This is a genomic window from Pseudomonas sp. GW821-FHT11D10, from assembly GCF_058808435.1.
In genome coordinates, this window is record NZ_JBXARR010000001.1 from 767320 (window position 1) to 824990 (window position 57671).

A 57671-nucleotide genomic window follows, 5' to 3' on the forward strand; every position below is an offset into this window, starting at 1 on the left:
CGGCAGCATGATCGTCACTTCGGTGCCGCGTCGCGCTACGCTGCGGATGTGCGCATCGCCGCCGGACTGGCGGGCAAAACCATAGATCGTCGACAGCCCCAGCCCGGTGCCCTGGCCCAGTGGTTTGGTGGTGAAAAACGGTTCGAATACCTTGTCGATGACGCTGTGCTCGATGCCGGTGCCGTCGTCGCGCACCGACAGCGCCACGTAGGAACCATCGGTGAGGTTCGGGTCGCCGTGGGAGTACGCAGCGTAGGTGCTGACCCAGATATTGCCGCCCTGGGGCAACGCGTCCCGGGCATTGATCACCAGGTTGAGCACCGCGCTTTCCAGCTGGATCGGGTCGACCAGCGCAATCGCAGGTTTAGTGGTCAGCTCAAGCTTGAGGGCGATGCGTTCACCGATGGTGCGCACCAGCAATTCTTCGAGCGAGCGCACGTGATCGTTGATGTCCACCGGACGCGTGTCGAGCGGTTGCTGGCGGGCAAAAGCCAGCAGGCGGTGGGTGAGCGAGGCCGCACTCATCGCCGAGTTCAGGGCCGCTTCGGCGTAGAACTGGACCTTGTCCGGGCGCGCATCGGCGACGCGTTTCTGGATCAGTTCGAGGCTGGTGATGATCCCGGTCAGCAGGTTGTTGAAGTCATGGGCGATGCCGCCGGTGAGTTTGCCCAGCGCATCCATTTTCTGTACTTGCAGCAGCTGCGATTCGGCGCGGACCCGGTCGGCGACTTCCTTGGCCAGTTGCGTGGTGGTGTCGTCCAGCCGCGCCAGGTGCGAGCGTTCGCGGTGACGGTGCTCGGTGACGTCTTCGACGAACACCAGGCTCAGCCTCGGCGTGCGATAGGGTGAAATCTGCCACTCGGTCTCGCGGATCTCGCCCTGCACGCGCATGTTCAGCGTGCCTTTCCAGCGCTCGCCGTCCTCCAGCCGCAGGCGCAGTTCGTCGAGGATCGCGCTCTGATCCTCGGCGAAGCATTCGCTGAGGGTCTGCGGGTCGCGGTTGTCCTGGATCAGTTGGGAGAAGGCGTGGTTGCACTCGTGGACTTTCAGGTCGGCGTCGAGCACGGCGATGGGCGCGGAGATGTTGACGAAAATCTCGCGGAAACGCGCCTCGCTTTCGCGCAGGGCGTTCTCCGTGTCGCGCACTCGCAGCAGGGTGCGCAGCGTTGCCAGCAGCACATCGGGATCGACCGGGTGAATCAGGTAAGCGTCGGCACCGGCGTCGAGGCCGGTGATGATGTCGCCGGTCTGGATCGACGCCGCCGACACGTGGATCACCGGGAGCAGGGCGGTGCCCGGGTCGGTGCGCAGTTTACGCACGATGTCGAACCCGCTCATGTCCGGCAGGTTGACGTCGAGAATCAGCGCATCAAGCGACTGACTGGCAATCAGCGCCAGGCCGTCGCCGCCGGTGCCGGCCTCGAACACTTCGTAGCCGTGGCGCTCCAGGCGTCGGCGCAAGGCGTAGCGGGTGGCGACGTTGTCATCGACGATCAACAGACGGATGTCATGTTTCATCGACGTTCTCCTGGGCAATCGCCAACGGAATGATCACGAAAAAGCTTGAGCCCACGCCCGGCGTACTTTCGACACCGACCTCACCGCCGAGCAATTCGGCGAAGCGTTTGCACAGCGACAGGCCGAGCCCGGTGCCGCGCAGGCGTTTTTGCAGCGGTGAATCGACCTGTGAAAAGTCTTCGAACAGGGTGCCGTGCAGCTCCGGGGCGATACCGATGCCGGTGTCGCTCACTGCAAATCGCACTTTGTCCTGACCTTCGAGGCGTGCCGAGACCCGGACTTCGCCACGGGTGGTGAATTTCAGCGAGTTGGAAATGAAGTTGCGCAGGATCTGCGCCAGCTTCTTGTCATCGGTGAAGAGGCGCGGCAGGCCCACCGGTTCTTCGAAAATCAGGTCTACCGCCGTGGCGTCGACAATCGGCCGGAACATCCCGCGCAGTGCGGCGAACAGATCGAACATGTCGAACCACGCCGGGGAAATGGTGATGCGCCCGGCCTCGATCTTCGCCAGATCGAGCAGGTCGTCGACCATGTCGCTGAGTTCACGGGCGGCGCTGCTGACGAACGCGACCTGCTTGTGTTGCTCGGGGCTGAGCGGGCCGTCGAGCTCGTCGGCCAGCAGGCTGTTGATGCTCAGGATCGAGCCCAGCGGGGTGCGGAACTCGTGGCTCATGTACGACAGGAAGCGGCTTTTCAGGTCCGAGGCCTGGCGCAGTTGTTCGGCCTGGGTGTCGAGTTCGGCATACAGGGCGAGCACGCCCTGATTGGTTTCGTCGAGCTCTTCGCGCAGCGCGGCGGTTTCGCTCTGCAATTGGGCGATCAGCGCGGTCTGTTCGGCGCTGTTCAAGGTCGGGGACTCAGCCATGGGCGGCCTCCAGGGCAACGACCAGCACCGTTACATCGTCGCGCCCGCGACAGAAGTCGCGATGCAGGACGGTGGCTATCACGGCGGGATGGCGATGCACCAGACCGGGGTAGTCTTGAAGGTTCCAACGGGACTGCAAGCCGTCGCTGTACATGATCAATAGATGTCCGTTCACGTGAGCATAGTCAAAGGGCTGGGCTTTTCGGTATTGGGCGCCGACGATCCCCGGGTGCGAGGCCAGTCCGCGGGATTTGTCGGCCGTCACCAGACTGGCGCCGATGTTGCCGACACCGGCGTAGGTCAGGCTGTCGCGCTCGCCATGGAACTGCGCAAACGCCACCGCGCCGCCCCGGGTGCCGATCATTTCCCGGTGCAGGTCTTCCATCAGCAACACCGGGGCGGCGAACGGGGTCAGGGCAAACGCCTTCTCGCCGGCCTGAGCGGCACGCTCGGCGTCTTCGCCATGGCCCAGACCGTCGATGACCAGGGCGCTGATGTCCGGCCCGTTGAACGCCAGATGCCAGACATCACCGCACGCCGGGTCGTTATGCAGTGAGTGCTGACTGACACCGAAGCGCCGATCCGGCTGTCGATCGGTTCGCGGATACAGCCGCGCCAGCAGCACCGCGCCCCGGGCGTCGGCGTAGACATCAAAGACTTCCGCCTGACGCGACACCGCGCCGAGCCCGATCCCCTGCGTGCCACCCGTGGAAAAACCGTCGGCCATGCACGCGTCGAGATCGAAGCCGCCGGCACGGTCGACCGCGAGCATTTCGATGCCGAAACCATCGACTCGCGTCAACACCCGCAGGTGCAGTTCGCCGTGCGTCGCGTGTTTCAGTACGTTACTCGCCAGTTCCGTGGCCACCAGCGCGACACGTCCGGCATCGCGCTCATCGAAACCATGCTGCTCGGCAAGTTGCTGCGCCGTGCGCCGGGCATGGCCGATCTGGCTGCTGTCTTCGAGGGGCAGCACTCGGGTCAGACTCCCGCTGATATTCATGTCCATCGGGTGATCGTGATCCGGGTGCCTTCGCCGGGCGCAGTGTCCAGTTCGAACTCGTCCACCAGCCGCTTGGCCCCGGTCAGGCCCAGGCCCAAACCGCTGCCGGAGGTCCAGCCATCGGTCATCGCCAGTTTGATGTCGGCAATCCCCGGCCCCTCGTCGCGAAAGGTCAGACGCAGGCCGACCTTGTGGTTGTCGTCGAGGATCTGCCAGTCCATGTCGCCGCCACCGCCGTAGACCATGGTGTTGCGCGCCAGCTCGCTGACGGCGGTCACCAGTTTGGTCAGGTCGATCAGGCGCATGCCGCATTCGGTGGCCAGTTTGCGCGCCTGTTGCCGGGCCAGTACCACGTCCTGCTCGATTTTGATCGGTTGTGTACCGCTACTGCGCACGGTCATTGCTGGCGTACTCGTTCCTGCAACAGTTTCATTCCGCGCTCGACGTTCAGCGCGGTGCTGACGCCCGGCAGGTTCAGGCCGAGCTCGACCAGCGTGATCGCCACCGCCGGTTGCATGCCGACCAGCATGGTTTCGGCGTCCATGATTTTCGACAGGCCGGAAATGGTGCCGATCATCCGGCCGATGAACGAATCGACCATGTCCAGCGCCGAGATGTCGATCAACACGCCGCGCGCCGAGGTTTTGCTGATGCGTTCGGACAGGTCGTCCTGCAGGGTGAGGGCGAGCTGGTCATGCATGTCGACCTGTATGGTCACCAGCAGGAAGTCGCCCATCTGAAGAATCGGGATACGTTCCATTGGTTAAACCGTCTTGGCGAGGGTGATGCCCAGGCGAGTCAGCGCCAGTTTCAACGCATCGGCCAGGTTGGCCTTGGTCACCACGCCTTGCAGGTCGAGGCCCAGGTGGACGATGGTCTGGGCAATCTGCGGACGCACGCCGCTGATGATGCAATCGGCACCCATCAGGCGGATCGCGGTCACGGTTTTCAGCAGGTGCTGGGCCACGAGGGTGTCGACGGTCGGCACGCCGGTGATGTCGATGATGGCGATTTCCGAACCGGTGTCGACGATGCGTTGCAGCAGCGATTCCATCACCACCTGGGTGCGTTGCGAGTCGAGGGTGCCGATCATCGGCAGCGCGAGCACGCCGTCCCACAGCTTGACCACCGGGGTCGACAGTTCCAGCAGTTCTTCCTGTTGACGCTTGATCACCGCTTCACGGGATTTCTGGAAGGTGCGAATGGTGTGCAGGCCGAAGGCGTCGAGCAGTTCGGAGATTTCCCAAAGCTGTTCGGCCAGCAGTGCCGGCTGTTCCCGGTAATGACTTTGCAGCAAGGCGAACAGCGGGCCTTTGAGGGCGAAGATGAAACTGGCGGTCTGTTGCGAATCCTGACCGAGCAGGGCGCGGCTGTGGGAGAGCTTTTCGAGGAACTGGCGGGTGGTTTCCCAGCCCGGCGCGGCGATATTGGTGCCGTTGTCGTTCTCCAGACCGCTGACCACCAGTTGCAGGAACTCGGTGGTCTGTTGTTGCACGTCGTGGTCTTTGAGGTTGCGGGTAGCACCGCTGGTTTGCAGTCCGTTGATCCATTCGCCCAGCAGTTGTGCCTGTTTGTTTTTCATCGCATCGAGTGTGCTGTTCTGCAGTGCTGCCATGTGCCTGTTGCTCCATCGCGAATTAGGGGCCGGCGGATAAGAAAATGACCGGCGCGAAATCAATGACATTTGCCGTTTGAAATAGTTGTTCGTTCTCGCGTGGATATTTTTGATCTGCCGCACGGAACGCACCGATAACTCTAGTCGCCACGGCCGGGAGCGCCGGTTTTTCGCGCAAAACGGCGGGCCAAAAAAAGAGGCCGCGTCCAATGGAGGCGGCCTCTTGAGGTGCGTTGCGTCTATTTGCTCGGGTGTTTGGCTTGCAATTCCTTGGCGGCAGCCAGGTGTTTTTGCATCCCCGGCAGCATTTTCTGGGCAAAGCCCTTGAGCTCGGTGGCGCCCTTGACCTTGTCGTCGGTCACCGTGTTGGCCTGTTTCTCGAACAGTTTGATGGCTTCTTCGTGGGCCTTGACCTGATTGTTGGCGTACGCGGCATCGAAGGATTCATCGCGGACTTCGAGTATTTTTTCCTTGGCCTGTTTGACCAGCGTGGTGGTGTCCGGCACTTCGATGTCGTGAGCCTTGGCGATGGTGGCCAGTTCATCGTTGGCCTTGCCGTGGTCGGTGATCATCATGTTGGCGAAAGCCTTGATGTCGGCGGACTGGCTTTTTTCCAGCGCCAGGCGACTGGTTTCGATCTCGGCGATGCCGCCGGCAGCAGCGTTATCAACGAAATCGTTGTCGGTGGCGGCGAAGGCCGAGCCCATGCCGGTGCTCAAGGCGACAGCCAGAAAGAGATGACGCAGTTTGAATCCGTCCATTGGTGTTTCTCCACGCAGGTTTTTGTGAGCGTTATTCAATGGAGGGACGAGCGCGGACGAAGGTTTTATCGGGTTTGCGACAGGGCGACGAACGGGCACCGCTGGTCTGACAGGTGGTCGACAGAACCGGTCAACCGAGGCCATTCTGATACCTGGCCAGCGCAATCGGTCGCGTTGGCTGCCGATCAACTGACGGAGGTGTTCCATGCCGGTGACTCATGATTTGTTACAGGACTTGAAACTTACGAAGGAAGAGATCCAGCAACGACGCACCGCGGATCCACATCTGGACGCACTGATCAACAAGTATTCCCAGGCGGACGCCGAAGTCGTCAAGGCCGAGACGGCGACCTCGGATGCACCCAGCGACGACACCCTGAAGAAACTCAAAGAGAAACGCCTGCAGGTCAAAGACAAGATCGTCGAGCAGTTGCAGGCCCGAACCTGACCGTCAGTCGCGCCACCGGCCTTCGGTGGTGAAACGACTGGAACGACAGCCCCGACCGGCACCTCGAATGTTCAGAGTCTTCACATAGCGACTCTTACCGAGGTGCCTTATGAAAGATCCAAAATTCCCGAGTGAAGAGCAGGGGGCATTCGACCCTGTTCCGACCCATCCCGAGCCCAATAGCCCGGCACATACCGTTCGTAATCCTGAAGAGGAACGCAGGAGCGAGGAAGTGCCGGAAGATGAAGACCCGGAAACTTTCGATAGATCCAGTAACTGACAATCCGCTATCGCCAGCAGGCTGGCTCCCACATTTGGAATCCAATCCCCCTGTGGGAGCCAGCCTGCTGGCGATAGGGCCATTCGATTCACTACACAAGCCCGGTCCTCACTTCAAGGCTGCCTCCAGCGGCATCCGCGCCATGTGCGTGGCCTTCAGCGAGCCGAAGTACAGCCACTCGCCATACTCGCGCACCGTGGTGATCGGTGAGTAATTGCCGGCGCTGGCGTCCTGCAGATTGGCGATCACTTTGCCGTCCAGATCCAGCCCCAGCACGAACCCGCGTTTCTCCACCGGTTTGGGCAGCACGGTCATCGCCCGCACGATCATCTTGCGTAGGAACGGGTGTTCAGCGGTGCGATCCAGCAGCGGGTTGCGCGGCGTGTACAGCGCCACCCAGAAGCGATCCCGGCCATTGAAGGCGAGGTTGTCCGGCAGCCCCGGCAGGTTGTCGATGAACAGGTCGTGGGTGCCGGCCTTCGGCCCGGTCAGCCAATAGCGGCTGATGCGATAGGCGCCGGTTTCGTTGACCAACACATAGGCGTCTTCCGGGCCGAGGGTCACGCCGTTGGCGAACTCCAGTTTGTCGAGCAACACGACAGTCTTGCCGGTCTGGAAGTCGTAACGCAGGAGGCGTCCGTCGCCGCCATGTTCGATGATCGCTTCGCCATCGTGGCCGTAACCCCAGCGACTAGAGGCATCGCTGAAGTAGGCGTAATGCCCGGACTTGTCGATGGCCACGTCATCGGTAAACCCGAACGACAAGCCATTGGCTTCGGTGGTCAGCGCCACCAGCCGCCCCTGCGCATCGAGCGACAGCAAGCCCTTGACCCCGTCGGCGATCACCAGCAAACCGTTGGGATGCCGCGCCAGCCCCAGCGGCCGGCCGCCGGTATCCGCCAACACCTTGCGCTGCTGGCCGTCGAGGCTGGTGCGCAGCAGGCGTCCGTCATGCAGGCCGGTGATCAGGAAATCGTTTTCCAGCAACAGCGCTTCCGGGCCATCGATATCGCTTGGGCCGATTTGCGTCGCGCCCTTGAGTCGCTGATTGTCAGCGAATTGGCCTTCGGTCAGCGGAGGCGCCGGTTGCGGTGTCCAGGCGACGGGGTCGACCTTGGTCGGCATCAACAGCAAAAAGCCCAGAACCCCGACAATCAGCAGCAACAGCAGATAACGCCATCTCACACGTGGGCTCCCGCGAGAGCGAGGTGCCGGGTCGCCATGTCCCGCAAGGCCAGCATCGAAGCCGCCGATTCACGATCGATGCGATGCTTGAGCAGCAGGTGGTTGGCAATACGCATACCGATGCCCTCGAACTGGTAATCAAGGGTGCGCACGAACCGCGTTGCATCGTTGTGCGCCGAGCATTCATAGGTCAGCAGCAACGACAGACCCTGATCACCCTGGGCCCGGGCGCACCAGCGCCGGCCGGGCAGGTATTCGGTGACCTCCCAGCGCAAATGGCCCTCGCGGCCGCCGGCATGGATGTCCTCGTCGAATCGCGCGCCGGCATGCAGCGCACCGCTGGGGCCGTCGATCTTCAGTGAAGAGGGGTGCCACTCCGGCCAGCGACTGACGGTGGCGGCGTAGGCGAGGACGGCGATCGGATCACCGGCGATGTCGACTGTGTGCTGCATGCGGGTCATGGGCGTTCTCGAATCGGTCAGAGGGGCGGTTTCCGGCTCCCAGTAAAGGGTGCCGAACAGGTAGTCCATCAACGGAAAAACGATATTGAAATTACGCTCCTGCATGCGCTCGCGACGGTGATGCAGCTCGTGCAGACGGCGCATCTGGCGGATCCACGGCAGACGGGTCAGCGGGTTCTGCGGCGGCAGATGCTCGCAGGCGTGAAACACTTCATAGGTCAGGTAACCGAACACCATGCAGCCGCCGAACAGACCGGCGACGTTGCTGTTGACCTGCGCGAACAGCCACCACAGGGGCAGGGTGATCGCCAGCGTGTGCAGCACGATCAGCCAGGCGGGAAACAGGATCACCCGCCAGTCGCGGGCGCCGTCGTAGGTCATGTGGCCGGGGGTGAAGAAGCTGTGATGATCGCCCGCATGCCGGGCATAGAACATCCGGGCGAAGCTCTTTTTGTGGTGGCCGAGGTGGCGGTGCACCATGTACACGCCGAAATTGAAGAACAGCAGGGTCAGCGGCACGGTCAGCCATTCCATCGGCCGCACCTGGTGCACGCTGCTCCAGAACGCGCCGATGGCCAGCACGCCGAACAGCAGCACGAACGCGCCGTGCAGCCACGGGTTGTAGCGGGGATGAATCGCCGCGCGGTAGCGGCTGCGAAATGCCTCGGTGGTCTGCCTCACTGCGGTCACCTGCGGATATTGTCGTTATCCCGGCAGATTAGCCGATCCCGCCGTTTGTGCAGGGGCAACCTTCAGGTCACAAGTGCCATGCTCCGGTGTATAGCGGCCGTCAGCTCAACGGGTTCCAGCGCTGCGACCAGTCGTCATCGGCCCTGATCACTTCGCGCAGCAGATCGAACGCCTGTTGCAGGATCGCCGAGTCGCGGTCGCGGGAGTAGACGAGGTAGGTCGGATAGCCGAATTCCGGGGCTTTGGTCACCGGCTCCAGCGCGCCGCTTTCCAGATAAGTACGCACGACCCGGGTCCGGAAATAGCCGCTGCCGCCGTTCTCCAGGATGTATTGCAGGGCCAGCGGGCCGAGGTTGAAACTCAGGGCAGCCTTGGCCTTTTCCGGCAGGGCGGCGTCGTGCTGACGGCGGAAGTCCGGGCCCCAGTCGATGTACACGTAGGGGGCAGGGCGGCCGGGCGTGGTCACCAGAATCAGTTTCTCTTCCAGCACCTGCTCGACCTGCAGCCCCGGCCAGTATTCCGGTTGATAGACCAGCGCGGCATCGAGCACCCCCAGTTCGAGCTGGCGCAGCAGGTTTTCGCCGTCGCGGATCTCCATGCGCAAGGCGTGACCTGGGATTTTCTCTCGCAGCTCCGCAGCCCAACTGAGCATCAACGGGTTGCACAGGCTGACTTCGCCGCCGATGTGCAGCACGTTGTGATAGCCCTCGGGCAAGGGCAGGTCGCGGCGCGCGGCTTCCCAGGTCTGCACCAGCTGATTGGCGTAGACCACGAAGGCCTCGCCGTTGGCGGTCAGCCGCGCACCGGCGCGGTTGCGCACGAACAGCGTGCTGCCCAACTGGCTTTCGAGTTTCTGGACCCGGGCGGTGATCGCCGTTTGCGTGACGAACAGCTTTTCCGCCGCCGCGGCGAGGCTGCCGTGACGGACGATTTCCAGAAAGGTGCGGGCGAGGTCGATGTCCATGGGCGGGCCGGTGGTTGAGGTGCCGGCATTGTAAGGCAAAAGCGCCCTCACCCTAGCCATCTCCCGGGGGGAGAGGGGACCGATCCGGGGATATTGACGAGATACATCGACTTGAAAGTTCTGCTTCGAATCCATAATCGACTCGGTCTTTCAGGTCGGCGTATAGCAAAAGACATCTCGGTCAGTTCCCTCTCCCTCCGGGAGAGGGCTAGGGTGAGGGGAAAAGCAGACGCCGCGGACTAACTGGCCAACTCAGCCTCCCGCACCCGAGCCCAATCCTCCACCAACCGCGCCGGCGTGCAGCAGGTCTTGCGCTTGTAGACGAAGTTGCGGCACTTCTCGGCAAACTGATTGCGGTTGTACAGCATGTCTTCCTGCATCTCCTGCAGCTCCGCCTCGCGGCACTGACGAATCAACACATGATCGACCCGCAGCTTGCGCTCCCGCACCGCCGCATAAGTCGGATCACTCAGCACACTGTTGGCCCGTTGCAGCAGCCACAGCGAAAACTCGTCCGGGCAGCGCGGGCCGATTTCCTGAACCATGCCCAGTTGCAGCGCCTGCGCAGCGCTGACCGGCAGACAGGCCTGGGTCAGTTGTTCGGCCATCGCCGGGCCGACGGCGCGGGGCAGACTGTAAGTCCAGTATTCCGAACCGTACAGACCCATGCTCTTGTAATGCGGATTGAGCACGATGTCGGCGCGGGCAAACACGATGTCAGCCGCCAGTGCGAGCATCACACCACCGGCGCCAGCATTGCCGGTGACCCCGCTGACCACCAGTTGCCGTGCGCTGAGCAATTCTTCGCACACATCATCGATGGCCTGGATATTGGCCCAGGCTTCGGCGCCCGGATCCTCGGCGGCCTGAATCACGTTCAGGTGCACGCCATTGGAAAAACTGCCGCGTCCACCCTTGATCAACAGCACCTGAGTGTCGCGGGATTTGGCCCAGCGCAGGGCCTCGACCATGCGCCGGCATTGCTCGGTGCTCATGGCGCCGTTGTAGAACTCCAGCGTCAGCTCGCCGACCTGCCCGGACTCGCGATAGCGGATCGGTTGATACGCCTCGTCGCTGAATGGCGCATTGGCAATCGACCAGTCCAGCACCGGCACGCCAGACAATTTCCCGGCCAGCACATGCCGCGCCGGACGCTTGAAGGTTTCCTCGCCCGGTTGCGGTTTGCGCCGCAGCGAGCCGATCCACAGGCTGTGATCACCGGTCGCCACCAACACCGCGTCGTCGTGTACCGCGAGAATCTCGCCGGGCATGCCGGTGCGCTGATCGAGGTGCGCGTCGTACACGTAATACTGCTCGCCAGCGAGGCTGGCGAGTACGCCGGGCTGGCCGTCCGCCGCATCGATGCAGCGCTTGATGAAGCGCGAACAGTCGTGCCAGCTGAAGGTGCGGTCGTCCTGTTTCATGTTCGGCTGCAAGCGCCCGCGCACTTTCGGATCGTTGTAGTCCAGCGCTACCGGCTCGAAGCCGTCGATGAATTTCTCCACCACTTCACGGATGCAACGGATCGCCGCGTCGCTGACCCGGCCGTTGTACAGCTCGGATTTGCGCAGGCCTGTCGGCAGGTTGAATTCGCAGGTGGCCCAGACCGGGCCGGCGTCCATTTCTTCCACCGCTTGCAGGGCGGTCACGCCCCAGGACGGCAGCTCGCGCATGATCGCCCAATCCAGTGCGCTGGCACCGCGATCGCCGACGATGCCGGGGTGAATGATGACGACCGGGCGCTGCGGATTGCTCCACAGCGCGTGGGGAACACGATCCTTGAGGAACGGGCAGATCACCAGGTCGGCGCCGCTGTTTTCGATCTGTTCGCAGACGGCGGTTTCGTCGGTGAACAGCACCACGCTGGGCGAATGTCCGGCCTGGCGCAGCTCCAGCCACGCGCGCTGGGTCAGGCCGTTGAACGCCGACGACAGAAGAATGATGTTGAGTGATCGCATGATTGCTCTTCCTTGAAAGGTCAGCCGCAGGCTCCCGGTGAGCCGTCCGTGGCTATCGATGGAGGCGCAAGGTTAGAGACTGGCGTGGCTGGCGCCACTGATCGAGATCAACGTTGTGTCAGCCAATGTTGCCGTGGCGACGAGGTGCCTTATTCTCAAAGGTTTGCTGATCCTGATTTTTTATTACTTCAAATGTCTCAGGCGCTATTGCACAGTCGCACCCCTGATCACCGCCGGAAGATCCCGGCGTATCCATGGATTTTCGCAGCGGGTGGAGCCCGTTTTCAGGGAGTAAGGCATGGGGAGTCACAACCCGCATTACCAGGTCATCGGACAAATGTTCCAAAAGGACTACCGATGGTTGTGTGCAGCGGTCAGCCGTACCCTCGGCTGCCCGCACAGCGCACAGGACATTGCTTCGGAAACGTTTCTTCGGGTTTTGGCGCTACCCGATCCGCTGGCGATTCGCGAACCTCGCGCGCTGCTGACCACGATTGCCCGGCGGCTGGTCTATGAAGGCTGGCGCCGGCAGGATCTGGAGCGCGCTTACCTGCAAAGCCTGGCACTGGCGCCGGAACCGGTGCACCCGTCACCCGAAGAACGGGAGTTGGTGATCGAAACGCTGCTGGCGGTGGATCGCTTGCTCAATGGTTTGTCGGCCAAGGCCAAGGCTGCGTTTCTCTATCACCAGCTCGACGGCCTGACCTACAGCGAAATCGGCGAACGCCTCGGCGTGTCCACCAGTCGTGTACAGCAATACATGGTCGAGGCATTCAAGCGTTGCTATCAGGCGATGCAGGCATGAGGCCGGACGAAACGCTGATCGACGAAGCCGCGCAATGGATGGCGCTGTTGCAATCAGGGCACGTCAGCTTGCAGGAGCGCGCCGCCTTCGACGCCTGGCGCACGGCGGATCCACGGCATCAGCAGATCATCGAGCAAATGGGCGGCGGGCTGAACCTGCTGCGCCATTCGAACCTGCGCGGCTTGCCGCGTGAGAGTGTGCTGCACAGCCTGAATGCACCGTCCAGTCGGCGCCGATTCCTCAGTGGCAGTTTGAGCGTGCTCGGGATCGCGGTGCTGGCGGGTTTGCTCGGGCGACGTTATGGCTGGTTGCCCGAGGCCGGCGAGTTGTCGACCGGTACCGGCGAACGTCGGGAATTCACGCTGGAGGATGGCAGCGCTCTGACCCTCAATGCCCGCAGCCGCGTGGTGCCGCGCTTCAACAATCTCGAACGTTTGCTGGACCTGCGCAGCGGTGAGTTGCTGATCGATGTGGCGAAAAATCTGGCCCGGCCGTTTGTGGTCGAAACCGAGCATGGGCGGATGCGTGCGCTCGGGACCAAATTCCTGGTGCAGCGCGGTGAGGATTCGACGCGGCTGGTGATGCTGCATTCGCAGGTCGAAGTGGTCACCGCCAGCGGCGCACGGCAAGTGGTGGAGGCGGGCGAAAGTCTGCTGTTCAACAGGCAGGAAATCCTCGCGCTGGAACGCAGCAAAGGGCAGGAAAGTGCCTGGGTGCAAGGGCGGCTTGAAGTGCGTGATCGCCCCTTGAGCGAAGTCATCGACAACCTGCGCAGCTACCGTCGCGGGATCCTGCACCTGAGCCCGGAGGTCGCCGGTTTGCGCCTCAGCGGTCTCTATCCGCTGGACGACAGCGACCGCACTCTACAACTGCTGGAGCGTTCGCTGCCGATCCGTGTCACCTGGCACAACCCGTACTGGGTCAGCATCGAAGCGCGGTTATAAATCCATAACTTCCCGGTCTATCCGTCCCCCTATAAAAAGCGCCGGCCCGCTGCTCATTCCCTGCAGACGCCTTCAACAGGGAAGCCCCTCGATGTTCTCATTCAAACAACAACAATTGTCCCGCCTGACGCTGGCCATCGTGCTGGCGACGGGCATTGTCCCGGCCGCCGTTCAGGCACAGGACGTCGCTACTCAGGTCTTTACCTTCGACATTGCCGCCGGGGCCCTCGACGAGGTGCTCCTGGACATCTCGCGCCAGACCGGCGTGCCGATTTCCTTCAGTCAGAATCTGGTTCAGGGCAAGCGCAGCAGTGCGGTGCGCGGCGCATTGGGTGGCCGTCAGGCGGTAGAGAAAGCCCTGATCGGCAGCGGTCTGCAAGTCGAGCAGGGCACTCAGGGTCTGAGCATTCGTCCGGCCGATGCGCCGAACGCCGCGCCCGTGAAAGCCGCCGCTGTGGTGCCTGCCAGCAGCGCCGATTACCGCATGGAAAAAGTCACCGTCACCGGCTCGCGCATTGCCCGGGCGCAGAGCGATGGCGCGACGCCGGTCAACGTCATCACCCACGAAGAAATGGAAGCGCGCGGCTACAAGAACGTCTACGACGCCCTCGCCACGCAAACCCAGAACACCGGCATGACCCAGGGCGAAGACTACGGCAACACCTGGCAACCGGCGGCCAGCGCCCTCAACCTGCGCGGCCTCGGTCCCAACCACACGCTGGTGCTGATCAACGGCCGGCGGGTCGCCGATTACCCGACGCCGTACGACGGCAAGGTCAACTTCACCAACCTTGCGAACATTCCGTCGGCGATCATCGACCGCATCGAAGTGCTCAGCAGCGGCGCGTCGGCGATCTACGGTTCGGATGCGATTGCCGGGGTGGTGAACATCATCCTCAAAGACAAAATGAGTGGCGTCGACGTCAATCTCAAGGGCGGCACCAGCGAGCGCGGCGGCGGCGACAACCAGCGCTTGCAGATCAGCGGCGGCGGCAGTTGGGGCGACTTCGACGGTTTGTTCGGACTTGAACTGACCAACCGCGATCCGATCTGGGCTGATGATCGCGGCTTCATGCAAAGCGGGCCTTTGGCGGATGTCGGCTACCGTCGCGACCTGACCAACAACCGCTATCTGGGACCCGGCTGTAGCGCGTATCAGGACACGTTCGACAACAAGCTGTTCAACAGCGGCGGACGTTGCCGCACCGACCAGATGTACAACGATTACTGGACGGTGCAGACCCAGAAGGAAAACTACGACGGCTACACCCGTGGCACCTGGCATTTCAGCGACAGCGGCCAGGTCTTCGCCGACCTGATGTACGGCCTCGATCACATCCAGAACAACACGCGCGGCCCGAGCTTCACCTCGCCGGACTTCATCAACCAGAACAGCGGTAATCTGGAGCGCTGGTACCGGCGCTTCGGTGAAGAGGAAATCGGCGGGCGCACCAGCAACAACAGCAAATGGCGCGACACCTCATGGACCGGCACCCTGGGTCTCTCGGACAAGATCGCCGACACCGGGTGGAACTATGAACTGGCGGCCAACCGGTCTGAATATAAAAGCGTGCGCACCACGCGTTACACGCCGCTGTCGTCGATCCAGGATTTCTACCTCGGCCCGCAGCTGGGCACCCGCGACGGTTATCCGGTGTTCGCGCCGGATGCCTCGCGCCTCGACCGGCCACTGACGCCGCAGGAATGGGAGCAGTTTCGCGGCAACCTGACGCAGAGCAGCAAGTCGGTGTCGACCAGTTACAACGCGTCAGTCAATGGTGAATTGTTTGACCTGCCGGCCGGCCCGGTGGGATTTGCCGGCGTGCTTGAGGCGGGCAAGCAGGAATACCGCATCGACCCGGATGACAGCCTCAACGACGGCAGTTTCTACGGCGTGACTCCTGCGCAAAGCTCCGGCGGTTCGCGCAAGCGTTATGCGGCCGGTGGCGAGTTCAGCATTCCGGTCACCGATACGGTGCTGGCGACAGCCGCAGGGCGTTGGGACCAATACAAATTCAGCGGCCGCACCGAGCAGCAGAAAACCTACAACCTCGGCCTGGAATGGCGGCCGGTCAACAGCCTGCTGGTGCGCGGCAGCTACGGCACCAGTTTCCGCGCCCCGGACCTGAACTACATCTATCAGTCCGACAGCAACGGTTACTACCCGGCGCAGATCGACTATTACGGCTGCAGCCAGGGCGTGGAGGGCGCCTGTGACCGTGGTCGCGTCGATTACACCCAGAGCGGCACGGCGGATCTGGAATCCGAACGCGGCAAATCCTGGACCTACGGTTTCGTCTGGTCGCCGTCGCGCAACTTCGATTTCTCTACCGACTTCTGGCGGGTGGAGATCGATGACCTGCTGACCACCGTCGACGAAAACCGTCTGTTGCAGCAAGAGAACGAATGCCGCAATGGCACCCAGGACATCAACTCGGCCAACTGCCAGTCGACCCTGGCACGCGTCGATCGCAATCCCGGCAATGCCGCCGTCGATCCCAATCAGTTGCAGCGGGTGCGGGTAAACGCGATCAACGCCGCCAGCGAACGGGTCAGCGGCCTGGACTTCAAGAGCAACATCCGCTGGGGCGCCGGGCAGTACGGCGCGTTCAGTTCGGCGCTGGGCTACACCCTGGTGCTCTCGCATTACTACAAGGAATCGGACGAAGCCCCGACCCAGGACTGGCGCACCTCGCGCACCAACTACGACTGGCGCAGCAAGGTCAACGCCAGCCTGACCTGGGATTATCAGAAGGCCACGGCAACGCTGATGGGGATTCGTTACGGCTCGGTCACCAACGGCGCGGGCGACGGGCGTCTGTCGCCGTGGACGGTGTTCAACGCCAGTGCGCGGTACAAGCTCAACGACCGGGCGAGTGTCGGGCTGACCGTGAACAACGTGCTCAATCAGGTCAAGCATGACGACTCGGCGGGCTGGCCGTATTACCCGACCGGCAACTACGACCCGTACGGGCGCCAGTGGTGGCTGGATGTGAGTTATCACTTCGGCAGCTGAGGACGAAATAATGCCCGGCAGCGTCCTACGGAAGTTGCTGGGCTTTGGGCGAAAGCGTGGATATTTCCGACGACTTTTTAAGGTTGGCCGTCGGAAGCGTGATCTATAGCATCGGCGATGACATTGAAGTCGTTAACGGCCTGATCACTCAGGCCTCTGATAATGGATTGATCATGCGAACTGCACACCTCGAATACGAAACGCCTGCTTATTCCGCTCGCCATCAGTGGCGCGATGATCGTGCCAGGTGCCCCATGGAGGATGTCGCCTTGCCCAGCGCAAAAGTACCCCGGTTGGCGGGCTTGAAGAAAGTCGAGGGCAAGCCTGTCGAATTGCTCGTGCATGGCCGGAACATCGGTGATGACGCCCTGCTGATTGTTCAGCTTACCGATGAAGGTTTCGAGCTGAACGACGTCGTCGACATGCTTTCAACCTCCGAGCTTTACCAGCAAGGCGACGTGGTCAAACTCATCACTGGCAAGTCGGTCAGAACGGTACGGCGGCTGCTGAAGGAAGGAAAACCGGTACGGCTTGACCCGCAGCAGAGTGTCATCGCCTACCAATATGCATTGGTGCTGGAGTTGGCCATTCGGGCCTTCGGGGGGCAACCACGGGCGGAGGACTGGCTGCAGAAACCCTCTACCTATTTTTACGGTCATGTGCCGCTGGAATTGACCCTGCATCCATTGGGTTTTCAGATGGTGGAGCAGTATCTGGGGCAGCTGATCTACGGGGTTTACCCATGAATCCCTTGCCGTGGGACAAGCATTGGTATGCCTGGCGGCTGGATCCCGAGGTTTACGGCGGTACCTGGGACAGCGGGATTGGTTCAAAGCTCAATGGCGGCCGATGGAATAGACCCGGACGACGCGTCGTCTACGCGTCAGTCGATCCGTCCTCTGCCATTCTGGAGGTGGCAGCCAACCGCAGTTTTGATGCCCTGGACCGCGAACCTTATGTATTGACGTGCTTTGAGGTCATCAGCGACGCGAAGGTGAAAATCGTGCAGCCCGAAGAGGTGCCGAACCCTTACTGGCTGAGCCCTGCACGACCGTCACCCAATCAGCGATTGTTCGCCGACGCTTTACTGGCCGAGCATCCGTTTGTGCTGATCCCGTCGGCGGCAACCCGGCATTCGTGGAACTTGCTGGTGAGCTGTGACCTGGCAGAGGGGCAGTTCAAGATGGTCTCGCAGGAGCGGTTCGGCCTTGATACCCGGCTAGTCAGGGAAATGGCGTTGGTCTGATGCAGCGTCATGCTGCATTTTGCATAACCTCAGCACCCAACGGTCTAAATCGCGCTCTATAAATCAACATCTGCCATCGCACATCCCTGCATAAACCAAAGCGCAGGGATGGCTGTTCATGATCCATTTTTCACCCGTTAAATCCCCTTTGAGTCTGGCCTTGCTGCTGGCGATCAACACGTTGCCGGCGATTGCTGCCGACAGCAGTGCTACAGAACCGACCACCCAGTTGCAACGGGTCGAAGTCACCGGTACCGCGATCCGCCGGGTCGATGCCGAAACCGCCGTACCGGTCACCATCCTGCGGGTCGAGGAGTTGCAGAAGCAGGGCGTGACCACCACTGAAGAGCTGGTCAACCGCATCTCGGCCAACCAGTCTTCGGTGGGCTCCGGGCGCTCGGTGGGGTCGAGCAGCGGCGGGGCGTCTTACGCTGACCTGCGCGGGATCGGCCCGAACAAGACACTGGTGCTGCTCAACGGTCGGCGTCTGAGCAACAACGCAACCAATGCGATCAACGGCTCCGGCGTCGACCTCAACACCATTCCGTTCGCCGCCATCGACCGGGTGGAAGTGCTGCGCGATGGCGCCTCGGCGCTGTACGGCACCGATGCCATTGGCGGGGTGATCAACTTCATCACCAAGACCAGCCTCACCGAAGGCCAGATCAGCACCAATTACGACACGCCGACCCATTCTGGCGGCGGTGAAAGCCGCAACTTCAGCGGCAGCTGGGGTTTTGGTGATTTGCAGGACGATCGCTTCAACGTTTTCGGCGTGGTGAGCTACGACAAGCAGAATCGCCTGGCCGCCGACGATCGTGGTTACACCTATAACTACCAGCCGGGGCGCGGCCTCGATTACACCTCCGGCACGGCATCGCCTGCCAACTGGAGCCAGGGCAGCAACGCCACCAACCCGTTGGCCGGTTCCGGTTGCAATGCGCCGGGGCTGCTGTCGCGCAACGGTATCTGCCGCCAGAGCCTGTGGAACTACCTCGATCTGGTGCCGGAAACCGAGAAGACCTCGGCCTTCGCCAAGGCCACCGGCAAGCTGTCGGACGACCACAACGTCAGCCTCGAATACTTCTGGGCGCGCAACGAAAACCGGACGCAGATCGGCCCCGGCACGTTGATGGGCAATCAGGTCAATCCTGGCACCGCGTTCTATCCGGGTAACGGCATTACGCCCGGGCCGAGCGGCTTTGCCCTCGACCCGACGCAACCGGTGGACGTGAACTGGCGTGAAACCGCCGTCGGTGCCCGTCAGCATGAAGATGACAACACCGGTCAGCGTCTGCTGTTGAGCTTCGACGGCACGCTGGTCGGGTGGGATTACAACCTCGGCGCGTCGTACAACCAGAACAAGGTGGTCAACACGATTCGCAGCGGTTACGTGAACGACCGCGCCGTCAGCCAGGGCATCGCCAACGGTGTGATCAACCCGTTCGGCCCGCAGACGGCTGCCGGTTCGGCGTTGTTGGCGGCCAATGAGGTAGACGGCGATTACGCGACGGCGGTGGGCCGGGTCAAGGCGATTGACGGGCGCATCAGCCGCGAAATAGGCGACTGGTTCGGTGCAGGGCCTTCGGCGCTGGCGCTGGGCGGTGAGTACCGCAAGGAAGACTTCCATCAGGATTTCGCCGCGTTTGCCGGCGACGTGCAGAGTCTGGGAGTCGATCCCAACGGCAGTGTGGAGGGCGATCGCAGCGTCTCGGCCCAATACGCCGAGGTCAACGTGCCGGTGCTCGACAGCCTCGAATTGTCTGCTGCCGTGCGACACGACAAGTACAGCGATTTCGGCAGCACCACCAATCCGAAATACTCGTTCCGCTTCCAGCCGTTCAAGGAACTGGTGGTGCGTGGCGCCTACAGTGAAGGCTTCCGCGCGCCATCGCTGTACGAGTTGTACAACCCGAACTTCACCTCGTTCACCGTGGCCAACTACAACGACCCGCGACTGTGTGCCGGTGGCAACCCGAGCAATGGCGGGATTGCCAACCGAGACTGCGCTCAGCAGTTCTATAACCGGACAGGCGGTAACCAGGACTTGAGCCCGGAAACTGCGCGCAACGTCACCCTCGGTTTCGTTTATCAGCCGTTCGATCGCCTGACCACCGGGCTGGATTTCTGGTGGATCGACATCGCCAACCAGATCGCCGAGTTCCCCGAATCGGCGGTGTTCGAGAACCCGGAGCTGTACCCGGAGCGTCTGATCCGCAAGCCTGATGGCTCCATCGATCACATCGTCACCGGCCTGGCCAACCTCGGCAAGATCAAGACCAACGGCGTCGACGTGAGCTTCGACTATCGCCTGCCGAGCACCCCGTACGGCGATTTCGGCATCGGCCTGCAAGGCACTTACGTCACCCGCTACGACTATCAGCAACAGCTCAAGGGCGACTACATCGACAAGCTCGGCGACTTTCGCGGCGGCGACTTTGCCTCGGCCGGTGCCGTGGCCCGCTGGCGTCACAGCCTGACCGGCAGCTGGAACTACGGCCCGCTCGGCGCCAGCCTGACCAACCGCTACACCAGCGGTTACCACGACTCGGATCGCGAGACCCACGATTACGTCGGTTCGTACAACGTCTGGGACGTGGCCGGCACCTACACCTGGCGCAAGACCCTGGCGGTGACGCTCGGGGTGAAAAACCTGTTCGACCGTGAGCCGCCGTTCAGTAACCAGACCTACACGTTCCAGAGCGGCTACGACCCGAAATACGGCGACCCGTTTGGCCGCACGTTGTACACGCGGGTCAATTACAAATTCTGAGAATGATCGGTCAGGGCGGGTTTTAGTAACACATCGTTCTAAACCCCGCCCTATAAAAAGGCCCGGCCTGTTGCACATCACAGTCAGGCAGGCACGTGGTGAGAGGATCTGCCCATGTTTTCCAGAGTCATTCTGTTCAGCGTCGGTCTGTTGCTGAGCCCGGCGCTGTTCGCGGCGCCCCGACACGCCCTCACGGTCTACGGCGAAGCCCCGAAATACGCCCCGGACTTCCAGCACCTGGCCTACGCCAACCCCGACGCGCCCAAGGGTGGAACCTTGCGCCGCTCCTCGCTGGAGAGCGGCCCGTTCGATCACCTGATTCCCTACATCGACAAAGGCACCGGCGTTGCCGACATCGACGGCTGGCTCTATGCGCCGCTGGCCTATCGCAGCAAGGACGAGCCTTACAGCGTCTACGGTCTGGTCGCCCAACGCATGGAACTGGACGCGGACCGGCGCTGGCTGCGCTTTTACCTCAACCCCAAGGCGCGGTTCGAGGACGGCACGCCGATCACTGCCGAAGACGTGCGCTTCACCTTCGAGCTGTTCACCACTCAGGGCAGCCTCAAGTATCGCCAGCAGTTTCGCGATGTCGCCGAGGTGCAGGTCGAGTCGCCGACCCAGGTGCGTTTCGTGTTCAAGAACAACGAGAGCCGTACCTTGCCGCTGGATCTGGCGACGTTGCCGGTGTTGCCTGAGCATTGGTGGCGCACGCGTAATTTCGCCGATGGCGCAGGCTTCGAGATTCCGCCGGGCAGCGGGCCGTACAAGGTCAGCGCGGTGGATGCCGGGCGCAGTGTGAAATTCCAGCGGATCAAGGACTGGTGGGCCAGGGATCTGCCGATCACTCGCGGGCTCTATAACTTCGATCAGTTGAGCGTGGAGTTCTTTGCCGACACCGATGTGTCGCGACAAGTGCTCAAGGCCGGCGGCTTCGATTACAACCGCGAGTTCTCTGCCACCAGTTACACCATCGGTTACGCCGGCGCGGCGCTGGAGCAGGGCAAGTTGCTGCGCGAACACCTCGCACCCGGGGCCGCGCAAGGTGCCCAAGGGTTTACGTTCAATCTGCAGAAGCCGGTGTTTCAGGATCGCCGGGTGCGGCAGGCGATCGCCATGCTCTGGGATTTCGAATGGAGCAACCGGCAGATGATGCGCAGCATGTACCTGCGTCAGCGCAGCTTCTTTTCCCACAGCGCGTTGTCCGCCACTGAACTGCCGGATGCCGAAGAACTGAAAATCCTCGAACCGTGGCGCGGCAAGATTCCCGATGAAGTCTTCAGCCAGGTATTCGAAGCGCCGCGTACCGACGGCAGCGGCAACATCCGCGCGCAACAGTTGCAGGCGCTGAAGTTACTGGAGGCCGCCGGCTGGAAACCCCGTGGCGATCAATTGGTGAATGCCGCCGGCGAGCCGTTGCATTTCACTTTTCTCAACGGCCAGAAAGGCTTCGAGCGTCTGCTGCTGCCGTTCAAGCGCAACCTGGCGCAGATCGGCATCGGTTTCGATATTCGTCAGGTCGACACCGCGCAATACACCAACCGCGTGCGCAGCCGCGACTACGACATGATCGTGGTCGGTTACCCGGTGAGTCAGGCGCCGGGGCGCGAGCTGTTCAATTATTTCGGTTCCGACGGCGCCGACGATCCCGGCTCCAACAACTACATGGTGCTGCGCGATCCGGCGGTGGATGCGCTGCTTGAAGGCGTGGTCCAGGCCGACAATCGCGAGAGCCTGCTGCGCCACGCCCATGCTCTGGATCGGGTGTTGCAGTGGGGCTATTACTGGATTCCCAACTATTACCCGCCGGGGATTTCCACGGTGTGGTGGAACCGTTTCGGCCGCCCGGCGATTGCGCCGCTGTACGACGCCGGTCTCGACACCTGGTGGGAAATCAGTCCGACCGCGCTGACTTCGACGCAAATGCAGCACCAGCACAAGGAGTACGCCCATGTGGGGTTATAGCCTGCGGCGTTTGCTGCTGATCGTGCCGACCTTGCTGGCGATTCTGCTGGTGAACTTCGTCATCGTGCAGGCCGCGCCCGGTGGCCCGGTCGAGCAGGCCATCGCCCGATTGCAGGGGATCGGCGTCGGTGCGGCGGTGGGTGCCAGTCATGTCGAGAGCATTGGTGGCGAGTCCCGCGCGACCCGTGGGCTGGACCCGAAACTGGTGGCCGAGATCGAGCGTCAGTACGGTTTCGACAAAAGTACCGGTGAGCGCTTGTGGCTGATGCTCAAGAGCTACGCGCAACTGGATTTCGGCAAGAGTTTCTTCCGGGGCGCGACGGTCACCGAGCTGATCTGGCAGAAGCTGCCGGTGACCTTGTCGTTGGGATTGTGGGCGACGCTGATCACTTATCTGGTATCGATTCCGCTGGGCATTCGCAAGGCCGTGCATAACGGCTCGGCGTTCGATGTCTGGAGCAGCGCGGCGATCATCATCGGCTATGCGATGCCGGGTTTTTTGTTTGCGTTGCTGCTGATCGTGGTGTTCGCCGGCGGTACGGCGCTGGACTGGTTTCCGGTGCGCGGGCTGGTCTCGGACAACTTCGCCGAGCTGTCGCTGTGGGGCAAGGTCGCCGATTACTTCTGGCATCTGGTGTTGCCGGTGAGTGCGCTGGTGATCGGCGGATTCGCGACGCTGACGATCCTGACCAAGAACAGCTTCCTCAACGAGATCTCACGGCTGTACGTGGTCACGGCCCGGGCCAAAGGCCTGAGTGAAAGACAGGTGTTGTACGGGCATGTGTTTCGCAACGCGATGCTGCTGGTGGTGGCCGGATTGCCTCAGGCATTGGTCACGGTGTTTTTCGGTGGTTCGCTCTTGATCGAAGTGATCTTCTCCCTCGACGGTCTCGGCCGCCTGAGCTACGAAGCGGCGGTGTCGCGGGATTACCCGGTGGTGTTCGGTTCGCTGTTCATCTTCACCTTGTTCGGGCTCTTGATAAAACTGCTGGGCGACCTGTGCTACACGCTGGTCGATCCGCGCATCGACTTCACCGCGAGGACTGCCTGATGCCGATGCTTTCTCCAATCGGACAGCGCCGTTGGGCGCGGTTCAAGGCCCATCGACGCGGCTGGTGGTCGTTGTGGCTGTTTCTTGCGCTGTTCGGTCTGAGCCTGGGCGGCGAACTGGTCGCCAACGACAAACCGTTGCTGGTGACGTATCAGGGCGAGTGGTATTTCCCGGCGTTCAAACGCTACACCGAGCAGGATTTCGGCGGTGAGCTGCCGTTCCAGCCCGACTACCGCAGCGCCCAGGTGCATGAACTGATCGAGGGGCAGGGCGGACGGATGTGGTTTGCGCCGATCCCGTTCGGCTTCGACACGGCCAACTACGACCTCACCGAACCGGCCCCGAGCCCGCCCACCGCTGACAACTGGCTGGGCACCGACGATCAGGCGCGGGACGTGCTGGCGCGGGTGATATTCGGCACGCGGGTCTCGCTGTTGTTTGCGTTGGCATTGACGGCGGTGAGCGCGTTGATCGGTATCGCTGCCGGTGCCTTGCAGGGCTATTACGGCGGTTGGGTCGACTTGCTCGGCCAGCGTCTCCTGGAGGTCTGGTCGGGGCTGCCGGTGCTTTATCTGCTGATCATTCTGTCGGGCTTCGTCGAGCCGAATTTCTGGTGGTTGCTGGGGATCATGGCGCTGTTTTCCTGGCTGAGTCTGGTGGACGTGGTGCGCGCCGAGTTCCTGCGCAGCCGGGGGCTTGAGTATGTGAAAGCGGCGCGGGCGCTGGGTGTCGGCGATGCGCAGGTGATCGTGCGGCACATCCTGCCCAATGCCATGAGTGCGACGCTGACGTACCTGCCGTTCATTCTGACCGGGGCGATCGCCACGTTGTCGGCGCTGGATTTTCTCGGCTTCGGCATGCCCGCCGGCAGTGCCTCGCTGGGTGAACTGATCGGCCAGGGCAAGAACAATCTGCAAGCACCGTGGTTGGGGCTGACGGCATTTTTTGCCCTGGCGCTGATTCTTTCTCTACTCGTATTCATCGGCGAAGCCTGCCGTGATGCCTTCGACCCCAGGACTTGATATGCGTGAACATCTGATCGAAATACGCGACCTGCGGGTGGCGTTCAAAGGGCAGGAAGTGGTGCACGGCATCGACCTCGACATTTGTCCGGGCGAATGCCTGGCGCTGGTGGGCGAGTCGGGTTCCGGCAAGTCGGTGACGGCCCACAGCATTTTGCAACTGCTGGACCCGCACATCACCCGGATCGACGGCAGCATCCGTTATGGCGGCGAAGAGTTGCTGGGTGTACACGAGCGCTATCTGCGGCAACTGCGCGGCAACCGCATCGCAATGATTTTTCAGGAGCCGATGAGCTCGCTCAACCCGTTGCACAGCATCGAGCGGCAACTCGGCGAAAGCCTGGCGCTGCACAAGGGCCTGGCGGGCGCGGCGGCGCGCAAACGGATTCTGGAGCTATTGGAACTGGTCGGCATTCAACGACCGCGCGAGCGGCTGAAGGCGTATCCGCATCAGCTCTCCGGCGGACAGCGACAGCGGGTGATGATCGCCATGGCGCTGGCGTGCGAACCGCAATTGCTGATCGCCGATGAGCCGACCACGGCCCTCGACGTCACGGTGCAGCGCAAGATTCTGTTGCTGCTCAAGGAACTGCAACAGCGGCTGGGCATGGCGCTGCTGATCATCAGTCACGACTTGAATCTGGTGCGCACCATCGCCCAGCGAGTGGCGGTGATGCGCGCGGGCGAGATCGTTGAGCAGGCGAGCTGCGAGCAATTGTTCCGCGCGCCGCAGCATCCCTACAGCATCGAATTGCTCAACGCCGAACCCGGCGGTGCGGCGTTGTGTCGTGATGCGGCGGAGGATTTGCTTGAGGTTCGCGAACTGAATGTGCGTTTTCCACTGGGCGGCGGATGGCTGCGGGCCAAGTCGTATCTGCACGCGGTCAATGGCATCGATCTGAACCTGCAGCGGGGCAAGACTCTGGGCATTGTCGGTGAGTCCGGCTCAGGCAAATCCACGCTGGGTCAGGCGATCCTGCGCCTGATCGACGCCGACGGCAGCATCCGCTTCAAGGGCGAGGCGCTTGAACAACTGAGCGGCAAACAATTGCGTCCGCTGCGCAAACGCCTGCAAGTGGTGTTTCAGGATCCGTTCGGCAGCCTCAGCCCGCGCTTGTGCGTGGAGCAGATCATTGCCGAAGGTTTGCAGGTGCACAGCGACTTGAATGCGCAGGCGCGCGAGCAGGCGGTGATCGATGTATTGAAGGAAGTCGGGCTCGACCCGGCGACGCGTCATCGCTATCCCCACGAGTTTTCCGGCGGGCAACGACAACGCATCGCCATCGCCCGGGCGCTGGTGCTCAAGCCGGATCTGATCCTGCTCGATGAGCCGACCTCGGCGCTGGATCGCACGGTGCAGAAACAGATCGTCGCGTTGTTGCGCCGGTTGCAGGAGGAGCACGGGCTGACTTATCTGTTCATCAGTCATGACTTGGCGGTGGTGCGGGCGCTGGCCCACGATCTGATCGTGATGAAGGATGGCGAGGTGGTGGAACGTGGCGAAACGGCCGGGTTGTTCCATTCGGCTCGGCATCCGTATACACGGGAGTTGCTGGCCGCATCGTTTGCCGGTGTGAACGCCTGAAACGACAAATCCCGCCACAGGGGCGGGATTTGTTTGCAGACTGGCTGCGGTCTTAAGCCGGGAACAGCTCGGACAGTTTCATCGACAGCATCATGTCGCCTTCAACGCGCAGCTTGCCGCCCATGAAAGCCTGCATGCCGTCGGTTTCGCCGCTGACGATACCTTTCAGGGTTTCGCTGTCCAGCACCAGCGTGCAGTTGGCGTCGGCGTTTTCGCCTTCCTGGATGTCGCAGGTGCCGTCTTTGACGATCAGGGCGTATTGCTTGTCTTCGTCAGTGATGTTGAAACCGAAGACCAGATCCAGACCGGCAGCGGCGGCTGGGTTGAACTTGGCTTGCATTGCTTTTACGGCATCAGCTACGGAGGTCATGGTTCGATCCTTTTTGGTTGATTGCAGCAGGGTCACAGTAATCCGGACTCAGCGAAACGTGATGAGTTCCGGGGCCTTCAGCAGTTGTAGGTGTGCATGACTGTTGAAGGAAGCCAGAGCCACCTCGCGACCGCGGAACTTCAGCTGGTTGAGCGAGGTGTTGACGATTTGCCAGTTCAGTTCAAAGGCCTGCCGGGCAGGCATTTGAGTGATGAGGTGGAGCAGGGCGGTGATCGTGCCACCGGAGGTGAACACCGCGATTTTCTGGGTGTTGTCGGCCTGTTCGAGAATCCGCTGCAGCCCGGCCTGTACCCGCTCGACGAAACCCAGCCAGCTTTCCAGGCCCGGTGTGTCGTAAGTGCCGGCGAGCCAGCGTTCGATGATCAGGGCGAAGATGCGCTGGAACTCGCCACGGTTTTGCGCGGCGTTGCGCAGGATCTCCAGCGCTTCGGGCTCTTCCGGCAGCATGGCCGGGAGCAGGGCGCGGATCACGGCGTCGGCGTCGAATTCGTTGAAAGCCGAATCGATTTCCAGAGCCGGTACCGGTAAACCGACAGCGGCGAACTGTTCCAGCGCGCTGTTGGCCGTGTGTTGCTGGCGGCGCAGGTCGCCCGACAGGCAGCGGTCGAAGCTGATTCCGAGTTCGGCGAGGTGACGGCCGAGGATTTCTGCCTGGCGTACACCAGTCGGCGACAGGACGTCATAGTCGTCTGCACCAAAGGAGGCCTGGCCATGTCGAATCAAGTAGATGCTGCCCACGTCCGCGTCATCCCGGTACGTTGAAGGTTGTGGCGAGGTTATGGGGATGACGGTGAGCTGTCAATGAAAAAACATACGCTTGTTTGAAATGCCCGTTCCAGCCTTGTTGCCAGAGGTTTCACGGCTGGCCGACCGGCCGGTGCATGGGTATGCTGGAGCCAATTCCCGCGTGTGTTTCACGACCGCGCATCGTTTGAAGGAGTCACTGTGGAGTTTTTCACTGAATACGCCAGTTTCCTGGCCAAGACCGTGACGCTGGTCATCGCCATTCTGGTGGTGCTGGCGAGTTTCGCTGCGTTGCGCAGCAAGGGCCGGCGCAAATCCGCGGGCCAGTTGCAGGTCAGCAAGCTCAACGATTTCTATAAAGGCCTGCGTGAGCGGTTGGAGCAGACCCTGCTCGACAAGGACCAGCTCAAGGCCTTGCGCAAGGGCCAGGCCAAATCCGAGAAGAAACAGAAGAAGAAACCCGACGCCAAGCCTCGGGTGTTCGTGCTGGACTTCGACGGCGACATCAAGGCTTCCGCTACTGAAAGCTTGCGCCACGAGATCACCGCGCTGCTGACCCTGGCGACGCCGAAGGACGAAGTGGTCCTGCGTCTGGAAAGCGGCGGCGGCATGGTCCACAGCTACGGACTGGCCTCGTCGCAACTGGCGCGCGTTCGTGAAGCCGGCGTGCCGTTGACCGTGTGCATCGACAAGGTCGCGGCCAGCGGCGGCTACATGATGGCGTGCATCGGCGAGAAGATCATCAGCGCGCCGTTCGCTATCCTTGGCTCCATCGGCGTAGTCGCGCAGTTGCCCAACGTCAACCGCCTGCTGAAAAAGCATGACATCGATTTCGAAGTGCTGACCGCCGGCGAGTACAAACGCACCCTGACCGTGTTTGGCGAAAACACCGAGAAGGGCCGGGAGAAATTCCAGGAAGACCTGGACATCACCCACCAGCTGTTCAAGAACTTCGTTGCCCGTTATCGCCCGCAGCTGGCGATCGACGAGGTCGCCACCGGTGAAGTCTGGCTCGGCATCGCGGCACTGGACAAGCAACTGGTCGACGAACTCAAGACCAGCGACGAATACCTGGCCGAGCGTGCCAAGCAGTCCGAGGTCTATCACCTGCACTATGCCGAACGCAAAAGCCTGCAGGAGCGTATCGGCATGGCGGCCAGCGGTTCGGTGGATCGCGTGTTGCTGAGCTGGTGGAGCAGGCTGACCCAGCAACGATTCTGGTAGGTGTTGCGTACGCTCGTGAGGTTTCAGCCTCGCGAGCGTGAAACACTTTTATCGTAAGACAGTGCGTTATATAGGTATTTTATCGTCGCATAATGTTGTTGTTTTGGTCGGCAATACATCAACTGATCGCGCTGTATCGAACGGTTTTTCAACTTTATTCTGAATGTTCATTTCAGAATGAGAGTTGTTGAACATGGATGTTGAAAAGAATCAATCAAGTTTGCCTGTCATGACGCCGGCTCAACAGGGTGTCTTCTTTGAATTGTATAAAGAACGGATGCCCACCTGGCTACTTGAATCTTCAGAGGTCGCGCGCAATGACCTCTATGAAAGTTTCAAGGCCAGTTTCAAATCACGCCATGCCGCGCTGGAAAAGCTGCGGACGCTAAAATCCCCACAGAGCTTTTGCACACCCCTTCTGGCCAAGGTCATGGCTGAGAAAATGGGCGAGCCCTTCGAAGTCGATGGGGCGATTTTTCAGCATGTACGCTCAACCTCAAGTCTGTTGGGGCTGCGAAAGAAACTGGTGTTGCCGATCGATCGCGATCTGTTGACGGCCGCCTGTGAAAATTTCGAGTTGTCTGAAACCCTGGCCAGCAGCTATCACGAGAGCTCTTTGCTCTACGTTCCGCAGAAAGTAACGGGGCGATCCAACCGGGTTTTGCCAATAAAGCCACATGAGTTCGCCAGACTTTGCCGATACCTGGATCTTGGCAAACAATACCAGAAACATGTGGAAGGTTTTTTTGGTAGCGATACTCAAGTCGCCAGTTTGCAGGAAACATCTATCGCTTACTCCAGAGATCAATTCGATGTTGATCGGCATATCGCCTACATGCGTGGTCACATCAGTGCCGATGTTTACCGGATGCTCAATTCGGTCAGGAATTCGGAATCCTCGATCAAGCTGGGCAAGAACACGCTCGGCTATCAAAGTCTTGAAATGCTAGGGGTGCAACTTCGAGGCGCCATGTTCATCGGCCTGATCAGCGAGCCAGAGGAAGATGATTACCGTTGTGTGATTTATATGCCGGGCGATCCTGATCACCCATTGAAAGAGTATGTGTCGTTCCAGAAATTCGAGCTTGAGCTGAGCGGGCGTTTACGCAATTTCGAGTTCCGACGTTTTTTCATGCGATTTCTTCCTATGCAAGATCGCTCGCTTTTCCTGACCGGACTGAGTGTGCGGTTGTTGAATGCCAGGCCGAACCAGTTTCCCATTACTTCGACCTATCTGCCGCTGACAGGCATCGATCTTGAAGGTGACGCAAAACGGGATCTGTTTCTGGCCATCTTCCAGCACCGCGCGGCGCAGGTGCGAGCCGACACTCGTCTGTTGGTGGTGCCCACCGACGATGAGGATGAGAAAACCCGTCTGGCCAGGCTCGACAGCTACAAAGCCATCGGACTGAATACGCTGTTGTTCTTTGTCTCCTTTGTGCCGGTGCTCGGTGAAGTCCTGTGTGCCGTTGCCGGGCTGCAATTGCTCGGCGAGATTTACGAGGGCTTCGACAGTTGGGCTCACGGCGATCAGGAACGTGCCGCCGATTGTCTGTTTGACACCCTTGAGAACCTGATCCTCATGGCGAGCTTCGCCGCTGGCGGTGTGGCCACCGGCGAGGCCTATAGACTCGTACGCTCGTCGAGTTTCATGCAGGGGTTGCGGCGCGTCCCGGTTGGCGCGATGTCGCATCGACTCTGGAATCCGGACATGACGGCTTACCGTCATCGTGAATCCTTGCCGAGCAACCTTACGGCCGACGCACAAGGGTTGGTCTGGCGCGCAGACAAGCGCTATTTGCCGCTGGGGCCCGATGCGTACGTGGTGCGTCCGGTGACCGGCACCGGCTTGTGGGAGGTACATGACCCGCAGTTCCCCGAACGCTATTCACCTTTAATCGAGACCAACGGTGCGGGCGCCTGGCGTCACGATTCCGAGTTGCCGCACGAATGGAGCTCCTTGACCCTGTTCCGTCGTTTGGGATTCCGGGAAGAGACGGTTTCTGATACTCGCGCGCTGCAAATCATCGCGGCCAGTGGCATCGATGAGGCGGTTATGCGGCAGCTGTTTGTCGAGCGCGGCAAACCGATGGCGGCGCTGTCGGATTCTGTAAGGCGTTTTCGCGCAGATACCGACGTCGGGTTGTTCATGGAGCAGATGGCCTTACCGGCGTCTGCCCCCATGGCAGACGCCGATCTGCAGTTGTATTTGCTGACGGGGCGAGGGCGCTGGCCTCGAGACATGGCGATTGTTGTGGAGGACATCACCGGCTACGAAGTGACGCGCTACGGTGCAGATAATGCGGCCCGTCAGGTGAAAATCAGTGAGGACTTGCTGAAAAATGGCCAGTTCCATATGCCACTGTTGGCAGCGCTCAATGACAGTGAGCGTTCGCGTTTGCTGGGGTCGGCTACCGTGGAGCGGAAAAACCAGACGGCGCTACTGGCCAGTCACATTGCCGCGCTGGCACCGCGCATGCGCATGGCGATGATGGACCGGCTGTTCCGGCGAGCCGACATTTGCGAACTTTCCAGAAGCGAGCCGATCCTCAAGGCATTTCCGGGACTTTCAGCCAGTGTTGTCGACGAACTGGTGCAACATGCCGATGTGCGCGAGTGGGAGCAGCTGGAATCCGACACTGTACCGCTGCGCCTGGCCGAAGAGGCGCGGCGCTATCAGCAGATCCAGCGTCTGAACCGGGCCTATGAGGGGTTGTACCTGGACGCGGCCTGCGGGCGCGATTCCGACATGCTGATACTCGACACGTTGACCCATTTGCCCGGCTGGCCTGGCGATGTGTTTGTCGAAATTCTGGATTGGGGTGTGTATACCGATCAGCGGGCAACCGTCGGCTCGAGTGATGCCGCGCACAAAGTGCTGATCGAAGCCTACGCCGAGCGCTATCAGGGCCAGGACACGCGTCACACGGTCATCTCCAGTCAGCCGACGCGCACCCGGGCGAATTTTTTCCAGACGTTGTGGGAAAGCTTGCCGGCCCACAGTCGCAAGGCCATCGGGGTCGACAAGGACATCGACGGCACTGGCTTGCGGCAGAAAATCACGGTATCTGCACTGCAGCGGCGCGAGGCATTCGCCAAGGTGTTGGGAATTGAACCGGTGAGCGCCGATTACCGTTCACCCATGGGCCTGGCGGATCGTCGGATCGAGCCAGCCTTCGTCCAGCCGTCGGATCCTTCGAGTTCTGCATCGGGAACATCTCCCGTGCTCATGCGTCGGGCGCAGGAGCTGTATCCGGCCCAATCCCCCGCGCAGCTCAAACGTTTCGTGACCTCGCTGGGCACCGACGAAGTCCTGGTCATCAGATCACTGGAGCGGCTGCGCGAGCAATACAGGACGATGGTCGAAACCCTGGAGCGCTGGACTCACCGCGATACGTATTATCAGGAAGCGGAGGGCCCGAGAATCAAGGTGCCTACCCATAGCAAGGCTCGGGCAATGCAAGCCATTTTGCGCGCCTGGCGCAAGGAAACCCGCCACTCCGTGCACGCGGGGCATCCGACCTACAGTCTGACATTCGATGCAGCGCCGCTGGGGGAAATGCCGACCCTCGTTGGTGATTTTTCCCACATCACCGCTTTGGAGATGAGTGGCGTTGGCGCCAGTGCCGGGTTGAACACATTTTTGCGTAATTTTGCCGGGTTGCGGGTGCTGAATCTGTCAGGGAACGGGTTGACGCGCATTCCTCTTGCGATCGGCGATATGCCGGCGCTGACCGGGCTGGATCTGAGCAATAACAGCATTCGCCTGACCGAGCGATCGATGCAGGAACTGGGCGGCAAACAGCATTTGCGCACGCTGGACCTTGGGTTCAACTCGACTTTGGGGCGGACGCCCGATGTCAGTGCGATGCGCAGTTTGCGCCATCTGAACCTGCGTGACACCGGCATCAGCGAATGGCCAGGGAACACCGATGTGCTTGCGCATCTGGAGTCTCTCGATTTGCGCAACAACAAGATCGTCGATATCCCGTCGTCCGTGTTCACCTCCCGCGTGGTACTGAACCGGGGCACCACGGTCGATGGCAACCCGCTGTCGGCGGCTAGCCTCAAAGACATCGCTGCGTACCAACAGTCACAAGGTATAAGCCTCGGCGTGCTCATCACCGAGTACAACCACACCCTGCGATTGGCGGGTGATCGTGAGGGGGCCGGGTGGGTCAACGGCCTGCCGGCGGTGGAGCTCGGCCGGGCGAAGCAGGTGCTGTCATCGCTGTCGGCTGCCCCGGACTCCCGGGATTTTTTTGAAGTGCTCATGCAACTGCGTGAAACCGCCGATTACTTCCGAACCCGCGACCAGCTCGGGCAGCGGGTGTGGAATGTGCTGGAGGCGGCCTGCGAGGATGATTCGTTGCGTCGAGCGCTGTTTCGCATGGCCCGATCAGCTTGGGTAAGTGCCCCCAATGTTGCGGGGCTGTTCAGCGATCTGGAGGTCAGGGTTCTGTGTTATCGGGCAGCGGCAGCGGCCCGTACCGGTACACAGACACTTGAAGGCGACCTGGTCCGTCTGTTGCGCGGGTTGTTCCGTTTGCAGCAGGTGGAAAAGCAAGCGCTGCTCGATATTGCGCGGCGCTCCCGCTCCGGAACCTTCACTCATCGTCAGGCGCTGGATGTCAGTCTGATTTATCGAGTGAGACTGGCGCGGCGCCTGGCATTGCCAGCACAACCCACAGAGCTGAATGTACCATTGGATACCGAGGTGACCGACGCGCAGATCGATCACGCGTATCGGGAGGTCGTCAGGGCCGAGCAGACGGTGCTATTGACTGAGTCGGTCAGCAGGCAGGAGTTCTGGGCGGAGTATTTGCTGACGACACGTCAGGATGCATTTGCCAGCGTTCTCGATCGCAGTGCACAAGCGTTTTCGCGATTGGAAGCACAGGTCGGGTTGTCTCGTGAGGCCGCCAGTCAGCAAATGACGACGATCTTCGACAACTTCAGAAATGAAAGCCTGGAACTGCGAAAACAACTGACCAGCGCGGCACTGGCGAGGCATCCGGGGCTGACTTTACCGGTCACACCGGGGCCCAACAGGTTAGGAACGAGAGAGGGATAAGCAGAGCCCCCGAGCCCGCGCAGGCGGGCTCGGGGTACACGGTCAACGACGACGGAACAGCGGCAGCGGTTCGTCAGTGGCGGCCTGATAGGTCACCGAGAAGTCCTTGAGGCTTTCAAGGGCGTCGTACGGGTCTTTGTCCGCGCGCAGGGCGAAGGCATCGAAACCGCAGCGGCGCATGTAGAACAGCTGGTCGCGCAGCACGTCGCCAATCGCCCGCAATTCGCCTTTGAAACCGTAACGGTCACGCAGCAGGCGGGCGTTGGAATAGTTGCGGCCATCGGTGAACGCCGGGAAGTTCAGGGCAATCACCTGGAACTCGTTCACGTCGTCACCGATTTCTTCGGCTTCTTCGTCGGCATCCAGCCACACACCCAGACCGCCATCGCGAGCCTTGAGCATGCGGGCGTGTTCACGCCACAGCTGCAGCGGGACGATCAGGTCGTCGCAGTTGCTGATTTCGTCGATGTTGAAATCCTTGGGCAGCAGGTGCCAGGTTTCGTCGACGACCTCGTTGTTCTTAATGATTCGCTGCATAGACGCGTTCCTTGAAGAGGTCGATGCCAATACGCTGGTAGGTGTCGATGAAGCGCTCGTCTTCGGTGCGCTGTTCCACGTACACGTCGATCAGTTTGGAGATCACGTCCGGCATGTCTTCCTGAGCGAAAGACGGGCCGAGGATCTTGCCCAGGCTGGCGTCACGGCTGGCGCTGCCGCCGAGCGAGACCTGGTAGAACTCTTCACCTTTCTTGTCCACACCCAGAATGCCGATGTGGCCGACGTGGTGGTGACCGCAGGCGTTCATGCAACCGGAGATGTTCAGGTCCAGTTCACCGATGTCGAACAGGTAGTCCAGGTCGTCGAAACGGCGCTGGATCGATTCGGCGATCGGGATCGACTTGGCGTTGGCCAGGGAGCAGAAATCACCGCCAGGGCAGCAGATGATGTCGGTCAGCAGGCCGATGTTCGGCGTGGCGAAACCACCTTCACGCAGCTCGCCCCACAGGGTGAACAGCTGGCTCTGCTCGACGTCGGCCAGAATGATGTTCTGTTCGTGGGAAGTGCGCAGTTGACCGAAGCTGTAGCGGTCGGCCAGGTCGGCGACAGCGTCGAGCTGCTTGTCGGTGATGTCGCCCGGCGCAACGCCGGTCGGCTTCAGGGACAGGGTCACGGCCACGTAGCCCGGCTTCTTGTGCGCCAGGGTGTTGCGGGTACGCCAGCGGGCGAAGCCCGGATGCTCTTTGTCGAGGGCGGCGAGTTCGGCGTCCTGACTGCTCAGTGCCTTGTAGTCCGGGTCGACGAAGTGTTTGGCGACGCGATGCACTTCGGCTTCGGTCAGCGTGGTCTGGCCCCCGCGCAGGTGTTCCATCTCGGCATCGACTTTCTGGGCGAAGACTTCCGGAGTCAGCGCCTTGACGAGGATCTTGATCCGCGCCTTGTATTTGTTGTCACGACGGCCGTAGCGGTTGTAGACCCGCAGGATCGCGTCGAGGTAGCTCAACAAGTCCTGCCATGGCAGGAATTCGTTGATGAACGCGCCGACCACCGGGGTACGACCCAGACCACCGCCGACCAGCACGCGGAAACCGAGTTCGCCAGCAGCGTTGTGCACGGGCTCAAGGCCGATGTCGTGGACTTCGATGGCCGCACGGTCGGAGGTCGAACCGTTGACGGCGATCTTGAACTTGCGCGGCAAGTAAGCGAATTCCGGGTGGAAGGTCGTCCACTGACGCACGATTTCGCACCACGGACGCGGATCGATCAGCTCATCGAACGCAACACCGGCGAACTGGTCGGTGGTGACGTTGCGCAGGCAGTTGCCGCTGGTCTGGATCGCGTGCATCTGCACGGTGGCCAACTCGGCGAGAATCTCCGGGATGTCTTCCAGCGCCGGCCAGTTGAACTGCACGTTCTGGCGGGTACTGATGTGGGCGTAGCCCTTGTCATAGTCGCGGGCGATTTTTGCCATCATGCGCATCTGACGCGAAGTCAGTTGGCCGTAAGGCACCGCCACGCGCAACATCGGCGCGAAACGCTGGATATACAGGCCATTTTGCAGGCGCAGGGGGCGGAATTCTTCTTCGCTCAGCTCACCTGCCAGATAGCGTCGGGTCTGATCACGGAACTGCTTGACGCGGTCCTCGATGATCCGCTGATCGTACTCGTCGTATACGTACATATAAGTCCTGTTCTCAGGCTTTGGCCACTCGGAAAACGCTGCGTTTTCGCTTGCTGGAGTCCGATGGTTCCTCTGCAATTCTGCGCGCACGGCCGCGCACTCCCTGACGGAGCCGGGGCAATATACCCGTTTGCAGTTATGCGCAAAAGTGATGTTTGAGTATATGGAAAGAACCAAATCGCCTAACGAGAATCGCTGTCAACTAACCCACATTTGTCGTGCGGACAATCATCGTCTTAACTGTGGTCGAGTCTTTCTGCAATCACCGATAAAACCGACAAGAGGCGATGCAATGAGCAACCCAACCAAGGCAAGGAAAAGCGATAGCAGTGTCGATGCATGGGCCATTCTGTTCCTGATCATTCTGGTCGTTGGAACCGCGGTGTTCTGGGTCAGCCATCAGTAAAACGACTCGTCCGGGCCCCGCTTGCGACGATTGTCGGACAAAAGGCGGGATCAAGCGCCAAAGGCCAGGCGATCAATGGCTATAATGCGCGGCCATTTTTCCTTGGGCCCGGATGATTCATGTTCAAGCTTCTTCACCTCAGCCTGCTGCTGTTCGGCGCGGTTTTCGGTACCTGCGCGCGTGCAGAGTCGGTGCTGTTCCTGAATCCGGGCTCGACGCAGGAAGCGTTCTGGGTCAGCTACTCGCAATTTATGCAGGCCGCCGCCCGGGATCTGGGGATTGACCTGCGCATCCTCTACGCCCAGCGCCAGCCGGAACTGACTCTGGCGCAGGCGCGACTGGCCTTGCAGGGCCCTGAGCGCCCGGATTATCTGGTGTTCGTCAACGAACAGTACGTGGCGCCGCAGATTCTGCGCATGGCCAACGACAGCGGCGTGAAGCTCTTTATCGTCAATTCGGCCCTGACGCCCAACCAGCAGGCGCTGGTGACCGACCGCGCGGATCGCATCGGCAGCCTGGTGCCCAACGACGAGGAGGGCGGCTATCTGATGATGAAGGAGCTGATTCGTCTGCATCCGGCTGTGGCGCCAGGCGAAAGCATCGACCTGCTGGCGTTTTCCGGCCTGAAGATCACGCCCTCGGCGCAGCTGCGCGAGAAGGGCATGCAACGGGCGCTGGCCGAACATCCTCAAGTGCGTTTGCGCCAACTGGTCTACGGCGGCTGGACGCAACAGCGGGCTTACGAGCAGGCGAAGCAATTGCTGGTTCGCTACCCGAACGTGTCACTGGTGTGGGCGGCCAACGATGAAATGGCCTTCGGTGCGATGCGCGCCGCGTCCGAGGTCGGCAAGGTGCCGGGCAAGGATGTGCTGTTCAGCGCGGTCAACACCTCGCCCGAAGCTTTGCAGGCCATGGTCGACGGTCGCTTGAGTGCCTTGCTCGGCGGGCATTTCACCCTCGGTGGCTGGGCGCTGGTCGAACTGCATGATCACGCGCAAGGCGTCGATCTGAATCAGTATGGCGGTCGTGACCGGCAGATTCCGCTGTTGCAACTGATCGACAAAGAACATGCCCGCCGAATGCTGGCCATGGGCATCTCACCGGACTACGGCGTGCACTTTCGCAAGCTCTCGGCGAAGGGCCGTCCGGTTTCGTATCGCTATCCGTTCAATCTGCAGACACTCATGCGCTGAGCGGATCAGACGCCCGCCAGGTGCACCACCAGTTGAACGATGCCAAACAGCGTCAGGGCGAACACTGCCGTGAACGCAATGCCCAAAAAGATGAAATGGCTGGGCTTGCCGTGGGTGAAGTCCCTTGCCCGGTTCTTGCCGCTTTGCACCCCGAACGCCGCCGCCATGACGCTGTGCAGCATCTGCCAGAAGGTCGGTGGCTTGTTGTCGACTGGATCGTCCATAAATCCCCCGTCTGCCGTGTGTGTCAGACAAGCATAGCCAACCGTTTTCAGGTCGCAGAAATACCTGCGGGAGCCAATTGGCTCCCACAGGGTGTCGCGCGTAGCTGACTTAGTTGTCGTAACTCAATTGTCGTAACCCAGGTTCGGCGCCAGCCAGCGCTCGGTCAGGCTCAGTTCCTGGCCTTTGCGCGAGGTGTAGCTCTGCACCTGATCCTTGTCGACCTTGCCTACGGCGAAGTACTGCGCCTGCGGATGGGCGAAGTACCAGCCGCTGACCGCTGCCGCCGGGAACATCGCGTAGTGCTCGGTCAGGAACACACCGCTGCGACCGGCGCGCATTTCCTGGGCCTCAGGGTCGAGCAGGGCGAACAGCGTGGCTTTCTCGGTGTGATCCGGGCACGCCGGGTAGCCGGGGGCAGGGCGGATGCCGGAGTACTGCTCTTTGATCAGCGCCTCGTTGTCGAGGACTTCATCCTTGGCGTAACCCCAGTGCTCTTTACGCACCTGCTGGTGCAGCCACTCGGCGCAGGCTTCGGCCAGACGGTCGGCCAGGGCCTTGACCATGATCGAGTTGTAATCGTCGCCAGCGTCCTGATAAGCCTTGGCCACTTCTTCAGCGCCGATGCCGGCGGTGGTGATGAAACCACCGACATAGTCGGTCACTTCGCTGTCCTTCGGCGCGACGAAGTCGGCCAGCGAGAAGTTCGGTTTGCCGTCGGTCTTGATGATCTGCTGACGCAGGTGATGCAGACGGGCCATTGGCTTGCCGTCATCGCCGTACAGCTCGATATCGTCATCGTGGACCTGATTGGCCGGCCAGAAGCCGAACACCGCACGGGCGCTGATCAGCTTCTCGTCGATCAGCTTGGTCAGCATCTCGCGGGCGTCCTTGTACAGCGAGGTCGCCGCTTCACCGACCACTTCGTCTTCGAGGATGCGCGGGAACTTGCCGGCCAGGTCCCAGGAGATGAAGAACGGCGTCCAGTCGATGTACTCGGCCAGTACGTTGAGGTCGATGTTGTCCAGTACGCGGGTGCCGGTGAAGGTCGGTTTGACCGGAGTGTAAGAGGCCCAGTCGAACTGCGGTTTTTTCGCGATCGAAGCCGCGTAGCTCAGGCGTTCGGTTCGGGCGCTGCGGTTGGCGGTGCGCTCGCGGACGTCGATGTACTCTTCGCGGGTCTTCTGGACGAAACCGGCTTTCAGTTCCTTGGACAGCAGCTGCGTCGCCACGCCCACGGCGCGGGAGGCGTCGGTCACGTAGACCACCGCGTCGTTGCTGTACTTCGGTTCGATCTTCACCGCCGTGTGCGCCTTGGAGGTGGTCGCGCCGCCGATCATCAGCGGCAGGTGGAAGTCCTGACGCTGCATCTCGCGGGCCACGTGGACCATTTCATCCAGCGACGGAGTGATCAGGCCGGACAGGCCGATGATGTCGCATTTCTGCTCTTTGGCCACCTGCAGGATCTTCTCGGCCGGCACCATCACGCCGAGGTCGACGATGTCATAGCCGTTGCAACCCAGCACCACGCCGACGATGTTCTTGCCGATGTCATGCACGTCGCCTTTTACCGTGGCCATGAGGATCTTGCCCTTGGCTTCCGGCTTGTCGCCTTTTTCCAGTTCGATGAACGGAATCAGGTGAGCTACGGCCTGTTTCATCACGCGGGCGGATTTCACCACCTGCGGCAGGAACATTTTGCCGGCACCGAACAGGTCACCGACGATGTTCATGCCGGACATCAGCGGGCCTTCGATCACTTCGATCGGGCGCGCGAACGACTGACGGGATTCTTCGGTGTCTTCGACGATGTGGGTGGTGATGCCCTTGACCAGCGCATGCTCCAGACGCTTATTGACGTCCCAGCTGCGCCATTCTTCGGTCTCGGCTTCCTTGACGCTGCCGTCGCCCTTGTACTTGTCGGCGATGGCGAGGAGGGCGTCGGTGCCTTCCGGCGTGCGGTTGAGGATCACGTCTTCAACAGCGTCGCGCAGTTCCTGCGGGATCTGGTCGTAGATCTCCAGCTGACCGGCGTTGACGATGCCCATGGTCAGGCCGGCGCGGATCGCGTACAGCAGGAACACCGAGTGAATCGCCTCGCGCACCGGGTTGTTGCCGCGGAACGAGAACGACACGTTGGACACACCGCCGGAGCTCAGGGCGTACGGCAGTTCGTCACGGATGTAGGCACAGGCGTTGATGAAGTCCACAGCGTAGTTGTTGTGTTCTTCGATGCCGGTGGCCACGGCGAAGATGTTCGGGTCGAAGATGATGTCTTCCGGCGGGAAGCCGACTTCGTTGACCAGAATGTCGTAGGAGCGTTTGCAGATTTCTTTCTTGCGCGCTTCGGTATCGGCCTGGCCGACTTCGTCGAACGCCATCACCACCACGGCGGCCCCGTAGCGTTTGCACAGTTTGGCGTGGTGGATGAACTGCTCGACGCCTTCTTTCATGCTGATCGAGTTGACGATGCCCTTGCCCTGAATGCACTTGAGGCCGGCTTCGATCACTTCCCACTTCGAGGAGTCGATCATGATCGGTACGCGGGAGATGTCCGGCTCGCCGGCAATCAGATTGAGGAAGGTCACCATGGCCTTCTTCGAATCGAGCATCCCTTCGTCCATGTTGATGTCGATCACCTGGGCGCCGGCCTCGACCTGCTGCAGGGCGACTTCCAGGGCTTCGGTGTAGTTGTCTTCACGGATCAGGCGGGCGAATTTCGCGGAACCGGTGATGTTGGTCCGCTCGCCGACGTTGACGAACAGCGAGCTGCGATCAATGGTGAACGGTTCCAGACCCGACAGGCGGCAGGCCTTCGGAATGTCCGGAATCTGCCGTGGCGCGTAGCCGGCGACGGCTTTGGCGATGGCTTCGATGTGGCCTGGGGTTGTACCGCAGCAACCGCCGACGATATTGAGGAAACCGCTCTGGGCGAATTCTTCGATGACTTTGGCGGTGTCCACCGGCAGCTCGTCGTACTCGCCGAATTCGTTCGGCAGGCCGGCGTTCGGGTGCGCCGATACGTGGGTGCTGGCCTTGTCCGACAGCTCTTCCAGGTACGGACGCAGTTCGCGGGCACCGAGGGCGCAGTTCAAACCGACCGAAATCGGTTTGGCGTGGGCCACGGAGTTCCAGAACGCTTCGGTGGTCTGGCCCGACAGGGTACGGCCGGAGGCGTCGGTGATGGTGCCGGAAATCATGATCGGCAATTCGAAGCCCAGCTCCTCGAACACGCCTTGCACGGCGAAGATCGCGGCTTTGGCGTTGAGGGTGTCGAAGATGGTTTCGATCAGGATCAGGTCGGCGCCGCCCTCGATCAGGCCTTTGGTGGCCTCGGTGTAGTTTTCCACCAGCTCATCGAAGGTGACGTTGCGATAGCCCGGGTTGTTGACGTCCGGCGACAGCGAGCAGGTGCGACTCGTAGGACCGAGCACGCCAGCGACGAAGCGCGGCTTGTCCGGGTTCTCGGCCGTCTTGGCGTCAGCGACCTTGCGTGCCAGCCGTGCGCCTTCTACGTTGAGTTCGTAGGCCAGTTCTTCCATGCCGTAGTCGGCCATGGAAATGCGGGTGGCGTTGAAGGTGTTGGTTTCCAGGATGTCGGCACCGGCATCCAGGTAGGCTTTTTCGATACCGCCGATCACGTCGGGACGGGTGATGACCAACAGGTCGTTGTTGCCCTTGACGTCGCTCGGCCAGTCGGCGAAGCGTTTGCCGCGATAATCCTGCTCTTCGAGCTTGTAGCTCTGGATCATCGTGCCCATGCCGCCGTCGAGAATCAGGATGCGCTCTTTGAGAGCTTGCTTGAGAGCTTGAAGGCGGACGCTGCGATCGGACATTGGGACTACTCGAAAAAGACCATGACGAAGGAGCGGGATCATAACAAACCTGTGCCGATTTAGAGCATGTGGCGCTTTTGCATGAATATCGCTCATGTTGGTACGGGCGTCATAACGGTAGAATCGCGGCGTTTTTATTCAGGATCAGGATCAGGGATATGTCGTACCGCGTCGTCAGCATGGTGTTGCTGTTTTTGAGCTTTGGCGCGGCGGCGCAAAGTCCTGCGATCTCGCCTTCCATTTCTTACACCCGCGATATCCAGCCGATCTTCACCGAGAAGTGCGTGGCCTGCCATGCGTGCTACGACTCTGCCTGTCAGTTGAACCTGGGCAGCGGCGAAGGCGCGGCCCGTGGCGCGAGCAAGATGCCGGTCTACGATGGCGAACGCACCCAGGCGGCACCGACCACGCGGCTGTTCTATGACGCCTTCGGCAAACGCGCCTGGCAGCAAAAAGACTTCTATTCGGTGCTCGATGCCCAGGGCAGTCAGGCGGCACTGATGGCGCGCATGCTGGAGCTGGGACACAAAACGCCGCTGACACCCAACGCCAAACTGCCGGAAGACATCGTGCTGGGCCTCAATCGCGAGAACCTGTGCGCGATGCCCGCCGAGTTCGACGGCTATGCCGGCGCCCACCCGAAAGAGGGCATGCCGTTGGCGGTGACCGGTCTGACCGATCAGCAATATCAGACGCTGCAACGCTGGCTTGCTTCCGGCGCGCCGATCGACGAGCAAGGCCTGGCGCCGAGCACCAAGGAAGCGCTGCAGATCGTCCAGTGGGAAAACCTGCTCAACCAGCCCGGCGCGCGGGAGAGTCTGGTCGGGCGCTGGCTGTATGAGCACTGGTTCCTGGCGCACATCTATTTCAAGGACGGCGAGCCGGGGCATTACTTCCAGTGGGTGCGTTCGCGCACGCCGACCGGCCAGCCGATCGATCTGATCGCTACGCGCCGCCCGAACGACGATCCGGGCACTCAGGTGTATTACCGCCTGTGGCCGGTGCAGGGCGTGATCGTGCACAAGACCCACATCACTTATCCGCTGAGCGCGGCGAAGATGGCGCGGGTCAAAAGTCTTTTCTACAACGGCAACTGGCAGGTCAACGCCTTGCCGGGCTACGGGCCGCAGAGCCGGGCCAACCCGTTCGCGACCTTCGAGGCGATCCCGGCGCAGGCGCGTTACCAGTTCATGCTCGATAACGCCGAATACTTCGTGCGCACGTTCATTCGCGGCCCGGTTTGCCGTGGGCAGATCGCGACCGACGTGATCCGCGACAACTTCTGGGCGCTGTTCCAGGCCCCGGAACACGACCTGTACATCACCGACCCGAACTATCGCGGCCAGGCCACGCCGTTGCTGGCGATGCCGGGGCAGAACGACGATGTCGGCAGCGTCCTGAGCCTGTGGCACAACTACCGCAACAAGCGCAACAAATACGAAGCCCTGCGCCGTGACAGCTATGCCGACTTGCCGGCGCCGAGCTGGTCGACCCTGTGGGCCGGCAACGACAACGCCTTGCTCAGCATCTTCCGCCACTTCGACAGCGCTTCGGTGACCAAAGGCCTGATCGGCGAAGTGCCGCAGACCATGTGGCTGTTCGACTACCCGCTGCTGGAGCGTACCTATTACCAGTTGGCGGTGAATTTCGATGTGTTCGGCAACGTCTCCCATCAGGCGCAAACGCGCCTGTATTTCGACCTGATCCGCAACGGCGCCGAGCAGAACTTCCTGCGTCTGATGCCCGCCGATTCCCGTGAGGGTTACCTCGACGATTGGTACCAGAGCAGCGGCCAGTTCAAGATGTGGCTCGATTACGAAGCCATCGATGACGACAAGCCGACCGCGCTGAAACTCGACGAGAAAGACCCGAAACACGATTTCGCCATGCAATTGCTGGCGCGCTACGGCGACCTCAACGCGCGTCCGGATCCGATCAACCGTTGCGAAGATGCCTATTGCTCGCGCCCGAACATCGACCCGACCCTGCAGAACGCCGAACAGGCGCTGAGTCGCCTGACTTCGCGCCCGGCAGCCGGCCTGAAAGTGATCGATCAATTGCCGGAAGCGACGATGCTGCGGGTCGAAACCCGCAGCGGCAAACGCGAGGTCTACAGCCTGCTGCGCAACCGTGCGCACAGCAACGTGGCGTTCCTGCTCGGTGAATCGCTACGCTATCAACCGGGGCTGGACACGCTGACGATCTATCCGGGCGTGCTCAGCAGCTACCCGAATTTCATGTTCAACATCCCGGCGGATCAGGTGCCGGCGTTTGTCGACGCCATGGAGAGTGCAAAGGACGCGGCGCAGTTCGAGAAAATCGTCGAACGCTGGGGTATTCGCCGCAGTCATCCGCAGTTCTGGTTCTATTTCCATGATTTGAGCCAGTACATCCACGAAACCGATCCGGTGGAAGAGGGCGTGCTGGACATGAACCGGTACGAGAATCTTTGATCGTTTGAGCGATGGCGGTTGTCCCAATCCTGTGAAGTACGGGATCGGGAGCGCCATCGATGTTGATTTCAGTGCAGGCCCTGCGAGCGCTCGCCGCGTGGGCGGTGGTCTGCCATCACTTCATGCAGATTTTCTTCGACTTCGAGGCGCGCGGGCCGATAGGGCAGCTGTTCATCGACAAGGGCGCCGTGGGCGTCGATATCTTTTTCGTGATCAGCGGGCTGGTGATTTTCCTGTCCACCGAAGGCAAGGCGCTGCCGCCGGCGCGGTTTCTGCTGTATCGACTGTTTCGGATTGTTCCGGCGTATTGGCTCTACACGGTGCTGATGGCGTTGCTGGTGGTGTTCGCCCGGCCGTTGCTGCCGGATCAGACGGTGGACTGGAGTCATTTGCTGCTGTCGCTGCTGTTTATCCCGACCGAAAACCCCGGCGGCTACGGGATCTACCCGACCCTGAATGTCGGCTGGACCCTGAATTACGAAATGCTGTTTTACGTGCTGTTCGCCTGGGCGCTGTTGTTCCGGCTGCAAGTCCGCTTGCTGGTGGTCGCGGCGCTGCTGTTTGCGGTGTGCCAGGCCTGGACCGGGTTTGGCTGGGTCAGCGAGTTTTATCGCTCGGACATCGTTTATGAGTTCCTGCTGGGGATCGGCATCGGCATGCTCTACCGTCGCGGCTGGATCGGACCGGCGCTCTGGCTGCCCTTATTGGGGATCGGTGCGGCGTTGCTGGCGATCTATCATCTGCCGCCGGAACCCCGATTGCTGAACTGGGGCGTGCCCAGTGCGGTGCTGGTCATGGCCAGCATGGCGCTCGAACGTTATGTCGAACGCAACAGGCTGCTCAAGCTGCTGGGTGACTGTTCGTACTCGGTGTATCTGATGCATGTGCTGGTGCTGTCGGCCGGCGGTTATCTGGCCCGACGCTACGGGATCAACCCGTATTTGATGTTTGTCGTCTGTGCGCTGGCCATCGCTATCGGTTCGTGGCTGAGCTACGAATGGGTGGAAAAACGCAGTTATCAATGGCTTAAAGCGCGGATTGACGGCGAACCTGGCGCCTAGCCGATTTGCGAACTATTCCTACGTAAATACTAGGACTTTGTGCCGCGCGCCGATTGGCGTAAACTCCGCCTCAAGCCTGCGAGGAGTCTCCATGACCGCTATTACCATTACCGACGCCGCCCATGATTACCTGGCCGATCTGCTCTCCAAGCAGAACACCCCGGGCATCGGCATCCGCGTTTTCATCACCCAGCCTGGCACCCAGTACGCCGAAACCTGCATTGCCTACTGCAAGCCGGGCGAAGAGAAACCTGAAGACACGGCGCTGGGGCTGAAAAGCTTCACCGCTTACATCGACTCGTTCAGCGAAGCGTTCCTCGATGATGCCGTCGTCGACTACGCCACCGACCGCATGGGCGGCCAGCTGACCATCAAGGCGCCAAACGCCAAAGTCCCGATGGTCAACGCCGACAGCCCGATCAACGAGCGCATCAACTACTACCTGCAAACCGAAATCAACCCGGGGCTGGCCAGCCACGGCGGTCAGGTCAGCCTGATCGATGTGGTTGAAGACGGCATTGCCGTACTGCAGTTCGGCGGCGGTTGCCAGGGCTGCGGCCAGGCGGACGTGACCCTGAAGGAAGGCATCGAGCGCACCCTGCTCGAGCGCATTCCGGAACTCAAGGGCGTTCGCGACGTGACCGACCACACGCAGAAAGAAAACGCCTACTACTAAGGTGTTCGCTGCGGCATGAAAAACGGCGCCCCGTGAGCGCCGTTTTTTTTGATCGTTCCCACGCTCTGCGTGGGAATGCAGCCCGGGACGCTCCGCGTCCCATTCACGGTCGATAAAGGTGCGCGTGCCCGGCGCGATACAGCGACGACTCACTGAAATGATCGCTGCCCAACACCCGCCCGACCAGAATCAACGCCGTACGCCGAAACCCCTTGGCCGCCACCTTCTCGGCAATATCCTCCAGCGTCCCGACCACCCAGTCCTGATCCGGCCACGTCGCCCGGTGAATCACCGCAATCGGGCAATCCGCACCGTAATGCGGCAGCAGTTCGGCAATGATTTTCTCCAGATGATTGACCCCCAGATGAATCGCCATGGTCGCCCCGTGCTGCGCCAGACTGCCGAGTTCCTCGCCGGCAGGCATCGCCGTCTTGTCCGCATAACGGGTGAGGATCACGCTTTGCGAGATGTCCGGCAGCGTAAGTTCAGCGCCCAACAGCGCGGCGCACGCGGCGGTAGCGGTCACGCCGGGAATGATTTCGAACGGGATACCCAACTCGCGCAGATAACGAATCTGCTCACCAATGGCGCCATACAGGCTTGGATCCCCCGAATGCACCCGCGCCACATCCTGGCCTTTGGCGTGGGCGGTCTTGATCAGGTCGATGATCTGTTCCAGGTGCAGCTCTGCGCTGTTGACCACGGTTTCAGCGCAATGACCTTCCAGCACCGCCGTCGGCACCAGCGAACCTGCGTAGATGATCACCGGGCAGCTGCGGATCAGCCGCTGGCCTTTGACAGTGATCAATTCCGGGTCGCCGGGGCCGGCGCCGATGAAGTAAACGGTCATCGTTGGATCCTGTAAAAAAGGGGCAGGGCAGTGCTTCACAAGCCCTTCAGATGAAGAATGCTCATGATCGAAAGCGGGGATTATCGGGAATTTACGCCGCGCCGGCCAATGCCAGAGTTGCTTGAGCGTACTTTTGCCGCGAAATCAGCAGTTTTGCCGGGCCGCTGATCAACTGTTCGGCGAGCGCCAGCGCGGCACTTTCCGCTACGCCATAACAGCCGGTGCGTTCGAAGGCGATCTGTGAATGATGACTCAAACGTTGCTGATAACTGGCCAGTTCCTCGCTGCTGAAATACAGCAACGGCAGCGCCAGTTGGGCGGCGAGTTCCTGCAAACCGGGTTCGTCGCGCTTGAGGTCGATACTGGCGAGCGCCTTGACCTTCTCAAGATCAATTCGATGCGCCTGCAACGCCTGGTCAAGCAATGCACGCAGCGTGCTGGCCGGGCAGCCGCGCTGGCAGCCCAGGCCGACCACGAAGGTCGGCGCTGCGCTGTCATCGGTCATGCGTGGTACTGACCTTCGCTTTTGCGGCGGAACAACCAGGCGCTGATCAGGCCCAGGGCCAGCCAGAACGCGACGTTGGTCAGCTGCGAAGCGATTTTGAACTGAGCTTCGAGGGCTTCCGGGGCGAGCATCGAATGCACTTCCGGTTGTGGCGCGCCGATCACGTGCGGCACGGCAAGGATCGCCACGCCGAGGATCTTCATCAGCCAGTTACGGCTGAACGCGATCAAGGCCAGGCCGACAGCGGTGGAGGCGGCAGTGCCGATCCACCACATCTGACGCGAGGCCAGATCCGCGGCAGCAGTGCCCGGCAGTTCAGGTGGCAGGCCCATGGTCGGGGCGAGTACGAAGGTCGCATAACCGGCCAGCCCCCAGAGCAGGCCTTGCGAGGTTTTGGTCGGCGCACGCAGGGTGTACAGACCCGCCAGCATCAGGGCAAAACCCACGGCTACGACCAGATTGCCGCCGGTGGTGGACACCACGCGCTGCCAACCGTCTTCCGGCTCCCAGGCTTCGGCATCGTGGGTGTGGGCGGCGGTGCCGGCAGCGTGTTCGTGAACTTCGGCCACCGGCTCGGCTTTCTCGAAGGTTTCGGCCTGCAGAATCAGCGGCGAAACCCAGAAGCTTTGCAGCAACGTCAGGAGCAGGGCGGCCAGAAGGCCGGTGAAACCTGCGGTCTGCGCAATACGCTTGATCATGTCGTCAGGTCTCAGTGGCACGGGAACGCGGCGCTGTGGCGGGTATCGTGGGCGGCGTTGTGCACCGCTTCGATGTGCGAGAAACCGGCGAAATACACGAGGCACGCACCGAGGATCGACGCGCAGACGGCGGCGGTCAGGCGTTGGCTCAGGGTGGTAGTGCTGGAGATCTTGTCCGAATTGCTGCCGGTGCTGCTGATGATCGACATGGCGCTTCCCTCTGGAGTGTCAGCGGGTGAATTGAGCGCATGAAAACCCCTGCGGCCGGGCACGCAGAGGTTCGAACAGCGCCCGCCCACCGCGGGTTTGTTATGTTCAGTGGCGCAAGGATGCGCACTGTGTGTTGCGGGCCGGTCTCCGGGCTCACGAGGGGTTGGCGTCTGGCCGACCTGCAAGCGTCACCTTCCCATGCCTGTGGGCACAGTGGATCTGACGCTTCGCTCGCTTACCGTTGCGGGGGCAGCACCGGACTGACATGGCTTTAGAGTAAAGCACATGATTCACCGGTTTCCCGTTTCACCCTGTGAAGGGCACCCGTAACAAGTTGTGTAGGAGACCATGGGTTGGGGATTTTAGTCAATTTTGTGGGCAGATCCGTTGCTGCGGTAACGGCCACTTAGGGTTCCGCCCTTACGGCGGGTCACTTTTGGCAAACGCCCCAAAAGTAACCAAAAGGTCTTTAACCCTGACGTACGGCCCCTCGCTGAGGCTCGGGGTTCCTTCGCTCCGGGATCGATCCGGGGGCATCGCCTACGGTTTGCTTCGCTGCACCTCCTCTCGATGCATGCGGCTGCGCCGCACGGTCGCTGCGCTCCCACCCCCGGATCAATCCCTCCACTCAGCCTGCCGACGGGCCCTGCGATCAAAAGCTTTACTCGAGCTAACGCTCATCGTTTTGAGTGGGGGGAGCAGGGCGTGTTCGGCTTTGGTTTTGTGGTGGGGTTACCCCTCACCCCAGCCCTCTCCCCTAGGAGAGGGAGCCGATTTGTGGGCTTTTCAAAACTTGAGTTCGACGCGGTATCGCACGTCGGCGAACCTCTCCCAAACCACTCGATCAGTTCCCTCTCCCTCCGGGAGAGGGCTAGGGTGAGGGAGCTCTTGATCTGGCTTTTGCTCTGGCTTTTGCTCTGGCTCTGGCTCTTGATTTTTTGCCCCTTCGGCAGGCCGAGCGGAGGTGTTCATCAGGGGGTAGGCGCGCAGCGCCGTGCGGCGAAGCCGCATACATCGAGAGGAGGTGCAGCGAAGCAAACCGTAGGCGATGCCCCCTGATGGACACCGTAGCGAGGGAACACTGAGCCTAGGCGAAGTGCCGTACGCCGGGGCAAAAGCCTTTTGGTTCCTTTTTGGCGTTTGAAAAAGGGACTCGCTGTAAGAGCGAAACCGCCAGCGGCAGCACCCGAAGCAACGGATATGCCCCCAATCCCAAAATCCACCAACCATTGACCCATCACGAACCCATGCGTAGCCTTGCGCTTTCGAGGTTCTTCGGCCCACGCCGAAGCTAAGAAGGGAACGCGGTCCAAGCCGCGGCTGCCCCCGCAACTGTGAACGGTGCTGTTCGCTGCCACGCCACTGCCAACTCAATCCAGAGCCAGCGGGAAGGCGCAGCGAATACCGGGCCAAGACCCGAACACCGTCAGCCAGGAGACCTGCCTCGTCACAGATTCTCACTTTCAACCGGGCGGGGTGATCCGGTGGCGAACTCTCCAGGCACGCACCCGCGTCGCCGGTCTCGTCCCGTATGCCCGCCACCTTGCCAAAGGGCATCCGATGAAAACACTGGCCAAACTCCCCGTCACCATCGTCACCGGCTTCCTCGGCTCGGGCAAAACCACCTTGCTGCGGCACATGCTCGACAATGCTCAGGGCCGCCGCATCGCGGTGATCGTCAACGAGTTTGGCGAGCTGGGCATCGACGGTGAAATCCTCAAGCAATGCACCATCGGCTGCACCGAAGAAGAAGCCACCGGCCGCGTCTACGAACTGGCCAACGGCTGCCTGTGCTGCACGGTTCAGGAAGAGTTCTTCCCGGTAATGCGCGAACTGGTGGCCCGTCGCGGCGATCTCGACCACATCCTGATCGAAACCTCGGGCCTGGCCCTGCCAAAGCCGCTGGTGCAAGCCTTCCAGTGGCCGGAAATCCGCAGCGCCTGCACCGTTGACGCGGTGATCACCGTGGTCGACAGCCCGGCCGTGGCCGCCGGCACCTTCGCCGCGTTCCCGGATCAGGTCGACGCCCAGCGCAAACTCGATCCGAACCTGGACCACGAATCGCCGCTGCACGAACTGTTCGCCGACCAACTGGCCAGCGCCGATCTGGTGATCCTCAACAAGGCCGACCAGACCAGCCCTGAAGACCTCGCGCGCGTCCGTCTCGAAGTCGCCGAAGAACTGCCGCCAGCAGTGAAAATCATCGAAGCCAGCAACGGTCGTCTGCCGCTGGACGTGTTGATTGGCCTCGGCGCAGGTTCCGAAGAACACATCGACAGCCGCCACAGCCATCACGATCACCACCACGGTGAAGGCGATGACGATCACGACGATCACGATCACGACGCCTTCGACTCGATCTCCATCGAACTGCCGCAAGCCGACGAAAGCCTGCTGCTCGACGCACTGACGCAACTGGTGGTTCAGCACGGCATCCTGCGGGTCAAAGGCTTCGCGGCGATCCCGAACAAGCCGATGCGTCTGCTGATCCAGGGCGTGGGCACGCGTTTCGACAAGCACTTCGACCGTCAGTGGGGCGCCGATGAGGCACGTGTGACGCGTCTGGTGTTGATCGGTCAGGCACTGGACGCGGCCCAGCTCGAAGCGCAACTGCGCGCTGCGCTCAGCGTTTAAGCCATGCACCTGCTCAGGACCCAGCCCGGCGGTTTCGTGTCGGATGACAACATTGCCGACCTTGGACAAACCCCCGCCGAGCTGGTGATCCTGTGCAGCGGCGATTCCAGCCTCGCGCTGCTCGCCGAAGCCGCGCAGCAACTGCCCGAGGATTACCCGAGCGTGCGGCTGGCCAACCCGATGCAGGTGCAGAACCATGCGTCGGTCGACTTGTACGTCGATGAAGTGCTGCGCCACGCCAAGGTCATTCTGATCTCGTTGCACGGCGGCATCGCTTATTGGCGTTATGGCGTCGAGCGGCTGGTCGAGCTGTCCGAGCGTGGCGTGCAGGTGATTCTGGTGCCGGGCGATGACCGTCCTGACCCGGAGCTCAGTGACTTGAGCACCGTGGGCGCCGAGGATCGCGACCGGCTCTGGCAGTTTTTGCGTCAGGGCGGCATGGGCAACGCGCTGGACTTTTTCCGTTGCCTGGCCAATCGCTGGCTGGCGCGGGATTACGTGTGGGGCGAGCCGCAGACGCTGCCGCGCACGGCGATTTATCACCCGAACCAAAACACCGCCGCACTGAGCGACTGGCAAGCCGATTGGCTGCCCGGTCAACCGGTCGCGGCGGTGTTGTTTTATCGCTCGCATTTGCAAGCGGCGAACACGGCGTTTATCGACGTGTTCTGCCAACGGCTTCAGGCAGCCGGACTCAATCCGCTGCCGATCGCCGTGGCCAGTTTGAAAGAGCCCGGCTGCCTGTCGGTGGTCGAGGACTGGCTGGATGAGGTCGAAGCGTCGGTGATTCTGAACACCACCGGTTTCGCCCAGTCCAGCCCGGAAGCACCGCATCTGCGGCCATTCCGTCGAAATATTCCGGTGATCCAGGCGATCTGCGCCCAGGACAACGAACCCGGCTGGCGCGAGAGCGAGCAGGGCCTCGGTCCGCGGGATCTGGCGATGCACATCGCATTACCGGAGCTCGACGGCCGGATCATCAGTCGGCCGATCAGCTTCAAGGACCTGGCCTGGCGCAGCGAGCGCAGTCAGTCCGACGTGGTGTGTTATCGGGCCCAACCCGAGCGCATGGATTTTGTGGCCGAACTGGCGCGGCGCTGGGTCGATCTGGCGCGGGTGCCGAACGCTGAAAAACGCATTGCGCTGATCCTCGCCAACTATCCGACCCGGGACGGGCGCATCGGCAACGGCGTCGGCCTCGACACGCCGGCTGCCGCGCTGAATATCCTGCGGGCGTTACAGGCTGAAGGTTATCCGCTGCCGGCCGAGCTGCCGGACAGCGGCACCGAGTTGATCCAGCAATTGCTCGGCGGCGTCAGTAACGACCTCGATACTCTCGATCAGCGCCCGTGCCAGCAAAGCCTGGCGATGGACGATTACCTGACGATGTTCAACGCACTGCCAGAAGCCAATCGCGCGGCAGTGCTGGAGCGCTGGGGTCCGCCGCAAAACGATCCGATGTGCCGCGATGGGCGAATGATGATTGCCGGTCTGCGGTTTGGCCTGACCTTCGTCGGCATTCAACCGGCGCGGGGTTATCAGGTCGACCCGAGCGCGGTGTATCACGACCCGGATCTGGTGCCGCCGCACGCGTACCTCGCGTTCTATTTCTGGCTGCGCCAGACCTACGGCGCTCACGGCGTGATTCATGTCGGCAAGCACGGCAACCTCGAATGGCTGCCGGGCAAAGGCGTGGGCCTGTCGGAGAACTGCTGGCCGGACGCGCTGCTCGGGCCGCTGCCGAACATCTATCCATTTATCGTCAACGATCCGGGCGAGGGCGCCCAGGCCAAACGTCGCACTCAGGCGGTGATCATCGACCACCTGATGCCGCCGCTGACCCGCGCCGAAACCTACGGCCCGCTGCGCAATCTGGAACTGTTGGCGGACGAGTATTACGAAGCTCAGTTGCTCGATCCGCGCCGCGCCCGTGAGTTGCAGCGTGACATTCTGCAACTGGTGCGTGACACGCAGATCGATCGCGAATTGCAGCTGGATGCCGCTCTCGACAGCGATGCCGATGCGGCGATCTGGCTGCCGCGTCTGGACACCTATCTGTGTGACTTGAAGGAATCGCAGATCCGCGATGGCTTGCACATTTTCGGTGAGTCACCGAGTGGACGGCTGCGCATCGACACCTTGCTGGCGCTGCTGCGGATTCCGCGTGGCGATGGCAAAGGGGCGCAGTCGAGTCTGTTGCGGGCGTTGGCCAAGGCGTTTCAGTTGGGGTTCGATCCGCTGGATTGTGCACTTGCCGAACCCTGGACTGGCCTGCGCCCAATGGAACTGCAATCGCTGAGCGATGAAGTCTGGCGTACGGCGGGTGATACCCGTGAACGCCTTGAGCTGTTCTCGGCGCATTTGATCGAGCAGTCGCTGGTGGGTGATGTGGCGCAGATGGAGGCTCCTGGCTGGTCAGATGTGCAGACGATCATCAACGCGCTGCGCGAAGTGATCGCCCCACGCCTCGATGCCTGCGGCCCGGCCGAAATGCACGGCCTGCTCGACGCCCTCAGCGGCCGTTTCGTCCCGGCCGGCCCGAGCGGAGCGCCAAGTCGCGGCCGCCTCGACGTACTACCCACCGGTCGCAATTTCTATTCGGTGGATGTACGCAACCTACCGACCACCACTGCATGGCGGATAGGCTTCCAGTCGGCAACCCTGATTCTCGAGCGACACTTGCAGGACCACGGCGATCATCTGCGCCAGCTTGGCCTGTCGGTCTGGGGCACGGCGACCATGCGCACCGGCGGTGACGATATCGCTCAGGCCATGGCGCTGATGGGCGTGCGGCCAGTGTGGGCCACCGGCAGTCAACGGGTCGATGATTTCGAAATTCTGCCGCTGAGCCTGCTCGACCGGCCTCGGGTCGATGTGACGTTGCGCGTCTCCGGATTTTTCCGCGACGCGTTCGCCAACCTGATCCGCCTGTTCGACGCTGCCGTACAAGCGGTAGCGGAGCTCGACGAGCCGGACGATCTCAATCCGCTGGCCGCCAAAGTACGCGCAGAGCGCGAAGCCCTGTTGCAGTCCGGGCTGGATGAAGATGCTGCCCGACGTCAGGCTGGCTGGCGAATTTTCGGTGCCAAACCCGGCGCTTATGGCGCGGGTGTGCAGGGCGCCATCGACGGTCGTTTGTGGCAAACCCGAGAAGATCTGGCCGAGGTCTACCTGAACTGGGGCGCCTACGCTTACGGCGGTTCTGACGAAGGCACCGCCGCCCGCGAGCAATTCGTCCAGCGTCTGAGCCAGGTGCAGGCCGTGCTGCAAAACCAGGACAACCGCGAGCATGACCTGCTCGACTCCAACGACTATTACCAGTTCCAGGGTGGCATGCTCGCCGCCGTGGAAAGCCTGCGCGGTGAAGCGGCTGCCAGTTATCACGGCGATCACAGTCAGCCGGACCTGCCGAAGATCCGCACCTTGAAAGAAGAACTGAACCGGGTCATCCGCTCCCGGGCGGCGAATCCGAAATGGATCGACGGGGTCAAGCGCCACGGCTATAAAGGCGCGTTCGAACTGGCGGCGACGGTCGATAACCTGTTTGCCTTCGACGCCACCACGCAACTGATCGACGATCACCAGTACGCGTTGCTGGCCGATGCGTATTTGCTGGACCCGGCGACCCGCGACTTTGTGCGCGAGCATAATCCCCACGCGCTGCGCGACATGACCGAACGCATGCTCGAAGCGCAGCAGCGCGGGATGTGGCAGGAGCCGGGCGCCTACAAAGAGGCGCTGGAAAACCTGCTGCTGGACATAGAAGAAGAGAGCTGAGACTGAACATGACCGACACCCCGCATTTCCCGCTCTCCGCCGTGGTCGGCGCCGATGACCTGAAACTGGCGCTGTACCTGACGGCCATCGATCCGAAGATCGGCGGCGTGCTGATCGAGGGCCCGCGCGGCATGGCCAAATCAACATTGGCCCGGGGGCTGGCGGATCTGTTGGCCAGTGGTCAGTTCGTTACCTTGCCGTTGGGCGCCACTGAAGAGCGACTGGTTGGCACGCTGGATCTGGACGCGGCGTTGAGCGACGGTCGTGCGCAGTTTTCTCCGGGTGTGCTGGCCAAGGCTGACGGAGGCGTGCTGTACGTCGATGAAGTGAATCTGTTGCCCGATCATCTGGTGGACTTGCTGCTCGATGTGGCTGCCAGCGGCACCAACTTGATCGAGCGCGATGGTATTTCCCATCGGCATTCGGCGAAGTTCGTATTGATCGGCACGATGAACCCGGAAGAGGGGGAATTGCGTCCGCAATTGCTGGATCGCTTTGGTTTGAACGTCGCACTGAGCGGTCACACGGCGCCGGCCGAGCGCGGTCAGATCATTCGTCGTCGACTGGATTTCGACAGCGACCCGCAGGCGTTCTGTGCGCAGTGGGAGGCTGAGCAGCAAGCTCTGCGTCAGCGCTGCGAGAACGCCCGCAAGGTTTTACCGGGTATTCCGCTGGATGACGCGGCGTTGGCGCAGATCACCGAGCGCTGCTTCGCAGCGGGTGTAGACGGTTTGCGCGCCGATCTGGTCTGGCTGCGTGCGGCGCGGGCTCATGCGGCGTGGCGGGGGGCTGAAGTTATCGCCGAGCAGGACATCGATGCCGTGGCTGAGTTTGCCTTGCGTCATCGTCGTCGCGAACAGTCTCCGACCAGTACGCAGCCACCGGCGCAATCGCCGTCCAGCACTAACGCCGAACCGAGCGAAGGGCAGGGCCAGTGGGGTGAAATGCCGGCGCGGGCGCTCGCCACCGGTGCACGCCGCGAAGTGCCTGTCTGGCCAAAAAAGCCCTAGGCATTCGCCCCCGATCCGACGCGGGGGCGAATGCCAGACCCCGCGCCGGACGCCTCGATAACGGTCGCCAGGGCAAGCGTCACGCGGCTCGCAGTGGCTCGGTGAACTGGCCCGGAACCTTGCTCAATGGCCGTCCGAATACCAGAGCGGATCTGCTGTTTCAACTGCGTACCCGCACGCCCCATGAACTGTGGCTGGTGATCGTCGACGCCTCCGCTTCGACCCGTCGCCATCAAGCCTTGAGCGATGCCAAGGGCGTGCTTGCGCAACTGTTCGACGACGCTTACCGGCAGCGCGCGCGCCTGGCGTTGTTGACCGCGAGCGGCGCGGCGCCGAAATGGCAGGTGCAAGGGCTGAAGGCCTCCAGCGGGTTGCGCGCGTGGCTCGATGGATTGGGTGCGGGAGGCGGCACGCCACTGATGGCGGCGCTGACGGAAGCCGGGCATTGGCTGGCGGTGCGACGCAAGCGTTTCCCCGCCGAACAACAACGGTTGCTGGTGATCACCGATGGCCGTTTGAAAGACTGTCCGGAACTGCCAGCGCTGGCGTGTCCGGGCCTGCTGATCGATATCGAACGCGGGCCGATTCGCCTGGGCCGCGCGAAACAATTGGCGACAGCACTGGACGCCGATTACCGGCATATCGACGAGTTGTTGTCGGTCTGAGAGCTATGCTGAAGTGAGGCCAAATCACAGGGAGTGAATCATGCGCGTACTGGTCGCCAATCCGCAGGACGATTTTCGCGTCAAGGCCTATGCCGGTACCAACGGCGTGCTACTGGCAATGGACCTCGCCGAACCCCGCCGCAAAGGCCTGCTGGGGTTTGCCATCGAAAAGCAGCAGGGCGACAAGCCGTGGCTGTTCCTGTTCAACAGCCTGACCTTTCCCGGCAAGGTTCACACCTTCCCGCAGTTCCACGCCACGCCGAGCGACAAGGCGCCGCTGCAGAAATTTCGCTGGGCCGACTACGCGGTCAATCCAGGCATGACGATTCACTATCGCGTGCGCCTGGCGTATGGCACGCCGGATGCGCCGCAACTCGGTGAAGCGCTGGAACTGACAATCCGCTCCGACGACGGTCATCCTGCCAATCAGGGCGTGATCTTCAACCGAGCCGTGGCCGCCAGTCAGGCGTTTCAGCGCAAATTTCCCGATCTCGACGCACAGATCAGCGCCAACAAAAACATGCCCATCGAAGCCTGGCCCGATGCAGCGCGTCAGTGGCTGGAGAACGGTCTGCTCGGGCGCCTGCAAGGCTTTATCGAGCGAGCGGTGGACGGCCAGTGGGCGCTGGACATCGCGATCTACGAATACCAGTTGCAAGCCATCATCGACTCGGTGAACGCAGCGATCGATCGAGGTGTTCAGGTGCGGGTGCTGTATCACGCCCGGCCCGACGACGAAGACACGACGATCAACGAAGCAAGCCTTGCGAAACTGCCGTCGACCAGCAAGCGCGGGCGGGTCACTCACAACATTTTCCATAACAAGTTCATCGTCCTCAGCCGCCTCGACGGAGGCGGCGAGCGCCAGCCGCAAGCGGTGCTGTGCGGCAGCACCAACTTCACGGCCAATGGCGTGTACCGGCAGGCCAACGTGGTGCATGTGCTGGACGATTCGGCGGTCAGCGCGAGCTACCTGAAAACCTTCGAACAGATCTGGGCCGAGCCGGCGGACGTCGGCGCCACTCGAGACTGGATCACCCAGCACAACCCAATGAATTCGGCGCAACCGGTGTTCGCCGGGTTCTCACCGCGTACCGGCGGCGCCGATCTGAGGGAGTTCGTCGATATCATCGAAGGGGCGAAAAAAGACCTGCTGTTCGTCACCGCATTCGCCTTGCCCGACGCGATTCTCAACGCACTGCTCGGCCAGCCCCACGACGACATCCTGCGTTACGGCCTGCAAAACACGGTCAGCCGCATCACCGGGTTTCACGCCGACCGAACTGCCGAGTTCGCCGCCACCGCATTGCTCAACACCGGGCTGGAAGGCTGGCTGCGGGAGAACATGAAGGGCCAGAAAGGCAACCTGCTGGTGCACACCAAAGCGGTGGTCACCGACTTCACCAGCGACAGCCCGACCATCATCAGCGGCAGCCACAACCTCAGTTCCTCGGCCAGCAACGGCAATGACGAGAACTACCTGATCATTCGCGGCGACACCGATCTGGCGGACCGTTATGGCCTGGAGCTGCTGCGGTTCTACGAGCATTACCGTTTTCGCTACTTCGCGAAGAAACTGGCGTTGAAACAGGTGCAGCCGTTGGCGGCGGATGACAGCTGGACCAACGACTACTACATCGAGGACGACCTGCGTCAGCTATCTCGCCTGCGGTTTGCCGGGCGTTAGACTTCCATCGCCTGACGGTAC

At 61.5% G+C, this 57671-nt stretch carries 45 protein-coding genes and 2 riboswitches (2 of these 47 only partly in view); of the genes, 23 read left to right on the forward strand and 22 right to left on the reverse strand.

The genetic code is table 11. The annotated features are described in order from the left end of the window. From AC1RT4_RS03695 to AC1RT4_RS03725, 7 genes are all read right to left on the reverse strand, one after another. Nucleotides 1-1518 carry the 5' portion of a response regulator gene (locus AC1RT4_RS03695; protein ID WP_493083602.1) on the reverse strand. It extends 426 nt beyond the left edge of the window, so the window shows 1518 of its 1944 coding nt (coding positions 1-1518); it begins with the start codon at nucleotides 1516-1518; its stop codon lies beyond the left edge, outside the window. Further along, nucleotides 1508-2383: a sensor histidine kinase gene (locus AC1RT4_RS03700; protein WP_230731214.1), complete on the reverse strand. Its 876-nt coding sequence runs from the start codon at nucleotides 2381-2383 to the stop codon at nucleotides 1508-1510. The genes AC1RT4_RS03695 and AC1RT4_RS03700 overlap by 11 nt, the downstream gene beginning before the upstream one ends. Continuing rightward, nucleotides 2376-3386: an ATP-binding protein gene (locus AC1RT4_RS03705; RefSeq protein WP_493084450.1), complete on the reverse strand. Its 1011-nt coding sequence runs from the start codon at nucleotides 3384-3386 to the stop codon at nucleotides 2376-2378. The genes AC1RT4_RS03700 and AC1RT4_RS03705 overlap by 8 nt, the downstream gene beginning before the upstream one ends. Beyond that, a complete protein-coding gene (locus AC1RT4_RS03710) occupies nucleotides 3383-3787 on the reverse strand; it encodes an anti-sigma regulatory factor (protein ID WP_007959462.1) in 405 nt (134 codons plus the stop codon). Before AC1RT4_RS03710 ends, AC1RT4_RS03705 begins: the two co-directional genes overlap by 4 nt. Further along, the gene (locus AC1RT4_RS03715) at nucleotides 3784-4146 is read right to left on the reverse strand and encodes an STAS domain-containing protein (protein ID WP_007959463.1); all 363 of its coding nucleotides are present in this window, start codon (nucleotides 4144-4146) and stop codon (nucleotides 3784-3786) included. Before AC1RT4_RS03715 ends, AC1RT4_RS03710 begins: the two co-directional genes overlap by 4 nt. Before the next feature lie 3 nt (nucleotides 4147-4149). Further along, on the reverse strand, nucleotides 4150-5001 hold the full coding sequence (locus AC1RT4_RS03720; RefSeq protein ID WP_493083605.1) for an STAS domain-containing protein: 852 nt from the start codon (nucleotides 4999-5001) through the stop codon (nucleotides 4150-4152). Between the two features lie 239 nt (nucleotides 5002-5240). Next, nucleotides 5241-5762: a DUF4142 domain-containing protein gene (locus tag AC1RT4_RS03725; protein WP_493083607.1), complete on the reverse strand. Its 522-nt coding sequence runs from the start codon at nucleotides 5760-5762 to the stop codon at nucleotides 5241-5243. Nucleotides 5763-5967: 205 nt separating this feature from the next. Here AC1RT4_RS03725 and AC1RT4_RS03730 point away from each other — a divergent pair, with 205 nt between their 5' ends. Both AC1RT4_RS03730 and AC1RT4_RS03735 read left to right on the forward strand, forming a co-directional pair. Next, nucleotides 5968-6210 (forward strand): HP1242/YdcH family protein, encoded by a 243-nt coding sequence (locus AC1RT4_RS03730; protein WP_007959466.1) that lies wholly within the window; start codon nucleotides 5968-5970, stop codon nucleotides 6208-6210. Nucleotides 6211-6319: 109 nt separating this feature from the next. Next, a complete protein-coding gene (locus tag AC1RT4_RS03735; protein WP_493083609.1) occupies nucleotides 6320-6490 on the forward strand; it encodes a hypothetical protein in 171 nt (56 codons plus the stop codon). 108 nt (nucleotides 6491-6598) lie between these two features. On the opposite strand, the gene AC1RT4_RS03740 is transcribed toward AC1RT4_RS03735, so the two are convergent. From AC1RT4_RS03740 to AC1RT4_RS03755, 4 genes are all read right to left on the reverse strand, one after another. Next, nucleotides 6599-7675 carry an SMP-30/gluconolactonase/LRE family protein gene (locus AC1RT4_RS03740; RefSeq protein ID WP_493083611.1) on the reverse strand — a complete coding sequence of 359 codons (1077 nt, stop codon included), beginning with the start codon at nucleotides 7673-7675 and terminating at the stop codon, nucleotides 6599-6601. Further along, nucleotides 7672-8817 carry a sterol desaturase family protein gene (locus AC1RT4_RS03745; protein WP_493083613.1) on the reverse strand — a complete coding sequence of 382 codons (1146 nt, stop codon included), beginning with the start codon at nucleotides 8815-8817 and terminating at the stop codon, nucleotides 7672-7674. Before AC1RT4_RS03745 ends, AC1RT4_RS03740 begins: the two co-directional genes overlap by 4 nt. A 109-nt stretch (nucleotides 8818-8926) precedes the next feature. Then, nucleotides 8927-9790, reverse strand: coding sequence for a LysR family transcriptional regulator (locus tag AC1RT4_RS03750; RefSeq protein ID WP_039768849.1), 864 nt, complete (start codon nucleotides 9788-9790; stop codon nucleotides 8927-8929). 239 nt (nucleotides 9791-10029) lie between these two features. Beyond that, nucleotides 10030-11748, reverse strand: coding sequence for a hydrogenase maturation protein (locus AC1RT4_RS03755; protein WP_493083615.1), 1719 nt, complete (start codon nucleotides 11746-11748; stop codon nucleotides 10030-10032). A 298-nt stretch (nucleotides 11749-12046) separates the two neighbouring features. On the opposite strand from AC1RT4_RS03755, the gene AC1RT4_RS03760 reads away from it, so the two are divergent. From AC1RT4_RS03760 to AC1RT4_RS03805, 10 genes are all read left to right on the forward strand, one after another. Then, nucleotides 12047-12553, forward strand: coding sequence for a sigma-70 family RNA polymerase sigma factor (locus AC1RT4_RS03760; RefSeq protein ID WP_011334510.1), 507 nt, complete (start codon nucleotides 12047-12049; stop codon nucleotides 12551-12553). Further along, a complete protein-coding gene (locus AC1RT4_RS03765; protein ID WP_480402933.1) occupies nucleotides 12550-13497 on the forward strand; it encodes a FecR domain-containing protein in 948 nt (315 codons plus the stop codon). Before AC1RT4_RS03760 ends, AC1RT4_RS03765 begins: the two co-directional genes overlap by 4 nt. Before the next feature lie 91 nt (nucleotides 13498-13588). Continuing rightward, complete coding sequence (locus AC1RT4_RS03770) at nucleotides 13589-16513, forward strand: TonB-dependent receptor domain-containing protein (protein WP_493083618.1); 2925 nt, start codon at nucleotides 13589-13591, stop codon at nucleotides 16511-16513. Nucleotides 16514-16767: 254 nt separating this feature from the next. Then, entirely contained in the window at nucleotides 16768-17259 is a 492-nt protein-coding gene (locus tag AC1RT4_RS03775; protein ID WP_493084452.1) for an antitoxin Xre/MbcA/ParS toxin-binding domain-containing protein, read from the forward strand. Next, on the forward strand, nucleotides 17256-17759 hold the full coding sequence (locus AC1RT4_RS03780) for an RES family NAD+ phosphorylase (RefSeq protein WP_493083620.1): 504 nt from the start codon (nucleotides 17256-17258) through the stop codon (nucleotides 17757-17759). The genes AC1RT4_RS03775 and AC1RT4_RS03780 overlap by 4 nt, the downstream gene beginning before the upstream one ends. Nucleotides 17760-17877: 118 nt before the next feature. Beyond that, nucleotides 17878-20532, forward strand: a complete 2655-nt coding sequence (locus AC1RT4_RS03785) for a TonB-dependent receptor (protein ID WP_493083622.1) — start codon at nucleotides 17878-17880, stop codon at nucleotides 20530-20532. A gap of 114 nt (nucleotides 20533-20646) precedes the next feature. Next, complete coding sequence (locus AC1RT4_RS03790) at nucleotides 20647-22497, forward strand: extracellular solute-binding protein (protein ID WP_493083624.1); 1851 nt, start codon at nucleotides 20647-20649, stop codon at nucleotides 22495-22497. Beyond that, nucleotides 22484-23548 carry a microcin C ABC transporter permease YejB gene (locus tag AC1RT4_RS03795; RefSeq protein WP_493083626.1) on the forward strand — a complete coding sequence of 355 codons (1065 nt, stop codon included), beginning with the start codon at nucleotides 22484-22486 and terminating at the stop codon, nucleotides 23546-23548. The genes AC1RT4_RS03790 and AC1RT4_RS03795 overlap by 14 nt, the downstream gene beginning before the upstream one ends. Then, the gene (locus AC1RT4_RS03800; protein ID WP_493083628.1) at nucleotides 23548-24570 is read left to right on the forward strand and encodes an ABC transporter permease; all 1023 of its coding nucleotides are present in this window, start codon (nucleotides 23548-23550) and stop codon (nucleotides 24568-24570) included. Before AC1RT4_RS03795 ends, AC1RT4_RS03800 begins: the two co-directional genes overlap by 1 nt. A 1-nt stretch (nucleotide 24571) precedes the next feature. Then, nucleotides 24572-26155 carry an ABC transporter ATP-binding protein gene (locus AC1RT4_RS03805; RefSeq protein WP_493083630.1) on the forward strand — a complete coding sequence of 528 codons (1584 nt, stop codon included), beginning with the start codon at nucleotides 24572-24574 and terminating at the stop codon, nucleotides 26153-26155. Between the two features lie 52 nt (nucleotides 26156-26207). Here the strand turns inward: AC1RT4_RS03805 and AC1RT4_RS03810 are convergent, their stop codons facing one another. Then, nucleotides 26208-26525 carry an SCP2 sterol-binding domain-containing protein gene (locus tag AC1RT4_RS03810; RefSeq protein ID WP_114883460.1) on the reverse strand — a complete coding sequence of 106 codons (318 nt, stop codon included), beginning with the start codon at nucleotides 26523-26525 and terminating at the stop codon, nucleotides 26208-26210. Nucleotides 26526-26573: 48 nt separating this feature from the next. Further along, nucleotides 26574-27284: a histidine phosphatase family protein gene (locus AC1RT4_RS03815; protein WP_007959503.1), complete on the reverse strand. Its 711-nt coding sequence runs from the start codon at nucleotides 27282-27284 to the stop codon at nucleotides 26574-26576. 207 nt (nucleotides 27285-27491) lie between these two features. On the opposite strand from AC1RT4_RS03815, the gene sohB reads away from it, so the two are divergent. Then, nucleotides 27492-28514 (forward strand): protease SohB, encoded by a 1023-nt coding sequence (gene sohB, locus AC1RT4_RS03820; RefSeq protein ID WP_085603233.1) that lies wholly within the window; start codon nucleotides 27492-27494, stop codon nucleotides 28512-28514. 193 nt (nucleotides 28515-28707) lie between these two features. After that, complete coding sequence (locus AC1RT4_RS03825; RefSeq protein WP_493083634.1) at nucleotides 28708-33588, forward strand: dermonecrotic toxin domain-containing protein; 4881 nt, start codon at nucleotides 28708-28710, stop codon at nucleotides 33586-33588. 42 nt (nucleotides 33589-33630) lie between these two features. Here the strand turns inward: AC1RT4_RS03825 and AC1RT4_RS03830 are convergent, their stop codons facing one another. Together AC1RT4_RS03830 and AC1RT4_RS03835 are read right to left on the reverse strand one after the other, a co-directional pair. Then, a complete protein-coding gene (locus AC1RT4_RS03830; RefSeq protein ID WP_007959510.1) occupies nucleotides 33631-34125 on the reverse strand; it encodes a DUF934 domain-containing protein in 495 nt (164 codons plus the stop codon). Beyond that, nucleotides 34109-35767 carry a nitrite/sulfite reductase gene (locus AC1RT4_RS03835; protein WP_493083637.1) on the reverse strand — a complete coding sequence of 553 codons (1659 nt, stop codon included), beginning with the start codon at nucleotides 35765-35767 and terminating at the stop codon, nucleotides 34109-34111. Before AC1RT4_RS03835 ends, AC1RT4_RS03830 begins: the two co-directional genes overlap by 17 nt. A 525-nt stretch (nucleotides 35768-36292) precedes the next feature. On the opposite strand from AC1RT4_RS03835, the gene AC1RT4_RS03840 reads away from it, so the two are divergent. Then, a complete protein-coding gene (locus tag AC1RT4_RS03840; protein WP_493083639.1) occupies nucleotides 36293-37366 on the forward strand; it encodes an ABC transporter substrate-binding protein in 1074 nt (357 codons plus the stop codon). Between the two features lie 5 nt (nucleotides 37367-37371). On the opposite strand, the gene AC1RT4_RS03845 is transcribed toward AC1RT4_RS03840, so the two are convergent. Together AC1RT4_RS03845 and metH are read right to left on the reverse strand one after the other, a co-directional pair. Then, nucleotides 37372-37590, reverse strand: a complete 219-nt coding sequence (locus AC1RT4_RS03845) for a DUF2970 domain-containing protein (RefSeq protein ID WP_007959515.1) — start codon at nucleotides 37588-37590, stop codon at nucleotides 37372-37374. 123 nt (nucleotides 37591-37713) lie between these two features. After that, a complete protein-coding gene (gene metH / locus AC1RT4_RS03850) occupies nucleotides 37714-41424 on the reverse strand; it encodes a methionine synthase (RefSeq protein ID WP_207982909.1) in 3711 nt (1236 codons plus the stop codon). 158 nt (nucleotides 41425-41582) lie between these two features. On the opposite strand from metH, the gene AC1RT4_RS03855 reads away from it, so the two are divergent. The 3 genes from AC1RT4_RS03855 (at nucleotide 41583) to nfuA (ending at nucleotide 45614) form a co-directional block, all read left to right on the forward strand. Further along, nucleotides 41583-43877 (forward strand): fatty acid cis/trans isomerase, encoded by a 2295-nt coding sequence (locus AC1RT4_RS03855; RefSeq protein ID WP_493083642.1) that lies wholly within the window; start codon nucleotides 41583-41585, stop codon nucleotides 43875-43877. A gap of 59 nt (nucleotides 43878-43936) precedes the next feature. Next, nucleotides 43937-44938 carry an acyltransferase family protein gene (locus AC1RT4_RS03860; RefSeq protein WP_493083645.1) on the forward strand — a complete coding sequence of 334 codons (1002 nt, stop codon included), beginning with the start codon at nucleotides 43937-43939 and terminating at the stop codon, nucleotides 44936-44938. Between the two features lie 91 nt (nucleotides 44939-45029). Beyond that, a complete protein-coding gene (gene nfuA, locus AC1RT4_RS03865; protein WP_007959519.1) occupies nucleotides 45030-45614 on the forward strand; it encodes a Fe-S biogenesis protein NfuA in 585 nt (194 codons plus the stop codon). Nucleotides 45615-45717: 103 nt separating this feature from the next. Here nfuA and cobM read toward each other — a convergent pair whose 3' ends face one another. The 4 genes from cobM to AC1RT4_RS03885 all read right to left on the reverse strand — a co-directional run bounded on the left by cobM (nucleotide 45718) and on the right by AC1RT4_RS03885 (nucleotide 47876). Then, nucleotides 45718-46464: a precorrin-4 C(11)-methyltransferase gene (gene cobM / locus AC1RT4_RS03870; RefSeq protein WP_493083647.1), complete on the reverse strand. Its 747-nt coding sequence runs from the start codon at nucleotides 46462-46464 to the stop codon at nucleotides 45718-45720. 91 nt (nucleotides 46465-46555) lie between these two features. Continuing rightward, nucleotides 46556-46969, reverse strand: a complete 414-nt coding sequence (locus tag AC1RT4_RS03875; RefSeq protein WP_011334491.1) for a cobalamin biosynthesis protein — start codon at nucleotides 46967-46969, stop codon at nucleotides 46556-46558. Continuing rightward, nucleotides 46966-47667, reverse strand: coding sequence for a CbtA family protein (locus AC1RT4_RS03880; RefSeq protein WP_115078119.1), 702 nt, complete (start codon nucleotides 47665-47667; stop codon nucleotides 46966-46968). The genes AC1RT4_RS03875 and AC1RT4_RS03880 overlap by 4 nt, the downstream gene beginning before the upstream one ends. An 11-nt stretch (nucleotides 47668-47678) precedes the next feature. Beyond that, a complete protein-coding gene (locus tag AC1RT4_RS03885; protein WP_007959524.1) occupies nucleotides 47679-47876 on the reverse strand; it encodes a CbtB domain-containing protein in 198 nt (65 codons plus the stop codon). A gap of 122 nt (nucleotides 47877-47998) precedes the next feature. Further along, nucleotides 47999-48220, reverse strand: a riboswitch (cobalamin riboswitch). 908 nt (nucleotides 48221-49128) lie between these two features. Then, nucleotides 49129-49338, forward strand: a riboswitch (cobalamin riboswitch). 99 nt (nucleotides 49339-49437) lie between these two features. Between AC1RT4_RS03885 and cobW the strand changes: the two genes are divergently transcribed. From cobW to AC1RT4_RS03910, 5 genes are read left to right on the forward strand one after another with little or no spacing between them, the layout of a single operon-like run. Next, complete coding sequence (gene cobW, locus AC1RT4_RS03890; protein WP_007960272.1) at nucleotides 49438-50511, forward strand: cobalamin biosynthesis protein CobW; 1074 nt, start codon at nucleotides 49438-49440, stop codon at nucleotides 50509-50511. A gap of 3 nt (nucleotides 50512-50514) precedes the next feature. Then, on the forward strand, nucleotides 50515-54288 hold the full coding sequence (gene cobN, locus AC1RT4_RS03895; protein ID WP_493083650.1) for a cobaltochelatase subunit CobN: 3774 nt from the start codon (nucleotides 50515-50517) through the stop codon (nucleotides 54286-54288). An 8-nt stretch (nucleotides 54289-54296) separates the two neighbouring features. Then, on the forward strand, nucleotides 54297-55298 hold the full coding sequence (locus AC1RT4_RS03900) for a magnesium chelatase ATPase subunit I (RefSeq protein ID WP_493083651.1): 1002 nt from the start codon (nucleotides 54297-54299) through the stop codon (nucleotides 55296-55298). Continuing rightward, complete coding sequence (locus AC1RT4_RS03905; protein ID WP_493084454.1) at nucleotides 55280-55963, forward strand: vWA domain-containing protein; 684 nt, start codon at nucleotides 55280-55282, stop codon at nucleotides 55961-55963. Before AC1RT4_RS03900 ends, AC1RT4_RS03905 begins: the two co-directional genes overlap by 19 nt. A gap of 40 nt (nucleotides 55964-56003) precedes the next feature. After that, nucleotides 56004-57650: a phospholipase D-like domain-containing protein gene (locus AC1RT4_RS03910; RefSeq protein ID WP_493083652.1), complete on the forward strand. Its 1647-nt coding sequence runs from the start codon at nucleotides 56004-56006 to the stop codon at nucleotides 57648-57650. Here the strand turns inward: AC1RT4_RS03910 and AC1RT4_RS03915 are convergent. Next, nucleotides 57647-57671: the 3' portion of an NADH:flavin oxidoreductase/NADH oxidase family protein gene (locus tag AC1RT4_RS03915; RefSeq protein WP_493083654.1), read on the reverse strand. Its footprint extends 1199 nt past the window's final position; 25 of the gene's 1224 nt are visible here — the last part of the coding sequence; its start codon lies beyond the right edge, outside the window; its stop codon occupies nucleotides 57647-57649. The two genes, AC1RT4_RS03910 and AC1RT4_RS03915, sit on opposite strands and share 4 nt — an antisense overlap.

Bases quoted from the DNA above. Each gene is read 5' to 3' on its own strand.
- AC1RT4_RS03700 (WP_230731214.1), bottom strand. From the start codon at position 2,383: ATGGCTGAGTCCCCGACCTTGAACAGCGCCGAACAGACCGCGCTGATC.
- AC1RT4_RS03705 (WP_493084450.1), bottom strand. From the start codon at position 3,386: ATGAATATCAGCGGGAGTCTGACCCGAGTGCTGCCCCTCGAAGACAGC.
- AC1RT4_RS03710 (WP_007959462.1), bottom strand. From the start codon at position 3,787: ATGACCGTGCGCAGTAGCGGTACACAACCGATCAAAATCGAGCAGGAC.
- AC1RT4_RS03715 (WP_007959463.1), bottom strand. From the start codon at position 4,146: ATGGAACGTATCCCGATTCTTCAGATGGGCGACTTCCTGCTGGTGACC.
- AC1RT4_RS03720 (WP_493083605.1), bottom strand. From the start codon at position 5,001: ATGGCAGCACTGCAGAACAGCACACTCGATGCGATGAAAAACAAACAG.
- AC1RT4_RS03725 (WP_493083607.1), bottom strand. From the start codon at position 5,762: ATGGACGGATTCAAACTGCGTCATCTCTTTCTGGCTGTCGCCTTGAGC.
- AC1RT4_RS03730 (WP_007959466.1), top strand. From the start codon at position 5,968: ATGCCGGTGACTCATGATTTGTTACAGGACTTGAAACTTACGAAGGAA.
- AC1RT4_RS03735 (WP_493083609.1), top strand. From the start codon at position 6,320: ATGAAAGATCCAAAATTCCCGAGTGAAGAGCAGGGGGCATTCGACCCT.
- AC1RT4_RS03750 (WP_039768849.1), bottom strand. From the start codon at position 9,790: ATGGACATCGACCTCGCCCGCACCTTTCTGGAAATCGTCCGTCACGGC.
- AC1RT4_RS03755 (WP_493083615.1), bottom strand. From the start codon at position 11,748: ATGCGATCACTCAACATCATTCTTCTGTCGTCGGCGTTCAACGGCCTG.
- AC1RT4_RS03760 (WP_011334510.1), top strand. From the start codon at position 12,047: ATGGGGAGTCACAACCCGCATTACCAGGTCATCGGACAAATGTTCCAA.
- AC1RT4_RS03765 (WP_480402933.1), top strand. From the start codon at position 12,550: ATGAGGCCGGACGAAACGCTGATCGACGAAGCCGCGCAATGGATGGCG.
- AC1RT4_RS03770 (WP_493083618.1), top strand. From the start codon at position 13,589: ATGTTCTCATTCAAACAACAACAATTGTCCCGCCTGACGCTGGCCATC.
- AC1RT4_RS03775 (WP_493084452.1), top strand. From the start codon at position 16,768: ATGGAGGATGTCGCCTTGCCCAGCGCAAAAGTACCCCGGTTGGCGGGC.
- AC1RT4_RS03780 (WP_493083620.1), top strand. From the start codon at position 17,256: ATGAATCCCTTGCCGTGGGACAAGCATTGGTATGCCTGGCGGCTGGAT.
- AC1RT4_RS03785 (WP_493083622.1), top strand. From the start codon at position 17,878: ATGATCCATTTTTCACCCGTTAAATCCCCTTTGAGTCTGGCCTTGCTG.
- AC1RT4_RS03790 (WP_493083624.1), top strand. From the start codon at position 20,647: ATGTTTTCCAGAGTCATTCTGTTCAGCGTCGGTCTGTTGCTGAGCCCG.
- AC1RT4_RS03795 (WP_493083626.1), top strand. From the start codon at position 22,484: ATGTGGGGTTATAGCCTGCGGCGTTTGCTGCTGATCGTGCCGACCTTG.
- AC1RT4_RS03800 (WP_493083628.1), top strand. From the start codon at position 23,548: ATGCCGATGCTTTCTCCAATCGGACAGCGCCGTTGGGCGCGGTTCAAG.
- AC1RT4_RS03805 (WP_493083630.1), top strand. From the start codon at position 24,572: ATGCGTGAACATCTGATCGAAATACGCGACCTGCGGGTGGCGTTCAAA.
- AC1RT4_RS03810 (WP_114883460.1), bottom strand. From the start codon at position 26,525: ATGACCTCCGTAGCTGATGCCGTAAAAGCAATGCAAGCCAAGTTCAAC.
- AC1RT4_RS03825 (WP_493083634.1), top strand. From the start codon at position 28,708: ATGGATGTTGAAAAGAATCAATCAAGTTTGCCTGTCATGACGCCGGCT.
- AC1RT4_RS03830 (WP_007959510.1), bottom strand. From the start codon at position 34,125: ATGCAGCGAATCATTAAGAACAACGAGGTCGTCGACGAAACCTGGCAC.
- AC1RT4_RS03835 (WP_493083637.1), bottom strand. From the start codon at position 35,767: ATGTACGTATACGACGAGTACGATCAGCGGATCATCGAGGACCGCGTC.
- AC1RT4_RS03840 (WP_493083639.1), top strand. From the start codon at position 36,293: ATGTTCAAGCTTCTTCACCTCAGCCTGCTGCTGTTCGGCGCGGTTTTC.
- AC1RT4_RS03845 (WP_007959515.1), bottom strand. From the start codon at position 37,590: ATGGACGATCCAGTCGACAACAAGCCACCGACCTTCTGGCAGATGCTG.
- metH (WP_207982909.1), bottom strand. From the start codon at position 41,424: ATGTCCGATCGCAGCGTCCGCCTTCAAGCTCTCAAGCAAGCTCTCAAA.
- AC1RT4_RS03855 (WP_493083642.1), top strand. From the start codon at position 41,583: ATGTCGTACCGCGTCGTCAGCATGGTGTTGCTGTTTTTGAGCTTTGGC.
- AC1RT4_RS03860 (WP_493083645.1), top strand. From the start codon at position 43,937: ATGTTGATTTCAGTGCAGGCCCTGCGAGCGCTCGCCGCGTGGGCGGTG.
- nfuA (WP_007959519.1), top strand. From the start codon at position 45,030: ATGACCGCTATTACCATTACCGACGCCGCCCATGATTACCTGGCCGAT.
- cobM (WP_493083647.1), bottom strand. From the start codon at position 46,464: ATGACCGTTTACTTCATCGGCGCCGGCCCCGGCGACCCGGAATTGATC.
- AC1RT4_RS03875 (WP_011334491.1), bottom strand. From the start codon at position 46,969: ATGACCGATGACAGCGCAGCGCCGACCTTCGTGGTCGGCCTGGGCTGC.
- AC1RT4_RS03880 (WP_115078119.1), bottom strand. From the start codon at position 47,667: ATGATCAAGCGTATTGCGCAGACCGCAGGTTTCACCGGCCTTCTGGCC.
- AC1RT4_RS03885 (WP_007959524.1), bottom strand. From the start codon at position 47,876: ATGTCGATCATCAGCAGCACCGGCAGCAATTCGGACAAGATCTCCAGC.
- cobW (WP_007960272.1), top strand. From the start codon at position 49,438: ATGAAAACACTGGCCAAACTCCCCGTCACCATCGTCACCGGCTTCCTC.
- cobN (WP_493083650.1), top strand. From the start codon at position 50,515: ATGCACCTGCTCAGGACCCAGCCCGGCGGTTTCGTGTCGGATGACAAC.
- AC1RT4_RS03900 (WP_493083651.1), top strand. From the start codon at position 54,297: ATGACCGACACCCCGCATTTCCCGCTCTCCGCCGTGGTCGGCGCCGAT.
- AC1RT4_RS03910 (WP_493083652.1), top strand. From the start codon at position 56,004: ATGCGCGTACTGGTCGCCAATCCGCAGGACGATTTTCGCGTCAAGGCC.